Genomic DNA, 57,671 nt, shown 5'->3' with positions numbered 1-57,671 from the left:
TTTCTTTAAATCTAGAAATGGTATCATAATACAATTGTATCTAGGCAGCTATAGTTTTCAGGCTTTAACTTTATATAATTTTGTACAGATGCCTTAGCACCAAAACTTTCTTTCCAGTAAGCCAAACCTTCATTTAATCCGTAGCCCTCCATTTCAGATGAATTCCCAAAACTTATGTATTTCTTACCTAGATAGTTGCGTACTACAAAGTCAAAAAGAGCGTCTAAAGCAGCAGTATTATTCCGGTCCTCCTTAGCGGAACTATATTGAAAATGAACAACATTTTCCATTATAAAGACCACAACTCCAGCGTTTAAAACACTACCTATGGAAGCAGTATATAATTTAATTTGCTTAGGAAACAGCAAGGCTAATCGCTTTATCTCGTCCACTGAATGTACTGGAGCGACTTCAAATCGATTTTTTAAATTAGGAATTAAAATATTTTGCCAAAAGTCGTCATAATTAGCATCCTCTCTCAATTCGATAGCATGCTGATCAGCTACTTTCAGCGCTCGTTTTCTGTTTCTATTGGGTTTGTATTCTTGTGTATTATCTAAAACCATATAAATATCAGAACGATAAGTTGTAGCTTTCAGTAAGAAAGAAGCGTAATCTAATTCATCAGACAAGGTCTTATTATAAACTTTAGGTAGCAATTTTATAGAGACAAATGTAATATTCTGCTGATGCAAATACAGCATTAACTGCCTCACGATCTTTAAATAGTCTTTTATTCTAATTCCATCTTGAATTACAATTGTCCCATAACTCAATCCCTGATGTGAAAATACTTCATCACCTACTCTATTCGCTGGTAAAACAGCGACGAGCTTTTTACCTTTAAAAACCATCAAAGAAAAATCTTCAAACTGATCTTTATGGTAGTCCATAAAATCACGATGAAAAAGGAAAGTAGCATTTTTGGCTTGACCAATAAAGCTATTCCAAAGTGCGTAATCGCTTTCAAAATATTTTTTTACAACGTAATTTTTCACGGTCAAATTTTAGGCTTTGTGAAAGTAATACTTTTTATTTATGTTCTAAAGTAGGTAAATACCATTTCCATTTCACAGCCATTAAGCGCACAGAAATTATTACCATGGAGGTTATCAAATATAGAATATCATTGTCTAAATTGAATTTTTTCAAAATAAAAAAGACGGCTCCTCCCAGAATGCAAATTGTAGCATAAATTTCTTTTCTAAAAATAACGGGGATTTCATTGCAAAGAATATCTCTAGTTACACCTCCAAAACAAGCTGTCATAGTTCCTAAAGCAATACAAATAATTGGATGTAACCCCACACTTATTCCTTTTTCAAGTCCAATTAAGGTAAAAACTCCTAAACCAATCGTATCAAATAGAAATAACGAGGTGCGCAATTGATCAAATCTTTTTCTGAACAATAAGGCCAGCACAAACCCAATTGAGATCATAATCACATATTCAAGGTTTAGCATCCAGCCTACAGGAGTTCTACCTATTAAAATGTCTCGCAAAGTTCCTCCACCAGCAGCTGTAACAAAAGCAATGATAAAGACTCCAAAAGGGTCCATCCTTTTACTCATAGCCGTTAACGCTCCTGACATGGCAAATGCCAGTGTACCAATGATATCTAATAAGTGAAACATGAATATTGAATTAAATGTAGAAAAACAGCCGTTAGCGACTGTAGCAATAGTTGCAAAACTATAAAAAATACTCGTTTTACCGGTTTTTAAAGTTCTTTATTAGTCAAACTAACTTTAAGGAGCTCAAATATTCTGCATCAAATTTATAAAACTGCATTTTCTCTGTGTATCTTTGTTTTTTATTTTAATAATCAAAATTTAAAATCCATTGAAAGAAATCTCATCTGTTCAAAATCCTTTTATAAAATCATTAGTCCTTTTGCAGGAAAAAGCTAAAAATCGCAAGCAAAGTGGTACGTTTCTGATTGAAGGAAAACGAGAAATTTCGTTAGCTTTAAAAGGGGGTTATGAACTGGAAACGGTATTGTTTTATCCCGAAATATGCACCGAAGTTGAGGCCAGAAAAATAGCTCCACACACCGAATTAATCGAAATAAATGCAGCCGTTTTTCAAAAGCTTGCTTATCGTGATACTACTGAAGGCATTTTGGCTGTAGCCAAAAGCAAATCAATGCAATTATCGGATTTAAAATTATCTGAACTTCCATTAATTTTAATTACCGAAGCTCCAGAAAAGCCAGGAAACATTGGAGCCTTACTGCGTACGGCCGATGCAGCTAATCTAGATGCTGTAATTATTGCAAATCCTAAAAGCGACATCTTCAATCCTAATATTGTACGCTCTAGTGTAGGCTGTTTGTTTACAAACCAGATTGCATCAGGAACTACCGCTGAGATAATCGCCTTTTTAAAGGAACGAAAAATTAATTTCTACTGTGCCACCTTGCAAAATTCGACTTCATACCACACACAAGATTACACACAAGCAACTGCTTTAGTGGTTGGAACAGAGGCCACAGGCTTAACGCAAGAATGGCGTGATGCTGCTACTCAAAATATTATTATCCCAATGCAAGGAGAAATTGACAGCATGAACGTATCTGTAGCTGCGGCCATTTTAATTTTTGAAGCTAAGAGACAAAGAGGTTTTTAAAAAACCACTGAAATAGAAACAACGAACATCGTATAAAAACAATAGCATGAAAAATAAATTATTTGTTGCCATCACCTTAATTGCAACGACCTTCTCTTTTGGTCAAATTACTGCTCCAGAAGTAAGCAATTTAGTCAACCGAACACTAACCGCTTTTAACGTACCCGGAATTGCAGTCGCTATTATCAAAGACGGCAAAGTGGTTTTGGCTGAAGGTTATGGTGTAAAATCTATTGCAACGAAAGAAAAGGTAGATGCCAATACTTTATTTGGGATTGCATCCAATAGCAAGGCATTCACCAGTGCAGCTCTAGCTATACTTGTCGACGAAGGGAAAATAAATTGGGATGACAAGGTGGTTAAATACCTTCCTAATTTTAAAATGTATAATGATTATGTGACGCAAGAATTCACTATTCGCGATTTATTGACGCACAGAAGTGGTTTAGGACTTGGTGCAGGAGATTTAATGATATGGCCTGACGGAAGCAATTTTACAGCTCAAGATATCATTGTGAATTTGCAATATTTAAAGCCGGTTTCAGCATTTAGAACTAAATATGATTATGATAATTTATTGTACATCGTTGCGGGTGAAGTCATCCATGTAGTCAGTGGAAAAAGCTGGTGCGATTTCATTGAAGAACGTATCATGAAGCCTTTGGAAATGAACAATAGCGCTGCCTCCTTTGTAAGACTAAAGGATACTAGTAATATTATTGATCCTCATGTTCCTGTTGATGGAAAATTAAAAGTAATTAAAAGGTACCAGAACCAACTCTTTGATGCCGCTGCCGGAATCTATTCTAGTGTGAACGACCTTAGTAAATGGGCCATAATGCAAATGAATAATGGTCAGTACGGTTCAGAAAAGAAGCAATTGTTTTCAGAGAAGCAACATGATGAAATGTGGCAATTACAAACCATTATCCCTACTAAAACAAGAGCGCCTTACAATACACACTTTAACGGTTATGGATTGGGATGGTTTTTGAGCGACGTAAAAGGCTACAAACAAGTTACCCATACCGGAGGATTAGAGGGAATCGTGACACAAACGACTTACATCCCTGAGCTACAGTTAGGAATTATTGTTTTAACAAACCAACAATCTGGAGCGGCATTTAACGCCATCACCAATACGATTAAAGATAGTTATTTAGGAATCCCCTCTGAAGATTACGTAAGTATTTACAGTAACCGAATGAAAGCAAACGAAGCCTCTGCTGATAAAGTTACTGAGGAAGTGTGGGCTACCGTAGCCAAGAACAAGAAAGACAAAATCACGATAAATTACAAGCCTATATTAGGAACTTACAAAGACAATTGGTTTGGAGAGGTCGTAATTTCAGAAAAGAAAGGGCGAATTTATTTTGCTTCAAAACGCTCCCCCCAGTTAAAAGGAGAAGTATTTTTCTATAAAAAAGGAAATTATGTAGTAAAATGGGATAATGCTTATTTTCATGCAGACGCTCACCTACTATTCGAAACAAATGATTCTGAAATAGTTACTGGTTTAAAAATGAACGCCATTTCTGAACTAACTGATTTTAGTTACGATTTTCAAGATTTAGACTTCAACAAAATCACTCCATAACAGCTACTAAATAACCTTAAATTTTTTAATTCTGATCATTGATTTAGTGCTTGCGTATATGCAAACTTATCGTTATTTTTAAAAAATGAACCATGCCGCTATGACAGAAATAGATATAGAAAAAGAAAATAAAGCAATTGCTCAAGAGTATAAAGAATTACTTCGTATAAGTTATCAAACACTGACTCCAGATGATAAAAAACTAATACGAAAAGCTTTTGATGTGGCTGTTGAAGCGCATAAAGATCAGCGTAGAAAATCAGGTGAAGCTTATATTTTTCATCCTATTGCTGTAGCAAAAATTGTAGCTTCAGAAATAGGTTTGGGAGCTACTTCTATCGCTGCTGCATTGATGCATGATGTTGTTGAAGACACACCTACAACTGTCAAGGATATTGAACGTATGTTCAATCCAAAAGTAGCACAACTGGTTGAAGGACTCACAAAAATATCTCTCGTTCAAAAAGACATGAATGTCTCTATGCAAGCAGAGAATTTTCGTAAAATGCTTTTGACTCTAAACGATGACGTGCGTGTAATCCTAATCAAAATTGCCGATAGGCTGCACAATATGCAAACTATGGAGTCAATGGAGAATTACAAACAAGTCAAAATTGCGTCTGAAACCTTATATATTTATGCGCCACTTGCCCATCGTTTGGGTTTGTACAATATTAAAACCAAACTAGAAGACTTAGGTTTAAAATATACGGAACCTACAGTCTACAATGATATTGTTAGCAAAATTAAAGAAACGAAAGAGCAACAAGATGCTTATATCAAAGACATTTCAGATATTTTAAAGACCTCTTTAGATGCAGAAGGTGTCGAGTATGTGATTAAAGGACGTCCTAAATCCATTTATTCAATTCGTAGAAAGATGAAGGCACAAAACGTAAGTTTTGATGAAGTGTACGACAAATTTGCATTGAGAATTGTCTACAAATCCAATCCTCATGATGAGAAATTCTTAGCTTGGAAGATCTATTCTATTGTAACTGATCACTACCGACCTAGTCCAAGCCGATTGCGCGATTGGATTTCATCACCAAAATCTACAGGTTACGAAGCCTTGCATATTACTGTGATGGGACCTAAAGGAAGATGGGTTGAAGTACAAGTACGTAGTGAGCGTATGGATGAAATTGCCGAAAAAGGCTATGCTGCCCATTATAAATATAAAAACGGAGCGACAGAAGAAAGTGGTTTAGATGTATGGTTAAATTTACTAAAAGAAGCATTAGAAAATTCAGAAACTAGCGCTGTAGATTTTGTCGAAGATTTCAAGATGAATTTATATTCTAAAGAAATCTATATTTTTACACCTAAAGGAGATATTAAATCGTTGCCCAAAGGAGCCACATCGCTAGATTTTGCTTTTAGCATCCACTCTGAAATTGGTATAAAAACAAGAGGAACACGTGTTAACGGAAAATTAGTTCCTTTAAATTATGAATTAAAAAGTGGCGATCAGGTAGAAATTATTACTTCACCTAATCAAAAACCTACAATCAACTGGTTGGATTATGTGACCACTTCGAGAGCTAAAAATAAAATCAGAAACGTTCTTAACGAGAACACTAAAAAGATTGCTGAAGACGGTAAAGAAATCCTGACTAGAAAATTAAAACATCTTAAAGTCACGCTTAACGAGTCAGTTGTTAATGAATTAGTCAATTTTTTTCAGCTAAAAACAAGTTTGGATTTATTTTATAGAGTTGGTGTAGGTTCAATTGAAAATCAACAGTTAAAGGATTTTGCTGCTCAAAAAAGCAATACTTTAATCAATTTCTTCAAAAATAAAATTAAACGTACGGGACAAACTGCTGATGCTGATATTCACAAACCCGTTTTGAGTAATAACTTTGACTTACTCGTTTTTGGTAAAGAAGAAGACAAACTAGATTATAAGCTATCAACTTGCTGTAACCCCATTCCTGGAGACCAAGTGTTTGGGTTTGTAACCATTAATGAAGGAATCAAAGTACATAAAAAAGATTGCCCAAATGCCATTTCGATGCAATCCAATTATGCCTACCGTATCATGCAGGCCAAATGGATTGATTCTTCACAACAAGAATTTAAAGCCATCCTTAATATTACTGGAATGGACACTATGGGATTAACCAATCAGTTGACTAAGGTTATCTCTAACAACATGCTGGTAAACATTCAAAGTATCTCATTGAGTGGTGATGCAGGACTGTTCAAAGGCCAGTTAATTGTTATTGTTCAAAACATTACCATTTTGAAAAAATTAATGGACAATATTAAAAAAATAGACGGTATTGACAAAGTGACCCGAGTTTATAAAAAATAATGTAAAATCTTTGATGGCGCGTTTATTGCTATAAGAAAGCGTAAGTACAAGAGTACAACAACTTAATATGCGTTTGTTTTTGTTCAAAAACTCACAAATTTATCTTGTTATACTTATTTAAACTTCAAAACTATTAAAATAAAAATTTATCTTTGCCAGATATGACACTCATTTCCACAGATAACAACAAAAACCAAGAAATTGTAAAAAATGTTTTTACAATGTATCTTGAAAAAAAAGGCCATAGAAAGACTCCTGAGCGCTATTCTATCCTTCAGGAAATTTACGAAAGTGAAGAACATTTTGATATAGAAAACCTATACATCAAAATGAAAAACAAAAACTATCGTGTAAGTAGGGCTACGCTTTACAATACTATAGAATTACTATTGGACTGTGCTTTAGTTCGTAAACACCAGTTTGGACAAAATCAAGCACACTATGAAAAATCATACTTTGACAAACAGCACGATCATATTATTATGACGGATACTGGCGAAGTAATTGAATTTTGTGATCCAAGAATCCAAACAATCAAGAAAACGATAGAAGAAATATTTGATGTAGAGATTACAAATCACTCATTGTATTTCTATGGTGTAAAAAAAGGTGCCAAGCCGGAAAACACAATCGAAGAAGAAAAATTGTAATTCAAAAATTACAACTGACACAATAAGAATTAACTATTTTGACAGGCATATTGCTGTCGCAACAACAACAAATAATAATTAGAATGGCTGTAGATTTATTACTAGGATTACAATGGGGAGATGAGGGAAAAGGAAAAATAGTTGATGTTCTTACATCAAATTACGATATCATTGCTCGTTTTCAAGGAGGTCCAAATGCAGGGCATACTTTAGAATTTGACGGAATCAAACATGTTCTTAGAACTATTCCTTCCGGTATTTTTCATAAAACTGCTGTAAATGTAATTGGGAATGGAGTTGTAATAGATCCTGTAGTTTTTCAAAAAGAAATTGAAGGTCTTGAAAAATTCAATTTAGACATTAAAAGTAAATTAATCATTTCAAGAAAAGCACATTTAATATTACCAACACACCGTTTACTTGATGCCGCTTCTGAAGCTTCAAAAGGGAAAGCTAAAATTGGTTCTACTCTTAAAGGTATTGGACCAACGTACATGGACAAAACTGGCAGAAACGGAATACGTGTAGGAGACATTGAATTAGAAGATTTCAAAGAAAGATACAGAGCACTTGCTGACAAGCACGAAGCAATGATTAAATTTTATGATGTCAATATTCAATACAACTTAACAGAACTTGAAAAAGAATTTTTTGAGTCTATTGAAGAAATCAAAAAATTAGATTTTATTGATAGTGAAGAATACATGCACCAAGCGCAAAAAGCAGGTAAATCTATTCTTTGTGAAGGAGCTCAAGGTTCTTTATTAGATGTGGACTTCGGGACGTATCCGTTTGTAACTTCATCTAATACTACTGCTGCTGGAGCTTGTACTGGTTTAGGAATTGCACCTAACAAGATCAAAGAAGTATACGGAATTTTCAAAGCTTATGTAACACGTGTAGGTAGTGGACCATTCCCAACGGAACTTTTTGATGAAGATGGAACGACTATGGCACGCGTAGGAAACGAATTTGGATCTGTAACTGGTAGACAAAGACGTTGTGGTTGGTTAGACTTAGTAGCTTTAAAATACGCTGTTCAAGTGAACGGAGTGACACAATTAATGATGATGAAAGGGGATGTCCTTTCAGGATTTGAAACTTTAAAAGTTTGTACAGAGTACGCTTATAAAGGAAAAAACATTGCTCACTTCCCTTACAACATTGAGCCGGAGAATGTAACTCCTGTTTACCAAGAGTTTAAAGGATGGAAAGCAGACTTAACTGGCATGACAACTTATGAAGAGTTACCAGCCGAGCTAAAAGCATATATTGAATTCATTGAAAAAGAAGTAGAAGTGCCTATCAAAATTGTCTCAGTAGGACCAGATAGAAAACAAACAATTCTTAAATAATATATACTAACGCTCTGAAATTTCAGAGCGTTTTTTATTTTACCTAAAAACCTACCCCAAATGCACAATCCCGAAATAAAAATAAAACAAACAGAACTACTTTCTGACAACTGGTACCTACTGAACAAAGTCACTTTTGATTTTAAAAAAAATGACAACAGTTGGATTACACAAAAAAGAGAAGTATACGACCGTGGGAACGGTGCCGCTATTTTATTATACAATAGCAAGAAACAAACAATAATTCTAACACGTCAATTTCGTTTACCCACCTACCTCAATGGTAACAAAACCGGAATGATGATTGAAGTTTGTGCTGGGCTTTTAGACGAAGACCATCCTGAGCAATGCATCATTAGAGAAACCGAAGAAGAAACCGGTTACAGGCTAACAACCGTAGACAAGGTTATGGAGACCTATATGTCTCCAGGCGCAGTCACCGAGATTTTATATCTCTTTACGGGTGCTTATGATGAAAGCATGAAAGTTAGCGAAGGCGGTGGCGTAGAGCACGAACAAGAAAACATCGAAGTGCTCGAAATGACATTCGACGAAGCTTACAACATGATTGCCAGTGGTGAAATCAAAGATGCCAAAACAATTATTTTGTTACAACACGCAAAAATAAAAGGGGTGATTTAAGCATCTATTTATTTTTAGTCTGGAATTTCAGGTGATCCGCTACAAATCGCGTATAATCTATCTATTATTTTCTCTTGGTTTTAGGTACTCATCCAATCTGTTTAAGGTATTTCGCTTATCGTTTAATTAACAGCTCTATTGATCTACTTTTACGTTGGACGCTATTTATCACAACATATCTAAAGTACTTATAGCTCCAAAATGCGCTTCATAGCCCTGATGGAAATGAAAATCCCGAGTCCTTGAGCTTCATAAAGCAAAAGGACGAGGATTGTAATGGACAGCAGGACGAATATTTATTATGAAAACGAAATGTGCTGCTCCCAAAAAAAACAGTTCGTAGCATTATTTCAAACATTATGGTATTGACTCCCTTACGTATATCGTCAAGGCTTCAATTTAGTACCAAAATCAATATTTTTTTCACTATTTATGGTAATTATATAACTCCAGCAACAAATTACATAAGCGACTAACTGCTACGATATCAGATATTTGTAGTGTGCAAAATTAATCAACTTTAGTCTTTTCATTTAACTAATTTGTAAAGTGTAAACATCGAAGGTTAAGAGTAACGATGCCGTTTATAAAATGTAAATTATGGAAAAAGTAATTGAGAAAATAGAAGGAATGGGTGCTGTAGTTGGTGATAATGCCACCACTTTTAGAGTTTGGGCACCCAATGCCAATAAAATTTACGTAACGGGTTCTTTTAATGATTGGGATAAAACCAAAAACGCACTCGAGCAAGAAGAAAATGGCTACTGGTCTGTTGCAGTGCCAGAGGCAAAAACGGGAGATGAATACAAGTATGTGATTCACAACGGCGAACTAATGCTAGACCGAAACGATCCCTATGCCCGAGAAATGACGAACAGTAACGGAAATTCTGTAATTACTAAATTAGATTTTGATTGGGACGATGATGATTTTCAAATGAAGCCTTGGAATAATTTAGTAATTTATGAGCTGCATGTAGGTACTTTTAATAGAAAGGACGAAGATCAGGTAGCTACGTTTGACGACATTATTGAAAAAATACCCTACTTACAATCGCTTGGTATTAATTGTGTAGAGCTATTACCTATCGCTGAATTTGCAGGAGGGATATCATGGGGCTACAATCCTTCATATCCATTTGCTATTGAAAGAGATTATGGCGGTGCGGAAGCCTTTGCAAGAATGGTCAATGCTTTTCATAAGGCCGATATTGCAGTGGTTCTGGATGTTGTTTACAATCACTTTGGACCATCAGATATGGATTTATGGCAATTTGATGGTTGGTCTGATAATAACAAAGGAGGTATTTACTTTTACAACGACCACAGATCGACTACGCCTTGGGGAGATACTAGACCAGATTATGGACGCGAAGAAGTACGCCAATACATTCGAGACAATGCCCTGATGTGGATTGAAGATTACCACTGCGACGGCCTGCGTATGGACGCTACCTCTTACATCCGCTATGAAGGTGGTGGCTTGGGTGAGGATAATGAGATTGTTGAAGGCCAAATGCTAATGAGAGATATCAATGCCGAAATTCAGTCCAAGTACCCAGGCAAATTAACGATTGCTGAAGATCTTAAAGGGCATGATTTAGTTACTTTAAAAATTGAACATGGTGGTATTGGGTACGGTTCTCAGTGGGATATGAACTTTGTACATCCCGTAAGAAAAGCATTGATTGAACAAGGAGATGAATACCGTGATTTACAATCTCTGGTTGACGCCATAGTATTTAAATACAATGATGACGCCTTTCAGCGCATTATCTATACTGAGTCTCACGACGAAGTGGCGAATGGTAAAGCACGTGTTCCTGAAGAAATTGAGCCTGGTTATGCAGATAGTTTTTTCGGTAAAAAAAGAGCACTTTTGGGAATAGCAATTACATTGACCTCTCCTGGAATACCGATGCTTTTTCAAGGGCAAGAGTTTATTGAAGATGAATATTTTAAAGATGATGAGGCTCTGGACTGGAACCAACAAAAAAAGCACAAAGGAATAACCCATATGGTGAAAGACTTAATCCGATTGAGGACAGAAGAAAAATTTGAAAGTCAGGGATTAAAAGGACAGTTCACAAAAATTGTACATTTTAACGAAAACAACAAAGTATTAGCTTATGCACGTTCTACCAAAGAAGATTTTACAGACGCGACTATAGTGCTACTAAATTTATCAAATAATTCTTATGCAGATTATAGTTTTGGAATACCCTACTCTGCTCAGTACCAACTAGCGTTTAATAGTGATTGGAATGGTTATGATGAAGAATTTACAGATATGGAGGTAAACTCTATTAGTATTTATGAAGAAGAATGTGATAGTGAATCATACAAAGCGATAACTAATTTACCTGCTTATGCTACCTTAATATATTTACCTATCAATGTTGATGTATAAGTATCGGATGATACAATAATAAATAGGCCGACTCCCTTTCATCTGGAGTCGGCCTTTTTATCTCTATTTCTATTTGTTTTATTTATTAGGCTGTGGTGTCATTCTTAAATAAGGTTTGATACCAGTAAAGCCTTTTGGAAATTTAGCAGGAATATCACTATCTGGAATAGACGGGGAAACCACTACATCATTTCCATCTTGCCAGTTTGCTGGCGTAGCCACACTGTAATTTGCAGTTAATTGCAGACTATCAATCACACGTAGCAACTCATCAAAATTTCGTCCTGTTGATGCAGGATAGGTCAATATTAATTTTATTTTTTTGTCTGGTCCGATTATAAATACAGAGCGAACTGTAAACGTTTCATTTGCATTAGGATGAATCATATCGTACAAGTTTGCAACAGTCTTGTCTTCGTCAGCAATGATAGGATATTGTAAAGTTACGTTTTGTGTTTCTTCGATATCTTTAATCCATTTTAAGTGTGATTCAAGTCCGTCAACACTTAATGCTATAACTTTAGTATCTCTTTTTACAAATTCAGGATAATAATTAGCCACTGTACCTAATTCAGTCGTACAAACAGGTGTAAAGTCAGCTGGATGTGAGAACAAAACACCCCACGAATTACCTAACCATTCATGAAATTTTATTTTTCCTAATGTTGTTTCTGCTTCAAAATCTGGAGCGATATCTCCTAAACGTAAAGTTGCCATAGTGTTGTTTTTTAAATTCAATTAAAATTACTCAAAAAAAAGTACACCAACTATGACACAAATCATAAATTAAACCAAAAAACCTATTAGTTTTTATTACATAAATTGAACTACAAAATACCAAAAAATCAATGAAACAAAGGAAATAGGAATCCCAAAACCAATCATCATACTACTTAGTCTTGGTTTTAAACCGTTTGATGACGCTAAAATACTTGCTGTAATCATAGGAGCCATTGCTGCTTCCATAATTGCAACCTCTATAATTTTTGAACTTTGGTTGAAAACCAAAACATATAAAATGTAGATAATTGCAGGCATTAAAATCAATTTATATACTAAACCAATACCTAAAAATCTCCAGTGCTGACTCTTTGTCTCAAATCTCAATTGTAAACCCACAGAAATTAGGGCCAAAGGCGTCACTCCACTTCCTACAAATTGCAAGAGGCGTTGTATCCAGTCTTGAAAATCATATCCGTACACATTAAGCACACAAGCAAAAGCAAAAGTTAAAAAAGGCGGAAATAACAGAATTTTTTTGACAATTTGTCCACCACTCTGTTCTCCTTTTGAATATAACGTCGCTACTAATATACCTAAAGTTGAAAGCACTACAAAAGAGCCTGGTTGATCCACTAAAATGGCAGTTTTCATTCCTTCATCACCATACAAAGCCTGAATAATAGGAAAACCTAAAAAAGAGGTATTCCCTAAACCAGCAGTAAGAATCAAACAGCCAGTAAGTTTTTTTGACCAACCATATTTGGCTCCCAAAAAACGAAATAATAAGTAGGCACCTGCAAAACCTATCCAAGCAACCCCAATAGGATACAGTAATTGATTATTCCAATGAATTTTTGGAATATAAAATAACGCTAGTGCTGGCAAGCAGAAGTAAATTACTAATTTATTTAAAAATTTATAGGTGGTCGTCGGGAACCATTTTACCTTTTGAAGTATTAGTCCTGCTCCGATATAGACAAAAATGAGAATTATATTGTTCATGATGTAGTGTTAGCACAAAAATACCATTTTAGCAGTTATAAATACAATAAAAAGTAGCAGCTAGCAGAAGTTGGATTAAAAAAGCAACTACCTATATTACTATTTACTTTTGCAATTATCTCAAACGTCCCTTCTACAAAATAAGTTATAGCATTTTCTGCCCTATATTACCTCTTTAAAAGATTGACTTTAGTTATTCTCTTTTGAAACTGTTTTGGATTTGATTACTTTTACTTTTCAAAAAGAATATTTTGACTAATAAAAAAAAAACTACTTCTGCTCTTCACGAAAAGGCTGGAATTTCATCTCCTGAAATGATCAGTGCCTCTGTCGTTAAAAACATTCAAAAATTCAGGAGAGTACAACCGTCCGCTACTGAATTAGTCAACGGAATACTTGCAGGTAATATCAGTGACTTGAGTCGGGCCATTACCCTTGTTGAGAGTACAAACCCAAGTCATTTGGCTAAAGCCAATGAAGTCATTAATGCTTGCCTTCATCATGCTAATAAATCAGTCAGAATAGGGATTACTGGTGTACCGGGAGTGGGAAAAAGCACCTTTATTGAAGCCTTTGGAAAACACTTAACGAGTTTAGGAAAAAAGGTAGCCGTTCTTGCGGTGGATCCTAGTAGTACCATTTCGCATGGAAGTATTTTAGGTGACAAAACTCGCATGGAAGAATTAGTGAAAGATCCAAATGCTTACATAAGACCTTCGGCTTCTGGAGATACATTAGGAGGTGTGGCTCGCAAAACAAGAGAAACCATTACCCTGTGTGAAGCCTGTGGATTTGATACGATTATTATTGAAACGGTAGGTGTTGGTCAAAGCGAAACGGCCGTTCATAGTATGGTAGATTTCTTTTTACTTTTGAAAATCGCAGGTGCGGGTGATGAATTGCAAGGCATTAAGCGCGGTATTATGGAAATGGCGGATGCTATTGTCATCAACAAAGCGGATGGTGACAATGTTAGAAAAGCCAAACTAGCTAAAACAGAATTCAACAGAGCTTTGCATCTTTTTCCAGCTAAGAAATCGGGCTGGATACCCACTACTGCTACTTGTAGTGCTATTACAGGAGATGGCATTGCAGCAGTTTGGGAAACGATTAGCGAGTTTTTACAACTAACAAAGCAAAATGCTTATTTTGATCAAAAGCGCGCAGAACAAAATGAATATTGGTTAATTGAAACAATTAATGAACAGTTAAAATTAAACTTCTACAATCATCCAGAGGTAATCAAGCTATTAGAAGTCAATAAAAAAGCGGTGCAAAATGATGAAATTTCACCTTTTGCAGCCGCTCAAATTTTATTAGAGAACTATTTCAAATAGAAAAATTAATTTAATTTTAATTGTTCTTGCCTGAAAATAGAATAGCCCTTTCTTATAACAATGATACCAAAGGCGATAAATATCAGTTTTGATAATACAAGTCCAACAGTGCGCCCAAAATTATACGCTGTGCTTTGTGCAGCAATAGGAGTTAAATCTAAATTAAACAAAGCAATAGCTCCTTTAACTAAACAAAGTACACCTAATAAAGCTAAAAAAAACATGTAAACTCTTTTCATCTGTTATGTTATAAGTGGTTATTTTTTATTTTTAAACAAAATTATTCTTTCTCGTAACGTTCCATTTCTCTATCGTAAAAAGCATTCGCCTGTTCGATCAAACCTTCCATTTCTGCATTTAATTCCCCTTCATCAAGATCTTCAGCTTCTTCTATAAACTCAACCTCATCATCTTTTAGATTGATGATAAATCTTGGATAATCTAAGTGTATGATGAAAATATCATCTGGAAAATCAGTGTTATCTCCTAGTAAAAATTTTGGTAATTCCATTTTGTATTATTTATTAATTGATGTCTCTCCTTAGTATCTTTTGAATAGTGATGCAATGAGAAAACAAATAACCGAATAAACTTTTAAAAAATCTATTTGTCAGAAAGAATTATTGGCGCATTTCCTTTACTATTCATAAAAATGATTTTTGTATTAGGCGAAGCAGCTAATTCTTTTTGAGCTTTAATCGATTCGTATTGCAATTGCTTATCAGTTAATCCAGTGGCAATAATGCGTTGATAATCTGCAATACCTTGAGCTTCTACTCTCTTTCTTTCTGCTTCTTGTTTTTCTTTTTGCAAAACAAATTGCATTTTTTGAGCATCTTGCTCGGCGTTAATTTTACTTTCGATTGTTTTCTTTACAGAAGAAGGCAGGTTAATATTTCGAATTAATAATTGTTCTAAAACCAATCCTCTTTTCTTAAAGTCGGCTTCAATACTTTTAAAAATGCGATCTTGAAACTCATTTCTTTTTGTTGAGTATAAGGCAATGGCGTCATAATAAACAGCATTGTCGCGAATACGAGTTCTGGTTACAGGACGCACAATTTTATCAGTATAATTAACCCCTATTTGTCTGAAAATTTTTGGTGCATCTTCGGCTGAGACTCGGTATAACACTGTCAAATCAATCACGACTTCTAATCCGTCATTGGATAGCACTCGAATGGCGTCATCTCCCTGCTGCGCTCCTTCAGAATGATCTGCAGACATCGTATAATTTAAGGTTTGGATATCAAACTCCGTTACATCAAGCAGTGGATTAATTACATGCAAGCCACTTTCAAGAATATCTGGTTGTACATTACCATACAAGGCTTTTACGCCCACTTTTCCAGCATCAATTTGTTTGAACATGGTTGAGAAAACCCCAACAACAATCATTACTAACCCAATAATTTTAAATAGGGTGGAGAATTTAGTAAGCTGGCTTTGATTGTTTTTGGCTGAAAAGCTCAAAACTAAAAAGATAATTCCAAGAAATACGAATACGATCATTTTTTACATTTTAGATGTTACAAATTAGACGCTATTGTTCCTAAAAAGTTACAAACTAAGGTAGAATGATTACAATGGATTGTCTATAATCAACTTTTTGGTTAGGCTAGTAAAACGAATATACAAAAATAAAGCCGCAGTTGTTAATCCAGCCAGTAATCCAATCCAGATTCCAGCTGCTTGTAAGCTAGTGTACATGCCTAAATAAATGGAAATAGGAAAACCAATTACCCAGTAAGCAATAAAGGTAATATACATAGGCACTTTTACATCTTGCAAGCCACGCAATGCACCTAAGACTACTACTTGGACCCCATCAGAAATTTGGAAAACAGCAGCCACTAACAGTAATTGAGCAGCGATAGAAACTACTTCTCTATTGACAGCTAAATCATTAAGATTATGCATATCTACAAACAAAGCAGGTAGATATTGATGGAATACGACAAATATAAGCGCAAAAAAAGACTCTAATAAGATGGCGAGTAAAAATATGGAAAAAGCAACGATACGTAATTGTTTATAGTCGGCTAGTCCTTTTTGATTTCCCACTCTTATAGTAGCTGCTACACTTAATCCCATAGCAAACATAAAAGTAAACGAAGCTAAACTTAACGCAATTTGGTTTGCCGCTTGATTAGTAATTCCCAAACGACCCGAAAGCCAAATAGCTCCCGTAAATAACCCTACTTCAAAAAACATTTGCATGGCTGAAGGAGCTCCTAATTTAATAATTTCAAGATTAACTTTTTTCTGTATATTTTTAATCGAAAAACCCTCAAAAAAGGGAAGAAATTTAGCTTTATTTTTCATCTGAAAGTGCATGTACGCTAGCATTACAAAACGGGACACGATCGTTCCAATTGCTGCTCCAACAATACCCAGTTCAGGAAAAATCCAAATACCGTATATAAAAAGGTAATTCAACAACACATTGACTATATTTCCTAAAATCGTAGCCCACATAGAGATTTTAGTTTCACTCATTCCGTCTGCAAATTGTTTGTAGCCTTGGAAAATAATCAGCGGAATTAAAGAGAAAGCAACTATATCTAAATATGGTTTCGCTAATTCTACTACATTCTCTGGTTGGCCCATAAAGGTAATTAACGGTTTTGAAAAGAAAATCAAACCAAAAAGAATCACACCTAATATAGTACATAAATATAATCCGTGGTGGAAAGCACTTCTCCCTTCTGTTACACTTTTTCTACCATCGGCCTGAGCTGCTAGCGGCGTTATCGCTGTAGAGAATCCTATCCCTAACGACATTGCTATGAATATAAAACTATTTCCTAGTGACACAGCTGCCAGCTCTGTAGGACCTAATTTACCAACCATTATATTATCTACAATTCCCACAACGGTATGTCCTAACATACCAAGTATAATAGGATAGGCTAATCTTAGATTATAGGAAAACTCTTTAGTGTAGGTGGCTAAGTTCAATTGTTCGTTTTTTTTGAGGACAAATATAATTAGAAGCAATAGAATAGACTACTATTAGTTCCATTACCTATAGTGGAATACCTGATTTTATATCCTTTTCAATATTCTATAACAATATCGCATAATTCTATAACAAAACAGCTCGAGTAGCGATATACATTTGTCCCAGTCATCAACTAAACAATAAATGAAAATACGATGGCATTAAAAATTAATAATATTAAAAAACCCAGATTTATGAAAACGACAACAAAAATCAAAACACTACTTGTATTAGCAATTTCAGCATTCTTTTCTAATACATCATCAGCTCAAGACAATCCAGCAACAAACTACGACCAAGGTTTCCGTTTAGGAGTGGGAGTAAATGCAGGATATGCAACTCAAGATCCTTACAAACTAGCGTTAGGTGGTGATGTGAGATTACAATATGACTTATCTAAAAGATATTCACTTACTGTAACTACAGGTTTCACTAACTTATTTGTAAGTGAATCAGATCCATTTCCAGGAGAAGCTACTGGAAAAGATTTAGGTTTTATTCCTGCAAAAGCAGGTTTCAAAGCATTCATTTGGAATGATGAATTTTATGTAATGGGAGAAGCTGGAGCTGCATTTGCAGTAACAAATAACAACAACCAAACTTCTTTATTATTATCTCCAACCATTGGTTATGCTACAAAATACATTGATGTATCTGTACACTACGAGCACTACTCTGATTTTGCAAAATTAAACAACAACGGAACTGTTGGTAAAGGTGCAGGACAAGTTGGAGTCCGTTTAGCTTACGGATTTAAACTATAAGCATTTTTTAAATAATTGATTTTATTTAAATTGTAAAAGGCAGTATTAAGAGCAATCTTAGTACTGCCTTTTTATTTGCTGTTTATTCGAAATTATGGTAAGCAAATTCTTGGTAAATTATTGAAGTAGAAATCTACAAAAAATTATCTCACTGAACAGCAAATGATTATCTTATAATAACTTCCAAAAATAGTATAAAGAGATTCTGAACCCATCTACTTAATTTTGGTTAAAACTAAAAATAAAACAATTATGAAAGCTGAAGAACAAAAAAAAGAAGAAGGTAAAAAAGGAGTTGTAAAAGCTAAATCAAATGCAGCCGAAGGTTTAACTGAGCTATTTGAAGATGGTTTAAAAGATATCTACTGGGCAGAAAAAGCACTTACTAAAGCATTGCCAAAAATGGCAAAAAATGCTACTTCAAAAGAATTAATTGAAGCAATAAACAGTCATCTAGAAGAGACTGAAGGCCACATTACACATTTAGAAAAGGTATTTGACCTAATTGGTAAAAAAGCAGTTGCAAAAAAATGCGATGCCATGGACGGTTTGATTAAAGAAGGAGAAAGTATCCTTGAGGAAACAGAACTAGGAGTGGTACGTGATGCAGGTATTATTGCTGCAAGTCAAAAAATTGAGCACTACGAGATTGCTACTTACGGTACATTAAGACAGTTTGCAGAAACTTTAGGACATACTAAAGCTGCAAAACTACTAGCAGAAGTATTAGAACAAGAAAAAGCAGCTGATGTTAAATTGACAGTTATTGCTGTTGATGCTATTAATATCGAAGCAGCTGAAGAAGATGAAGACTAATTTGTTTTCTGTTATAAACCATTAGGGGACACTTTCCCTTAATGGTTTATTTTTTTGTCATTACTGTTCCATACCCTTTTAATATTACTTTACCTCTATTAAAATGAGCAAAAAAATTCAAATAGGCTGTTCTAGCTTTTACAATAGAAAATGGGTTCCTATCTTCTATCCTGAAAACTTACCCTCTAAAAATTGGTTCGAATACTATAGCAACCATTTTTCGACTTTTGAAATTAATGCTACATTTTACAAATTCCCCACCTTAAGAATAATGGAAAACTGGTATGCTAAATCTCCCGAGAATTATAGTTATTCAGTAAAAGCCCCTAAAGAAATTACCCATTTAAAAAAATTTAAAGACTGTGTGGAACTTATAGATAAGCTCTACAGTGTATGTGAATCAGGTTTAAAAGAAAAATTAGGCTGCCTATTATTCCAGTTCCCTCCTAGTTATGCCTTTTCAAAAGAAAATTTGGACACTATCGTATCTAGTTTAAACCCAAAATATAAAAATATAGTGGAGTTTAGAAACGATAGTTGGTGGAATGATGAAGTAATCAACACGCTCACTGCTAACAATATTTCTTTTTGCAGCGTTAGCCATCCTAAATTGCCACAGCACATTGTTACCCAATCTCCTGTAATATATCTGAGACTGCATGGTGCCAAAAAATTATTTTATTCTGAGTACACTACAGAAGAACTAGAATACATCAAATACCAATTAGTTATGAGTGAAACAAAAAAAGAAGTATTTATCTATTTCAATAATACGGCCAGTGAAGCAGGAATAAAAAATGCACAATTGATGAAAAAAATATTGGAGTAATTATCGTTAGGCATGCTTAAAAATATTCCTTAATTTTATAGACAACAATCTAACAATCAAAATATTATGAAAAACAAAACAAACAAAGAGCAAGAATCAACTAATGCAAAATTAGAAGATTTAAAAAGAAATACAACAGATTCTACAGACCAATTGATGAATACCGATCAAGGTGTTAAGATCAATGATGACACAAATTCCTTGAAGGCTGGAAACAGAGGTGGATCGCTTCTAGAAGATTTTATTCTAAGAGAAAAGATAACGCATTTTGACCACGAACGCATACCAGAAAGAATCGTACATGCCAGAGGTTCGGCCGCTCATGGTTATTTTGAAGTTTACGAATCTATGGAGAAATACACCAAAGCAGGCTTTTTACAAGACCCTAAAATTAAAACTCCCGTTTTTACCCGTTTTTCAACAGTAGCAGGGTCAAGAGGTTCTACAGATTTAGCAAGAGACGTACGTGGCTTCTCTGTCAAATTCTATACTCAAGAGGGGAATTACGATTTAGTAGGGAACAACATGCCTGTGTTTTTCATCCAAGATGCTATTAAGTTTCCTGATCTAATTCACGCAGTAAAACCAGAACCACATAATGAAATTCCACAGGCAGCATCTGCTCACGATACCTTTTGGGATTTTATTTCTCTAATGCCAGAAACTATGCATCACGTAATGTGGGCTATGTCTGACAGAGCAATTCCAAGAAGTTTACGAATGATGGAAGGTTTTGGAGTACACACCTTCCGATTTATAAATGCTAAAAACGAATCTCATTTTGTTAAATTTCACTGGAAACCAAAGTTAGGAATCCACGGTGTATTATGGGATGAAGCACAAAAAATATCAGGTAAAAACTCGGACTTCCACCGTCAAGATTTATGGGAAGCAATTGAGAATGGAAATTATCCAGAATGGGAATTAGGAGTTCAATTAGTTCCAGAAGAAGATGAACATAAATATGATTTTGATTTATTGGATCCCACTAAATTAATTCCTGAAGAATTAGTTCCCGTAATGAAAATTGGACGTATGGTATTGAATAGAAACCCTGATAATTTCTTTGCCGAAACGGAACAAGTGGCTTTCCACCCAGGTCATGTAGTGCCAGGTATTGATTTTACTAACGATCCATTACTACAAGGACGTTTGTTCTCATATACTGACACCCAACTATCACGTTTAGGAAGCCCTAATTTCCATGAAATTCCTATCAATAGATCTATTAATGAAGTGCACAACAACCAAAGAGATGGTCATATGCGCCAACAAATAAATCCAGGTCGTGTAAGTTACCATCCAAATTCATTGGGAGGTGGTTGTCCATTCCAAGCGAAGATAGACCAAGGTGGTTTTGAAAGTTTCAATGAGAGAATTGATGCTCATAAAGTAAGAGAAAGAAGTAAAAGTTTTTCAGACCACTTTAGTCAAGCCACACTTTTTTACAACAGTATGACTGATGTAGAGAAAAATCATATTATTAAAGCGTTCCGATTTGAGCTAGGTAAAGTAGAAACCGAAGATATCCAAACAAGAATGCTAGGATTTTTAAGCATAGTGGATAAAACACTGGTAGAAAAAGTAGCAGAGGGATTAGGAAAAGAAGTTCCTAAATCTCCGCAAAAACCATTAAATCATGGTGTATCTGCAGATCCTAATCCAGATCAAGAAACAATCATTAAAAAGCCAAGTGTAGACTCATCTGATGCTTTAAGTATGATCAAAAGTAAAGTAAACAATGACTCTGTTGAAACAAGGCAAGTAGCCTTTCTATGTACGGATGGAGTTAATGAAGAATCGTTAAATGCCGCTAAAAAAGCATTAGAAGATAAGGGAGCAATGGTCAAAATTATTGCACCACATTTAGGTACCATTAAAACAGATAAAAACAACGAAGTTAAAGTAGATCAAAGTATGTTGATTGCCGCTTCAGTTTTATTTGATGGTGTTTTCATTCCGGCTAATGACAAATTTGACTTCAAAGACAATAATCCAGATGTAGTTGAATTTATTAATGAAGCTTACAAACATTGTAAAGCAATTGGTTTTGGTGACAACATAAAAGATTTCATTAAGAAAACGATGATTCCATTAGATGATAAAAAGAATGAAGATAATGGTATTATTACAGATACAGCTAAAGACAAAATGGCAACAAATTATGTAAACGCGCTAGCGCAACACCGTTTTTGGGAAAGAGAACCAAAACCATAATTACATTTTGTATTATAAGTCAAAGGCTCTGATTAATCAGAGCCTTTTTTATTTTAAGAATAGCAACGGGAATTACTCCTTTGCTAACTGATCTTTATACATAGCAAAATTCATTTTGACCTTATCATCTAGTTCTGGTTCCTTTATATCCTTATACTGCTTCATTTCTTGCCAAATAATTTCGGCTACAATATAGCGCGCCATATCTTTATCGTCAGAAGGTATGATGTACCAAGGAGCGTTTTCAGTGGCCGTCTTATTAATTGCCTCTTCATAATATTTCATATAATCATCCCAGCGCTCCCGTTCCTTTAAATCACCAGGCGAGAATTTCCAGTGGTGTTCTTCATTCTCTAATCTTCGCAGTAAGCGTTTGCGTTGCTCCTCCTTGCTCATATGAAAATAAAACTTCATCACTATAGTGCCATTTTGTGTGATGTGCTTCTCAAAATTATTGATTTGCTCCATTCTATTTTCCCAGAACTGTGGTGTAATGTCGCCTACATTCTCAATCCCTGGCAAATTCTCATTCATGATATATTCAGGGTGCACTCTTGTAACTAACACATTCTCATAATGGGTTCTATTAAAAATAGCAAACTTTCCTTTCTCCGGTAAAGCAAGGTAATGCCTCCACAAATAATCGTGCTCTAACTCTGTCGAATTAGGCGTTTTAAAACTACTGACTACTACTCCACGTGGGTTGAATTCTTTAAATACTTCTCGGATCAAACTATCTTTTCCTGAGGTATCCATTCCCTGCAAACAAATCAATACACCATAACGATTGTGCGCATACATCACATCTTGCAATTCGCTCAATTTCTCACGTACATCGTCTAACTTATCCTCTTTATCATCTTCACTAGCCTCATTATTTAAATTAGTAGGAATATCAGCCAAGCGTATGGGTGCAACCACCTTAAAATTCTTTGGATCTATCGATTTCATAGTATATAAATTATAATTAAAGTAAATATAGTATTTTTGAGCAGCAATTTCCAGCTTTACGGTGCAATACATTTTCAAGCAATTGCTTTTTTCTTAGTGCGGTACAGGAGCTTCTTTTAGTCGCTCTGCCCCTTCTAGAAAAAAATAGAATTGCATTTCAATCTATTTTCCCTACAATCTGGGCTAAACCTTTTGCTTTTAAATTTCATCTCTATGAAAAAATTCACACTTGAAGTACTATTCCACATCATCGGAATTGGATCCGCATCGGGTTTATTTTATCACAGTAACTTGCTATATCTCATTGGAGACAACAGCGGATTTCTATACGAATACAACACTGTAAATGCGAATGTAAATAAATACCCTTTAATTCAAAATCCAACAGATAACATTGCTAAAAAAACAAAACCTGACTTTGAGTCGTTTGCTCATTTTCAAGATACGCTATACATCTTTGGTTCTGGTTCTACCGCTAATAGAAATAGTATGGTTGAATTTAGCCTGCTTCAAAAATCAAAAGTAAGAACTAATAACCTGACAGATATTTATGGTTTAATGCAGAGCTTTGGAAGTGTAACGGCCGAAAACTTTAATCTGGAGGGTGCTGTTTATGATGGTGAATTCTGGTACTTCTTTAATCGCGGTAACGGAGCCGATACTAAAAACATCCTATTTTCACTCAAAGCAAAAAAGCTAGACCAGGAGTTCGCTTTATTATCTAATGACTACATACTTCCAAAAATAAAAGGGGTTTCGACCACTTTTACTGATGCGGTCTTAGTAGGCAACAAACTCTATTTTTTGGCTACAGCCGAAGACACAAAATCTACCTATACTGATGGTGCTATTTTAGGCAGCATTCTAGGTCGAATCGATCTCGAAACCATGAAAATCGAGTTTACCAAAACCATATCAACGACTAATAAATTTGAAGGTTTGACCATCTTTGAACAGTCAAATAAAAAAATAACATTCTTACTGTGTGAAGATAACGACACAGATACACTGGAAAGTGCTATCTATAAACTGTCAGTAGAATTAAAATAATCACGTTGCTAAATACGCATAAAAAAACTCCTTTGAAGAAAGGAGTTTTTTTGTTTATGATTGTAAGTTTTTATTTTTTATTTTGAAATGCAGCTCTATTTTTTTGTTCTTTTAAAATACTGTCCATATATGGCTGTACGATTTTATCCATTTCTTGTTCTGAAATGATTAATGCCTTTGGATCTTTCACCACTTTCAACCAAGGTTTAGGTGCATTAAAATCATAACTTCCAAAAACGATTACTGGAGTTCCTTTAACCTTTACAGTTTCTTCATCGGCTAGTTCCCATTGATCAGCCCATTCATATAAATATTTAGCATCTTTTTCTTGAAGACGTAAACAAGAATGTGACGCTGGATATCCTGGCAAACTATATTCGTGAAAACCTACTCCCAGTTTGTTTTCAATATTAAAATTCCATTTTAAGTCCCACTCATCATTAAAAGTACTTGTTGTTTCCTCGGCTTTCCAGTTCGTAAAAAATAATCCAGTAGGTGTTTGATCTTGTTTTCTTCCCATATTAGTAGGACCTGTGTAAATTAAATGTCCTTTTTCATAAGTAGCAAAAGTCTGCGTTGGATATGAAAAGAAGATAATCTTTTTAACCTCTTTTAAAGACGATACCTCTAATGGGAAAGGCATATAAAATTCTAAATCACCACTAACATCATCTGCAACAACGATAGAATCCATTGTTTTCAGGTTAGCTGCATCTGTTCTATTTAAGGCATAGGCTATACGTAGTTGCAAACTGTCTGCTTTCACTGTTTTTAACCATTCTTTTGTATTGACCATGTGGTAGGATACATTTTTAGGTTCCTTTCTTTCCGGTGCTTTTTCTTCTGGAACTTCAATGGTATTATCAGTTGAAGCATCCGTTTCTTTGTTTTTACATGAAGTAATAAAAAGAAATAAAATCATATTTACTATCAGAATCGATTTTTTCATAAGGGCTGTTTTTATATACCGTAAAATTGTAGTTTTTATGAAGTCTTTGCATTACATTATTTCATTTAAATGTTGTCTTATTTGAACCTAGGAGCTTGCTGTCATTAACAATTAATAACAAAAACCTGCATAAACAACAGGCAAGAGACTTATAACAAACAATTTAAATTATCCTTTTCGAAAGGGATTACCGATTAATTTATCATTTTTTTCACTTTTGTATTTCTGTTAAAAAAGACGAATGCGTTAACTTTGCTATTCACAATGCTAAATCAGAAACACAATGAACGACTTAAAGAATAAAAATGCGTTAGTTACAGGCGCTGGAAAAGGAATTGGAAAAGCCATCGCATTGGCCCTAGCTAAAGAAGGTGTGAATGTTATCCTTGTTGCTAGAACCGCTGATGATATTGAAAAAGTAGCTACAAAAGTTAGATCACTACGCGTAAAAGCAGTAGCAATCACTGCTGATGTTTCTGACATACAATCGGTTGACGCAGCCGTTGCCAAGGCACTAGCAGAATTTGGAACCATCGATATCTTGATTAACAATGCCGGAATTGCCGCTTTTGGAAAATTCTTAGAATTAGAACCTACTGCATGGGAACGAATTATTCAAGTAAACTTAATGGGAACCTACTACACCACTCGAGCAGTATTGCCTAACATGATTGAAAGACAAACGGGTGACATTATCAATATCTCTTCTACTGCAGGATTGAAAGGAAATGCATTGACAAGTGCTTATAGCGCTTCTAAATTTGCCGTTTTAGGTTTAACTGAATCCTTAATGCAAGAAGTTAGAAAGCACAACATACGTGTGACTGCTTTAACTCCAAGTACCGTTGCTACAGAAATGGCAAAAGACCTAAAATTAACTGATGGAAATCCTGAAAACGTAATGCAGGCGGAAGATGTTGCTGAACTGATCGTGGCGCAATTAAAACTAAACCGACGTGTGTTTATTAAAGATGCAGGAATCTGGTCGACGAATCCATAAGATTAGTCAAAAGTATTAAGGTCAAACGGCTTGTAAATATAAAAACCATTAAGAGATTAAGTTTATTAAGTTTTAGGCTTAATTTCCTTAATCTTTTAATGGTTTTCAATTATAATGTATTTGTTGGAAAACTTATACTAAAGCTTCCATAAACTCCATACGAACACTGCCATCATCATCGATTTTTGTCAAATTGATTTCGTGCAGGGTGTTGACTAATTCTGGATTCCAAGGTGTTTTCACTTTTACATAATTCTCTGTAAAACCATGAATATATCCTTCTTTATTTTCGCTTTCAAACAAAACGGTTCTGTTACTACCTAACTGGCTTTCATAAAAAGCACGACGTTTTTTTACAGATAAACTGCGCATCATTTTACTTCGCTTCGCACGCACATTTGCAGGAACAACTCCGCTCATATTAGCAGCTTCCGTATTATCTCTTTCTGAATACGTAAAAACGTGCAAGTAAGAAATATCCATATCGTTTAAGAAATGGTAGGTTTCAAGAAAATGTTCATCAGTCTCACCAGGAAAACCAACAATGACATCCACGCCTATACAAGCATGAGGCATAACCTCTCTAATTTTGTTAACACGCTCGGTATACACTTCCCGTTGGTAACGACGTTTCATTAACTTTAATATATGATTACTACCCGATTGTAACGGAATATGAAAATGAGGAACAAACGTTCTGCTTTTAGAAACAAATTCGATTGTTTCATTTTTCAATAAATTGGGTTCGATTGACGAAATTCTTAATCGTTCAATACCTTCTACTTTATCTAATGCTTGCACTAATTCAAGAAAAGTATGCTCGTGTTTTTTATTTCCAAATTCGCCCTTACCGTAATCTCCAATATTGACGCCAGTAAGTACAATTTCCTTAATGTCTTGCTTAGAAATTTCGTAGGCATTTTTCAATACATTTCCAAGTTCGTCACTTCTAGAAATCCCTCTTGCTAAAGGAATGGTGCAGTACGTGCATTTGTAATCACAACCATCTTGTACTTTCAAGAAAGCTCTTGTCCTATCACCAATTGAGTACGAACCCACATAAAAATCAGCATCGGCAATTTCACAAGAGTGCACTTCACCCATGTCATTTTTGCTTAGATCATTGATGTAATCAGTAATTTTAAATTTCTCCGTTGCGCCTAGCACTAAATCCACACCATCAACGGCTGCTAATTCTTCAGGCTTTAACTGGGCATAACAACCTACAGCAGCAACAAATGCTTGGTTATTTAATTTCATTGCTTTTTTTACTACTTGCTTGAACTGCTTATCCGCATTTTCTGTAACTGAGCAGGTATTAATAACATACATATCAGCAACTTCTTCAAAATCAACTCGATCAAAACCTTCGTCTTGAAAGTTTCGAGCAATAGTAGATGTCTCTGAAAAATTCAGTTTGCATCCAAGCGTATAAAAGGCAACTTTTTTTCTGTTTTCCATAGGGATAAACTACGTTTTAAGTAGTAACTTATTATATTTACATCTTTGTAAAAAGAGTTTGCAAATTTACGTACAATATTCTTTATAATGAAATCAATAATCAGCTATCTATCAGTAATTTGTATTGCATTAACATTTGTTTCTTGTGGAAAAGACCGCGAGCAAACGGATGACAGTCTGGTTTTTAGATACAACGAAAGCTCTAATATCACTTCACTAGATCCTGCATTTTCTAAGGTACAATCTAATATCTGGGCTTGCAACCATCTTTATAACGGTTTAGTACAATTGGATGATAGCTTAAGAATCAAAGCTGATATTGCTAAATCTTGGACGATTAGTCCAGACGCTATGACCTATACTTTTACGCTGCGCAACGATATTTATTTTCAAAAAAACGCACTCTTTGGGAAAGACAGTACACGAACAGTTAAAGCAGCCGATTTCGAATATAGCTTAAATCGCCTAAAAGACCAGGCGGTTGCTTCGCCAGGAGGTTGGGTGCTACAAAATGTAGCCAATTTTAAAGCGCTAAACGACAGTGTATTCGAAATAAAACTTATAAAACCATTTCCTGCTTTTTTAGGTTTAATGACAATGAAATATGCTTCCGTAGTTCCCAAAGAAGTGGTGGAACATTACGGTAGTGACTTTAGATCACATCCTGTAGGAACGGGTCCTTTTCAATTTAAATTATGGGAAGAAAACGTCAAACTGGTTTTGCGAAAAAATCCGCTGTATTTTGAAAAAGACGACAAAGGCCATCAACTTCCTTATCTAGAAGCGGTAGCCATAACATTTTTACCGGATAAGCAAAGTGGCTTTTTACAATTTATTCAGGGTAAACTTGATTTTACTTCTGGATTAGACCCGTCTTATAAAGACGAAATCTTGACACAAATAGGTGACCTACAAGCTAAATATAAAAATGACGTCAATCTAATTACAGGTCCGTACCTCAACACAGAATATTTAGGATTCAGGATGGACGGACCAAACAAAGCGGTATTAGACAAACGCATTCGTCAAGCGATGAATTATGGATTTGATCGCCAAAAAATGATTACATACCTGCGTAACAATATGGGAACTCCCGCTGTAAACGGAATGATCCCGATGGGGCTACCTAGTTTTAACAATGCCAAAGGCTATAATTATGATATCGAAAAAGCGAGGCAGTTAGTACTGGATTATAAGAAAGCGACTGGAGATAAAAAACCAGTAATTCAATTGAGCACTAATGCTTCTTATGTAGATATAGGTGAGTTTTTACAGCGCGAATGGCAAAAAATAGGATTAGATGTCCAAGTAGATATTAGTCCGCCCTCAACATTACGCCAATCCATATCAACAGGTAAAGTTGGTTTTTTTAGAGCCAGCTGGATTGCAGATTATCCCGATGCCGAAAATTATTTGTCCCTTTTCTACAGCAAAAACTTCTCTCCAGAAGGTCCAAATTACACGCATTTTAAAAATGAAGATTTTGATCGCTTGTATGAACTGGCTTTTAAAGAAACGGATAATGAGAAGCGCTACCTACTGTACCAACAAATGGATCAAATCATTATCAATGAAGCTCCTGTGATTCCGCTGTTTTATGACAAAGTAGCTCGTTTTACTCGTAAAAACGTTTCAGGACTGGGTATCAACCCTCTCAATTTATTGACTTTAAAAAGAGTCTCTAAAAAATAGAAGTACCCATTTCTAAATGCACCTCTTTGGCTGTAGCCAGATAAAATAACAAAACGATTTGAAATAAAAAGAGCTGTCTACTGCTGCAAGCCAACAGCTCCTTTTATTGTATCCCTTTTTAGTTCAATATGAATCTCCTTACCACTTCTGCGACACCATGATCATTATTAGAAGCCACAATCACATTCGCTTTATGTCGTAAATCAGCAGTAACGTTATCAACCCAAACTCCTAATCCTGCATACTCTATCATCGTTAAATCATTACCTGCATTACCTACCGCTATAATTTCACTTTGAAGGACTCCAAGTTTTTCAGCTAATATTTTAATACTTGCTGCTTTATCAATACCATTTTGAGCCACTTCTAGGAAAAAAGGCTTGGACATACTCACACTCAAGTGTGGCATTGCCGCTTTAAGATCCTTTTCAACTTCTTTTAAATAACTAGGATCTTCTAACAAGATACACTTAACCGCAGATGATTGAACCGTGTCCTTAAAATTAGCGACTTTATTGTGCGTTAATCCGGTAATGTTTAATTCTATATCAATATACTCTGAACTTGTTTCACTAACCACTTCTCCATCAAGATAAGTAATGATATGGGTTTTACTTTTTAAACTATAATCATATAAGTCGTGTATTTGCTGCTGTGTTAGCGTTTGTTCAAAAATGATTTTATCTTCTTTCAAATCGGTAATAACAGCCCCATTATAAGAAATCATGTAAGAATTATTTAAATTCAATTCTTTCGCATAACGCACCATTGCTGGCGTAGGTCTTCCCGAAGCAAGAATTACATGTACGCCTTTCTCTTGCGCAAGTGCTAACATTTCCTTATTTTCATCAGAGATGGTATGGTCATCAGTTAATAAGGTATCGTCCATGTCCAATACCAACATTTTATATTTCATCTTTATTCTTTTTATTAAACGGAAAAAAACCCTGATACGTTAAAAGCGCTTTCAGGGTTTTATACTGTACCGTTCCTTGACTTATTAAATACTTAATCGAAATTCTTCGATAATAGGATTCACTTTAGAAAATTCAGTTTCTTGAACGAATAATTCTACTGCAGAACCCGAAGTTCCAAAACCAGCTAATCTTGCCGACTGAATATTGTCCTTCATCAATACATCTACATTGATAGCTTCTATTTTTTCTTTCAAGGCTAATGCCAAAATCTCGCTTCCTGAAAACACTTTCATTAATCCCATACTATTTTTATTTATTCGTTAATAGCTTCGCTGATAATCTATTTTATCCTTTTAATAAAACTACTTATTCTCAGTCTCTTCTTGTTCTTCATTCTCGTCTTCATCTTCTTCATCTGCTTCCTCGTCACAATCAAACTCAAAAGGCTCTTCTAGCATTTTATCTGCTAAAGACTCAATACGGTCTGTCATTTCTGTAGCAAAAATTATTCGCTGTGTCTTAACAATACTATTAGAAATACGCATGATTCTTGTCTCATGACGCAATTTCAAAATAGGGTCAGCATCATCAACAATAAACATTTTTAAGCGGTTAACATTATAACCCGCAGTAGTAAACATATCACTCAACTTATTAGGCGTACCAATAAGTACATCTATTCCGCCTGAAATAAAATTCTTATCGTATTCCATATCTCCTTTATCGTGTACACCATATACGGTTAAGTCTGTATGTTTACCTAGCTTTTCAAAGATAGCTTGCATCTCCAGCACCTTATCTTTGTCTTGTACCACAATTAATGCACGAGGTGATTGCTCACCCTCCTTTACTAATTGCTGAATTACATTAATTACAATCGTAGTGGTTTTACCGCTTCCGCTTGGTGCCAAAATTAAGCAGTCAGCACCACTTTTTATTGTCGAAAAAGTTTCTTGCTGCAAAGCATTGGCTTCGGTCAAACCGTTATTGATTAAAGACTCCTTTAAACCTTCGTTTAATTTTTTTAATTTCATTATTATTTGATTGAAAATTTAAAAAATTGAAAAATTGAAAAATTAGAAATGAAAAACCAATCTTTGAATCATTACATTTTTAAATCATTAAATTTATTTTATTTTGATGCAAACAACTTCACATCATTTTCAGAGATTTCACTTCCCCCTAATATAATCAGTCGCTCGACTACATTGCGCAATTCTCTAATATTTCCAGTCCAATCGTACTCTTGTAACAAGGTTACGGCATCTTTAGAAAACTTTTTAACCGCTGTTCCTTGCTCGCCAGCAATCTTATTCGTAAAATGAGATATTAGCATAGGAATATCTTCGCGTCTATCATTTAATGAGGGAACTTTTATTAAAATCACAGCCAGACGGTGGTATAAATCCTCCCGAAAACGGCCTTCGGCAATTTCAGTTTTCAAGTCTTTATTAGTAGCTGCAACGACACGCACATCTACTTTAATATCTTTATCAGCACCTACTCTTGTAATTATATTTTCTTGTAAAGCACGCAACACTTTAGCTTGAGCCGAAAGACTCATATCACCAATTTCATCTAAGAAAATGGTTCCTTTATCTGCTGCTTCAAATTTACCCGCGCGATCTTTAACCGCTGATGTAAAAGCACCTTTGACATGACCAAACAATTCACTTTCTATTAGTTCGCTAGGAATCGCTGCGCAATTGACCTCAATCAAAGGAAAGCTTGCTCGCTCACTCTTTTCATGCAATTGATGTGCTACTAGTTCTTTTCCGGTACCATTAGGTCCCGTTATTAAAACTCTGGCTTCCGTTTGTGCGACTTTATCAATCATTACTTTGATAAGATTGATAGCCTCACTATCCCCAACCATTTCATAGTTTTTACTGACTTTTTTCTTTAAAATCTTGTTTTCAACTACAAGTTGTTTTTTATCTAGTGCGTTTCTAACCGTATTTAACAATCGGTTTAGGTCTGGTGGTTTTGAGATGTAATCAAATGCCCCCATTCGCATTGTATTGATTGCCGTTTCCATATCGCCATGACCAGAAATCATCACCATGGGAATTTCGGGTTTTATTTTCTTTACCGCTTCCAGTAATTCAACCCCATCCATTTTTGGCATTTTTATGTCACAAAGAACTAGGTCGTAATCGTTATTTTTTATTTTTTCAAAACCAACAATACCATCTTCTGCATCTTCAACTTCGTAGCTATCATTTTCTTCTGATAGGATTTTTGCTAACACTCTTCGGATTGCTGCTTCGTCTTCTATGATCAGTATTTTTGGCATATTTTTAAAATTATTCGGTTATTGATTTACTGCTATTCCTGCTGATTTATTCTCCATCAAAGGTACTAACAAATAAACCTATTGTTTCTTTTTAGCCCTGATGGAACCGATATCCTCGCAGCCTGGCGAAGAGATAAAGGTGACAGCAGGTACTATCTCTACTGACAAAAACCAAGCCATTCGCTCCAAGGCTTTTTAATTTCTTTTCGCGTTTTAACACTACTTGACAGTCGTTTTACTTTTATCCCGTGTATTTTAACCAGCGGTACAATTCTTTCCAACTTGGTTTTTTACCGTACATTAATATGCCCACACGGTATATTTTTGCAGCAAACCACACCACTCCAAAGAAAGTTGCAAATAGTAATGTAACGGATATAGCAATTTGCCACAAAGGTACACCAAACGGAATACGCATTAGCATTACGATGGGAGAAGTAAGCGGAATCATCGAGAAAACTACGGCTACTGTTCCATGAGGATCATTGATTACACTAAAAAACCCTACATACACACTCAACATAAGCGGCATTATGATAGGTAACAAGAATTGCTGAGAATCTGTTTGATTGTCTACAGCAGCACCAATAGCAGCATAAAAAGAACTGTATAAGAAATACCCTCCTATGAAATAAACAACAAAACTAATCAGTATGGCCGCAATAGGCAGGTTCCATAATTCAGTGATATACATTTGAGCAGTGCTGGTAAATTGTTGTTGGGCTTCGTTCATTAACTCAGGTGGCACTTTAGCAGTAGGTCCCACGTTGACACCAAAAAACATTGAAGCAGCAAACATCAATGACAATCCGATTATGGCCCAGATAAAAAACTGCAAAATTCCGGCTAACGAAGTACCAATAATTTTCCCAATCATTAATTGAAATGGCTTTACTGATGAAATAATAATTTCGATAATTCGGTTTGTTTTTTCTTCAATAACGCTACGCATCACCATGTTACCATAAATGATTATAAACATCATAATCAGGTATCCAAAACCACCACCAATGGCAATTTTAATTTCGTTAAGCCCTTTTACACTTTGTTCACCAGAGGCTTTGGCTAGGCTTATATTTACTTTTGACTGCGCATTTTGAATAGCAAGAGTATCTAAATTAGCTTTCTGTAAATTAATCTTTGTAATCTTATTAGCTATTATATCCTGCACATTTTCAATAAAGGACATACTTGGGCTGCTATTCGATACAAACTGAATTTTTGATTCTAAGTCGGTTACATTTGTCGTATTAGGAATTACTAATAAGCCTTCATAATTCTCATTAGTGATGCTGTCTTTAAGGAATTGTGTGTCTATGTTCGAAAGATCCAAATACTTGAAACTACTATTTTCTTTGTTTTGATTGGTAAACTCTTTAGCAAACAATCCCGATTCATCGTGAATCGCAATTCGTTTGGTATCGGCTTTCATAGATCCTAAATATCCAATGAATGCAGCAATAGCCACAAACAATAACGGACTTAAAAAGGTCATTACAATAAAAGATTTATTACGCACTTTGGCAATAAACTCTCTTTTTATGATTAATGATATGATGCTCATTTTAAAGGTATGATTTAATTTTTATGTTCTAAAGATTATTGGCTTACCGCTTGAATAAAGATGTCGTTTACGGTAGGGATTTTTTCTACAAAGTGGGTAACTTGTCCCTGCTGTGTTAAAATATGTAATAACTCGTTTGGCAGGGCATTCCCTAACTGGATTTCAAGTTTCAATTCGTTATTCAAAGATTTAAAATGTGCTGGCCCAACCGTGAATTTTTGAGTAAGCGCATACATTAGTTGCTCTACATTGCTAGATAAGATACCTACTTCAAAACTGTTTGTTTTATAATCCCTTTTTACGGTTTCCAGTTTTCCTTCAATCAGCTTATTTGATTTATGGATTAAAGCAATATGATCGCATAGTTCCTCTACACTTTCCATACGGTGTGTAGAAAATATAATGGTCGCCCCTTCTTCTCTTAAAGCTAAGATTTCTTCTTTGATAACATTTGCATTCACTGGATCAAATCCTGAGAATGGTTCGTCAAAAATCAACAATTTTGGTTTGTGTAGAACACAAACAACAAACTGAATTTTTTGAGCCATTCCCTTAGAGAGCTCCTGAATTTTTTTATTCCACCAGCCTTGAATACCTAATCGATCAAACCAATATTCTAATTGTTTAGTTGCTTCCCCTTTCGTCAAGCCTTTCATTTGAGCCAAATACAAACATTGCTCCCCTACCTTCATGCTGGTATATAAACCACGCTCTTCCGGAAGGTAACCAATATATTGTACATGTTTGGGTTGTAGTTTTTCACCGTCCAAAATTATTTCACCACTATCGGGCAAGGTGATTTGATTAATGATACGGATTAGCGATGTTTTTCCGGCTCCGTTAGGACCTAAGAGACCGTAAATACTTCCTTTTGGAACCGTTAAGGAAACTTCGTTAAGCGCTACATAATCACCGTATTGCTTAACCACTTTATTAACTTCAAGTAAGGTATTCATGCTGAATTTTAAGTTTATTTCATCCGTGAACTGCAATGCGTCACTCGTGTGTGTAAAAGTAAATAATTAGTATCGAAATCTTTAGGAATCTGACATAAAAAAACCCACCCCTATTTTCACAAGGATGGGAAATATATTTTTTAAAGAAATTATAAAAAAATTTCTCTATAGAAATTCAGTATTAAGAAAACATATCTTTTACTTTTTCAAAAAACGACTTATCTGATTTCTCTGGATTAGGAACAAAATTATCATCTTCTAAATTCTTTTCAAAAAATTGTCTTTGCTCTTTATTTAAAGTTTTAGGAGTCCAAACATTAACATGAACTAATAAATCTCCACTACCGTAACCATTAATACTAGGAATACCTTTTCCTTTTAATCGAAGTATTTTTCCAGATTGGATACCGTCTTCTAATTTAATTCTTACTTTTCCATTAATAGCTTCAATATCTTTAGAAACTCCTAGAACAGCCTCAGCAAAACTGATGTATAAATCATAATGCAAATTCTCTCCTTCACGTTTCAAGAAATCATGCTCTAACTCTTCAATAGCAACAATCAAATCTCCAGGAACACTATTACCAGGTGCATCATTTCCTTTATTAGAAACTTTTAACTGCATCCCATCGACCACTCCAGCAGGAATCTTGATAGACACTGTTTCATCTTCTAGAATCATTCCTTGCGCATCTGCCTCTGATGGTTTTTTGTCTAAAATTTGACCAGAACCACCACAAGTAGGACAAGTAGAAGCTGATTGCATTCTACCTAAGATTGTATTAGTCACACGCATTACCTGCCCCTGACCATTACAAGTACCACAAGTTTTATAAGAAACTCCAGGCGCTTGCACTTTGCGTTTAACTTTTACTTTTTTCTCAACACCATTAGCTATTTCTTCTAGTGTTAATTTTACTTTGATACGAAGATTGCTTCCTTTAGTTCTACGTTGACCTCCGCCACCGCCTCCAAATCCGCCACCGCCACCAAATGCGCTACCGAAAATGTCACCAAATTGGCTAAAGATATCGTCCATATTCATTCCGCCATGACCACCGCCACCAAAACCACCTGAACCATCAAATGCTTGATGTCCATATTGATCGTATTTAGCTTTTTTATTTGGATCACTTAAAACTTCATAAGCTTCAGCAGCAACTTTAAATTTTTCTTCTGCCGCTTTGTCTCCAGGGTTTTTGTCAGGATGGAATTCTAATGCTTTCTTTCTGTAGGCTTTCTTAATAGCTGCAGCATCTGCACTTTTAGAAATACCTAATATCTCGTAAAAATCTTGTTTCATTTTAATTTTCTTTTGTTGAATCAATAACCATGAAGGCTGGATTCATTTAGACATATATTTAAAGACACTGATAAAGGTCCTTACCGTCTATTGTCCTATTACTACTTTAGGAAAACGAATAATCTTATCCCCTAATTTGTATCCTTTTTCAAGTACATCTACAATTTTCCCTTTCATTTTATCAGATGGTGCAGGAATTTGTGTAATCGCTTCAGCAAAATCAGCATCAAATGCATCTCCAGCTTTCACATCTACTACTTCTAATCCTTTAGTTACTAAAGTACTTTTAAGTTTTTCATGAATAAGCTCTACACCTTTCATCATTACTTCATCTTCCGATTTAGCAATTTCAATGATAGCTCTATCAAAATCATCAAGTACAGGTAACATCGCTAACAAAACTTCTTGATTTGCCGTTTTAAACAATTCAATACGTTCTTTAGTAGTACGTCTCTTGTAATTTTCAAATTCAGCAAACAATCGTAAAAATTTATCTTTCTCTTGGGCTAAATCTTTTGCTAATTGCTCTTCAACAGTTAACTCCTCAGCAACAACTTGCTCATCATTAAGATTAGCGTTGTTTTCCATTGTTACATCCTCTTTATTTTGATCGATCTCTGTATTTTCAGCAGTCATATTACTTGTATTTTTAAATATATTCTTAAACTTCATTTCGGCACTTTTCTTTGGATGGCAAAAGTACTGCCAAAACTTCAAAAATGTCAAATTGTCACTGTTTTTTTTGGCAATCCATTATTTTCCATAATTCCCATTTATACTGCTATTTTATTCGCGAAAATAAAATTTTAAGAGAATTTTAAGAGAATTATGCTTTATATTATTTAAGTTTGTTATCGGTTCTAATCTAAGTTTAGATTTTTAATCTAAAAAAAACAATTTAAGGTTGGTTGCTGTATAATTATTAATTCGTGAATACCTTATATTAAAAAAAGCTTTGTTTATTAAAACAAAGCTTTTTTTTATTTACTATTCTACCTATGACAAGGCCTGCATTAAACCATCAAAATCCAGTAGCACTTGTTCTCCAGAACTTAAATTCTTTAATGAGTACTGCTCAGCAGCCATTTCCTGTTCTCCTATAATTACAGCAAAAGGAATACCGCGTTTATCTGCATGCTGAAACTGTTTTCCTACTTTAACATTATCAGGATACAGTTCGACTTTGATATTCGCTTCTCTTAATTTATGTATCGCTTGCATGGCATAGAAAGCCTCATTATCACCATAATTAATAAATAACGCTTTTGTAGTGGCAGTTACTGTTTCAGGAAACAAGTTCAGTTCTTCTAAAACCAAGTAAATTCTATCCAAACCAAAAGAAATTCCTACGCCACTCATATTTTTTAATCCAAATATACCTGTCAAATCATCATAACGACCTCCACCTCCTATAGACCCCATGGCAACCTTTTTAGGTGGAGCTACTTCAAATATTGCTCCTGTATAATAGTTCAGTCCACGAGCCAAAGTAACATCTAAATCAAGTATAGCTGTTTTCAATCCTAACTTTAAAACGTGATCACAAATGAATCGTAGTTCATCTACTCCTTTCATCCCCTCTTCTGAAGACGATAACAGCTGCGATAATTTTTCAATTTTTTCAGAAATGCTTCCTGTGAAATTAAACAAAGGTTGTACTTTAACAAGTGCTTCTTCTGAAATTCCTTTTTCAGTCATTTCTTTCTTAACACCGTCTTCCCCTATTTTGTCTAATTTATCTAAAGCTACTGTGAAATCGATCAATTTGTCAGAAGCGCCTATTACCTCAGCGATACCTGACAATATTTTACGATTATTAATTTTAACTGTTACTCCATTCAAACCTAATGAACTAAAAACAGTATCATATAACTGCACTAACTCTACTTCTTGCCATAATGACTTCGAACCTACTACATCAGCATCGCACTGATAAAATTCTCTAAAACGACCTTTTTGCGGTCTATCTGCACGCCAAACTGGCTGAATTTGATACCTTTTAAATGGAAATTCAATTTCGTTTTGATGTTGTACCACATACCTTGCAAAAGGCACTGTTAAATCATAGCGCAAGGCTTTCTCAGAAATGCTTGCAGTTAATTTAGTACTGTCTTTATTTTCTAAATGTGTTGCATTGGCTTTAGCCAAATAGTCCCCTGAATTCAAAATTTTAAAAATCAATCGATCGCCTTCTTCTCCATACTTTCCCATCAAGGTATCGGAATTTTCAAATGATGGAGTTTCAATTGGTTGAAAACCGAATTTTTCAAAATTATTTCTAATAATTTGAATAATATATTGTCGCTTTGCCACTTCGGCAGGTGAAAAATCTCTAGTCCCTTTAGGTATACTCGGTTTAGATGCCATTATTTTATATTTAGAATTTACTATTTGAAATTGAAAATGAATCGAAAATCAATTTCTAAATTTCACTGCAAATATCTCATTTTTAAAATAAATAATACTTCTTCTAAAACAAACTTGTAACAAAAATTGTATTTTCGTGTCAAACTACTATGATGCTAAATTTATTCAAAGAAAATGTACGGATTGCAATTGGCTCTATTAGAACACAATTGCTAAGAACCATTTTAACGGTAATGATTATCGCTATTGGTATAACCGCTTTAGTAGGAATTCTAACTGTCGTATCGGCATTAGAGAACACTATATCCTCAGACTTTGCTTCCATGGGAGCCAATACATTTAATATTAAACAATATGAAAATGTCACCAGAAGACAGGGAAGTAATGAACGTGAAATAATCAATCCTATTATTTCCTATCCCGAGGCTGTAGCTTTCAAAAATAAATACAAATACCCATTTACAGAAACTTCTCTTTCCTTTACAGCAACCAGTTCTGCCGAAGTAAAATTTGAGGCTACTAAGACAGATCCTGAAATTTCAGTTTTAGGTGTCGATGAATATTTTTTAACTAATTCTGGACTAGAAACGGATTTAGGTAGAAATTTTACCAGTTTTGACATTGACAACAATACTTACTCTTGCATCGTAGGTTCTGACTTCCAAAAAGGATTGCTAAAAGATGTAAACCCTATTGATAAAATAATCTCCATTCGCGGCGCACGTTTTAAAGTGATTGGTGTACTAAAAGAAAAAGGGTCCACCTTTGGCAACAGCCAAGATTTAAGAGTTTTGATTCCCATACAAGTTGCCCGCTCACTATTTACAGCGCCTAATATCAACTACACCATGAGTGTAATGGTTTCTAAAAAAGAACTTTTAGAGCAAGCGATTGATGACGCAAACAGCACCATGCGTAGAGTGCGTAAGCTTACGCCTATCAAAGACAATAATTTCGGGATTGTGCGCAGTGATGATTTGATCAATAGAATTTTAAGCATTACCCAATACCTAGGATTTGCCTCTTGGATTATTGGTATTATCACCATTCTAGGCTCTTCAATTGCGTTAATGAACATCATGATAGTTTCGGTTACAGAACGCACACGAGAGATTGGTGTTCGAAAAGCATTAGGAGCTAAGCGAACAACCGTTGCCTACCAATTTTTTATTGAAACATTATTAATCGGTCAGATGGGTGGAATAATTGGGATTATAATAGGAATCTTAATAGGATTTGGAATTGCCTCGGCAATGGACTTTGTTTTTGTAATTCCATGGACAGCTATCCTTGCAGCGTTTCTAACCAGTTTTATGGTCGCAATAATTTCTGGTTTATACCCTGCCATTAAGGCATCTAAATTAGATCCTATTGAAGCTTTACGATACGAATAAAAGTCATGCTTTTTAAATATGGCATTTAATCATGCGGTCATTACCATAAATATCTTTTCTCAATTCAATATTTTTGAAATTAAGCTGCTGCAAAAGTGCTACAGTTTCTTTTCCTAGATATTGATTGATTTCAAAATACAATTGCCCATTTTGGTTTAGATTCTTCTGAGCTAACTGGGCAATTTTTCTATAAAATAGTAACGCATCGTTATCCTCTACAAAAAGTGCTAAATGCGGTTCATTATCTAAAACATTCTTTTTAATTTCTGCTTTTTCAAGATTTCGAACATAAGGCGGATTTGAAACAATAATATCAAACGACTGATTCAGATTTTCCGTTTCTAGAATATTTTGCAGTAAAAATTGCACTTCTACAGTATTGTTAAGCGCATTTTTTTTGGCTGTAGCCAAAGATTTCTCTGAAACATCAAGAGCATATACTTGAGCATTTTTTCTGTTCTTGGCTAAAGAAATAGCAATGCAACCACTTCCCGTTCCAATATCCAGTATTTTACTGTCTTGACTATTTTCAGTCCCTTTTTGACTTTCTAAAACCCACGAAACTAACTCCTCAGTTTCTGGTCTGGGAATTAATACATTTTCATTAACCTCAAAATCTAATCCATAAAAACTAGTTTTTCCTAACAAGTATTGAACAGGAATTTCTAATTTCAGCTGCTCTAAAAATGCATTCCAAATCAAAATAGCTTCACTGGAAAACTCCAATTCTGACTGTAAAGCCAAATCAATTCTTTTTAATTGATGCTTATCTTCTAAGATTAAATAAAAGAAACTCTCCGCCTCTCCTTCTCCATGAATGGGCGCAAGAGTGGCAATAAACTGATTTCTATATTCTTTAATATTCATACTACTTGTATCGTATTATCAATGAAAAATTCTTGATTTATAGTTTTTTCAACATCCAGACAGGGCATGAAGTATGTCCGGTACTTCCCATAGGGGCATCAATATATTCAAATCCTACTTTCTTATAGAGTTTTTGAGCATCCAGCATAAAGGGCATCGTCTCTAAATAGCATTTTTCAAAACCAAAATCTTTAGCACTTTGCAAGCACTTCGCCATGATCAAGCTCCCTATTCCCTTTCCACGGGTTTCTGGCAAGAAATACATTTTTTGCAATTCACAAATCGTTTCGGCCTCGTTTTCTAATGGTGCTACACCCGCTACTCCTACAACTCGCCCTTCTATTTCAACTACATAGTAAATAGATTTAGGTTTACTGTATTCTTCAAACATTAAATCAAGGTATGGATCTTCATAAGCCGTACCCACTTTTGGAATATTTAGTTCGTCAAAAACGGAACGTATCAATTGTGCAACCGCTGGGTTGTCTCTTTTTTCAATTTTTCTTATGATGGTATTCTCCATTATTTATTTTAATTAATTACCTAAGCACAAAAATAGAAATACTTTGTTGTTAATTGCTGTAGTTTCAAAATTATCCTAAAGCTTCGGCTAAAACTTAAAAATAATTACTTTTGTACTGTGAAAATACATGAAAAATACATCCAGCGTTGCATTGAATTAGCCAAAAATGGTTTAGGAACTACCTATCCAAATCCTTTAGTAGGAAGTGTCATCGTATATAAAGACCAAATTATAGGGGAAGGTTGGCATTTGAAATCAGGAGAAGGTCATGCCGAAGTTAATGCCATACGATCTGTAAAAGACAAATCATTGCTTAAAAAAGCAACAATCTATGTCAGTCTAGAACCATGTAGTTATTTTGGAAAAACACCTCCTTGCTGCGATTTGATTATTAAAAATGAAATCCCCTATGTTGTAGTAGGAACTGTAGATCCTAATATCAAGGTAGCAGGTAATGGCATTAAGAGGTTAATTGAAGCGGGAGCTAAAGTGACAGTGGGAATTTTAGATAAGGAGTGCGTAGAACTTAACAAACGTTTTTTTACTTTTCATCAAAAGAAAAGACCTTATATTATTTTAAAATGGGCCGAAAGCGCTGATGGTTTTATTGCTCCAAAGGAGAAAACGGAGTTAAAACCAGTATGGATTACTAATCCTTATTCCAGACAATTAGTACATAAATGGAGAAGCGAAGAGCAAGCAATCCTTGTAGGAACGCAAACTGTTCTCGACGACAATCCAAACTTAGATGTACGCGATTGGACAGGAAATAACCCAACGAGAATTGTATTGGATCAAAACAATCGCATTTCAACGGACCATCATATTTATAATGGAGACGTTAAAACAATTGTAATTTCTAAAACAACGTCAAGCGTTGAAAAAGAAAACTGTATCTTTGATAGCATTGATTTTGAACAAGATATAGCTGCGGGAATTTCCTCATTGTTGTACAAACATCAAATTCAATCAGTTATAATTGAAGGAGGAAGACAGACTTTACAAACCTTCATAGATGCAAATCTGTGGGATGAAGCACGAATTTTTAAAGGCGCAAAATGCTTTAATGGAGGTACTCTGGCACCTAAAGTAAGTTGCACTGATTTTGAAAAGCAATTTATAGCAGAAGATGAACTAACAATAATAAGAAACCATGATTGATAGTATTATTTTTGATTTTGGTGATGTTTTTATCAATTTAGATAAAAAAGCAACAGCTGATGGTTTAAGTAAATTGGGTTTACAAACTTGGAACGAAGATTTAAACCAACTCAATTTTCAATTTGAAAAGGGAGAAATTAATCGGGAAGCTTTTTTATCTGGCATTCAAAATTTCGTACCCCAAGCTAGTATAGAAGAAATCGCTTCAGCATGGAATGCTATTTTACTTGACTTTCCATTATACCGACTGGAATTTCTACAAATGTTATCTACAAAATACCGCTTATTTTTATTGAGCAATACTGATGCAATACATATCGATACTTTTGAACAAAAAAATGGCGCTTCCTTTTATCGCGATTTTTACCACTGTTTTGAAAAAGTATACTTCTCCTTTGAAATGGGTATGAGAAAACCAGATCCTTCCATCTTTAATTTTGTTTTAAGTGATCAAGACCTGCAAGCAAAGAGAACACTATTTGTAGATGATAAAAAAGAAAATACAGATACAGCCCATTCTTTAGGTATGCATGTTTGGAATTTAAAAGTAGGAGAAGAAGACGTTATAGACTTATTCGATAAACAAATCATCTAAAACACACTTTTGGAAATTAAAGACACGTACAATACAATTGCCACCGTTGCTGATGAACTCTTATACAAAGAAAAAAACAGTAAATTTTTTGGTTACGCCTACCCTATTGCATCAGAAGAGGAGCTAAAACCCATTCTGGATACTTTAAAAAAGAAACACCCTCACGCAGGCCACTTTTGTTATGCCTATCAAATAGGAACAGAAAATCTCAGTTATAGAGCTAATGATGATGGTGAACCTAGCAACAGTGCCGGTATGCCCATCTATGGACAAATTCAGTCCTTTGATGTAACTAACGTTGTGGTTATTGTAGCGAGAATTTTTGGAGGAACAAAATTAGGAGTTGGTGGATTAATTTCTGCTTATAAAGCAACTGCACAAATGGTATTAGAATCTTGTGAAGTTATTGAAAAAACAATTGATGTTCATTATTTAATTTCTTTTGATTACATCAATATGAATAAAGTGATGCGTGTGATTAAAGAAAAAAATCTTGAAATTGTAACGCAAGAAATGGAGATAAAAGAAGAAACGGGACTACCTATAGGAATAACTGAATTAAAAACTCGAAAAAAAAATGCCGAATTAATATTCGACATTTTTAATTCTTTATATGAAATTGATATCAAAATTAAAGAATAACTAGTATTAATTATTCCAAATTTTAAATTCGCAATAGCTTCTCATTTACATACTCAGGAGGAGCGGTAGGACGAGCTGTTTTCATGTCTACAAAAACCAAAGTTGAGCTTGCAATTGTTAATAACTCATTTTGCTCATTATAAATCTCGTAGTCAAATTCTATCTTGACAGTAGTCTGACTTTTAAATATAGTTTTAACAGTTAACAAATCATCATATCGGGCCGGTTTTTTATAATTAATGTTTAACGAGACCACAGGAAGCATAATTCCGTTCTCTTCCATCCATTTATACGAAACCCCAAGGTTTCTAAGCCATTCCACACGTCCCATCTCAAAATACTGAGCATAATTACCATGATAAACTACTCCCATTTGGTCTGTTTCCGAGTACCTAACTCGAACTTTAAATTCATGTTCTCTCATAATTGTTTTTGTGGTTTTTTACATTAACATTTTACCAAGCTCTCCTTACTTACAACTTTATTTCTACAAATTCAACCTCTAATTATTTTTTTTTACAGAAATTTGTTCACATATTTGTTACCCCGAAAAAAAACGATATTTCAACTTCTTTTTCTATAAGGTAACGATTACTAAATAAAATAATTTAACAGAATTTATGAACAAAACTGCTCAATCAGTATGGGAAAACTGTTTGTCTTTTATTAAAGACAACATTCAGGACCAAGCCTATAAAACTTGGTTTGAACCAATTAAATCAGTTGAACTTACCGATAACGCATTATACATTCAAGTTCCTAGTAAATTTTTCTACGAATGGTTGGAAGAACACTATGTGAAATTATTAAAAGTTGCCTTGACTAAAGAACTTGGTAAAAACGCAAAGTTACTTTATAAAATTAAGATGGAAAACACTTATGGTAACAAACAACCGTTTACAGAACAGTTACCAAGTGCCAATCGGGCTCCAATGAAACCTCAGAACGTTGATGCTCCTTTTAAGAATTTAGATCCCGAATTAAAGAATCCATTTGTAATTCCAGGAATCAGAAACTTAAAAATTGAATCACAGTTAAACGCTAATTACAGTTTTGACAATTTTCTTGAAGGAGATTCAAATAGACTAGCTCGCTCAGCAGGTATGGCAGTAGCTAATAAACCGGGAGGAACCTCTTTTAACCCATTACTTATTTTTGGTGGTGTAGGTTTAGGTAAAACGCACTTAGCACATGCTATAGGTGTTGAAATTAAAGACAAATATCCTGAGAAGACGGTTTTATACATTTCAGCTGAAATATTCACGCAACAATACATTGACTCTGTTAAGAAAAACAATAGAAATGATTTCATTCACTTCTATCAGTTGATTGATGTGTTAATCATTGATGACGTACAATTTCTTTCGGGAAAATCAGGAACGCAAGATGTATTCTTCCATATTTTCAATTACTTGCATCAAAATGGAAAACAGGTTATCTTAACTTCTGATAAGGCTCCTGTTGATATGCAAGATATTGAACAACGTTTATTATCTCGTTTTAAATGGGGACTATCAGCAGAGTTACATCAACCAGATTACGAAACAAGAATTTCAATCCTTAAAAACATCCTATACCGCGATGGTGTAGAGATTCCTGAGGAAATTATAGAATACGTAGCCCGCAACATTAAATCTAATGTACGCGAGTTAGAAGGTGCCATCATCTCTTTGATAGCACAATCTTCTTTTAATAAAAAAGAGGTAACTATTGAATTAGCCAAAAGCGTTGTTGAGAAATTTGTGAAAAATGTAAAACGCGAAATTTCAATTGACTACATTCAAAAAATTGTTTCTGATTATTTCCAACTGGATTTAGAAACATTACAGTCAAAAACAAGAAAAAGACATGTTGTACAAGCGAGACAACTGGCTATGTTCTTTGCTAAAAAATTCACTAAAGCCTCTTTGGCTAATATTGGATCTCAAATTGGAGACCGCGATCATGCCACTGTATTGCATGCTTGTAAAACCGTTGACAATTTAGTAGCAACAGACAAACAGTTTAAGAAATTTGTTGATGACATTCATAAAAAATTAACGCTATAAAAGCATCATGCCCGTAAAAATTTTAATGGTTTGTTTAGGAAATATCTGTAGGTCACCACTGGCCGAAGGTATACTTGCTTCTAAGCTACCCAAAGATAAATTTATTGTAGATTCTGCTGGTACGGGTTCTTGGCATGTAGGCCATTCTCCAGATGCACGATCTATAGCTACTGCTCAAAAAAACAAATTAGACATTTCCCTACAAAAAGGAAGACAGTTTAAAAAAGCTGACTTTGACTCTTTTGATTATATCTATGTGATGGATAAGTCTAATTACAATGATGTTATTGAACTTAGTAACAGCCAAGAGCAAAAAGACAAAGTACAAATCATTTTGAATGAGTTATTCCCTAATGAAAATGTAGATGTACCGGATCCTTATTTTGGTTTAAACAATGGTTTTCAAATTGTCTATCAAATGCTGGATGAAGTATGTGATGTTATTGCCGAAAAACTAATAGCAAAACACGCCTAAAAGACATTTACCCCAAATTAATTTTAAAGAACTCCTTCTCTATTTTTCCATATTAATGCCGTTCTTTGTGCTATTAAATTAGTTACAAATAAAAATGAGCATTATGAAACCAACTACTCTTTTAGGAAAATTGTATTTAATCCCAACTACAATGGGAGATTGCGATCCTATGGATGTTTTACCACAAACTGTCAAAAGAACAATTGATTTCATTGACCATTATATAGTTGAAAACGAGAAGACCGCTCGAAAATCTATCAAAGAGGTTAACCCCGAAAAAAAGCAATCAGAATTAATTCTATTTACTTTAAATAAACGTACTGAAGTAAAAGAACATCTTGATTTCATTAAACCTTTATTAGAAGGTAAAAATGTGGGCTTAATGAGTGAAGCTGGCTGCCCTGGCGTGGCTGATCCTGGTGCAGTAATCGTAAAATTAGCACACGACAAAGGAATACAAGTGGTGCCTTTAGTTGGACCTTCCTCTATCCTATTGGCAATGATGGCTTCTGGAATGAACGGTCAAAGTTTTACATTTCATGGTTATTTACCTATTGAAAAAGACGAAAAAAGAGCCAGTTTCAAGAGTTTAGAAAGAATTTCGTTCGAAAAAAATCAATCTCAAATTTTTATTGAAACACCGTATCGTAACAATAAATTACTAGAAGATTTATTACAAACTCTTAATCCAGAAACGCATCTTTGTATCGCTACAGATATTACTTTGCCCACAGAATATATCAAAACTAAGAAAATTGCAGCCTGGAAAAAAGAAACAATAGACTTACATAAACGTCCTACGATATTTATTATTCACAAAATGTAAACTGTAGTCTCCTTTTTTAATAAGTTAAAATCATTAATTCTTTTTATAAAATAACTATTTTTATAAAAAGAATTAATGATTTTTTTATGAGTAAACTTCCAAATATAGGCACAAGCATTTTTACAACAATGTCAAAAATGGCGGCAGAGTACAATGCGATAAATCTTTCGCAAGGCTTCCCTAATTTTCCGGTAGATAAAAGATTGACCGCCATTATTGAAAAGTTGGCCAGTGAAAATGTCCATCAATATTTACCTATGGCAGGTTACCCACCTCTATTGGATAAAATAGCTGCACTAACAAATCAATCGTATGATAGAACGGTTATTCCCGATACTGAAATTTTAGTAACCGCTGGTGCTACACAAGCTATATTTACCACAATTCAGGCCTTGGTAGATACAAATGATGAAGTTATCCTTCTGGATCCAAGTTATGATTGTTATGAAGCACCTATTCTATTGTGCAAGGGCGTTCCTGTTCGTATTGCATTAAAAGATGATTACACACCCAATTGGTTAAAAATTGAAGAAGCCTGCTCGTCAAAAACCAAAATGTTAATCATTAACAGTCCGCATAATCCCACAGGCAAGATTTTAACCCACGCTGACTTAGAGGCACTAGAAAATATTTTGGAAAAATACCCGAACATAATTTTGCTTTCTGATGAAGTTTACGAATACATTACTTTTGAACAAAAGCACCTATCGCTAAATACACGTAAAAAATTAATCAACCGTGCTGTTATTGTATCCTCGTTTGGAAAATCCTTTCATATTACTGGTTGGAAGATAGGCTACCTCATCGCCCCTGAACATTTGATGAAAGAAATAAAAAAAGTACATCAATTTGTAGTGTTTAGTGTCAATAGTATTTCTCAAATTGCGATAAGTAATTACCTTGAAACTGTTTCGGTAAATGACATCAGCCAAAACTATCTTGAAAAAAGAGACTTCTTTAGATCACTACTTAAAAATAGTCCATTTGAGCTATTGCCTTGTGAAGGAACTTATTTCCAAGCCGCTTCTTACGCAAAAATTTCAACTGAAAATGATGTAGATTTCTGTAGACGATTAATCATCGAACATGGAGTTGCCGCAATTCCTATATCTAGCTTTTATGCTAACGGCAAAGATTTAAAGTTAATTCGGTTTTGTTTTGCAAAAGACAATCTTACCCTAGAAGAGGCAGCCAAGAGGTTATGCCAAATATAAAGTAAATATAGTAAATTAATTTAGTATGCACGCATACTAAATTAATTTACTATATTTACAATAAAAACAACTCTCATGACTTATACTGACAAAATGTTACGCGACGATGCCCTTAAAGGAAAAGTAATTGTAGTTACTGGTGGTGGTAGCGGACTAGGAAAAGCTATGACAAAATATTTCTTAGAGTTAGGTGCTGCAGTTGCTATTACCTCTAGAGATTTAGATAAATTAAAAAACACTGCATCAGAACTCGAAACTGAAACGGGAGGAACTTGTCTCCCACTCCAGTGTGACGTGCGTCATTATGAAGAGGTCGAAAACATGTTACAGGAAGTTTTAAAAGCTTTTGGCAAAGTAGATGTATTACTCAACAATGCTGCTGGGAATTTTATTTCTCCAACAGAAAGATTATCGGCCAACGCTTTTGATACTGTTATTGACATTGTTTTAAAGGGAACAAAAAACTGTACGCTTGCTTTTGGTAAACATTGGATAGATACTAAACAAACAGCTGCTACCGTTTTAAATATTGTAACCACTTATGCCTGGACTGGATCAGCGTATGTTGTTCCAAGTGCCACTGCCAAAGCTGGAGTACTTGCTATGACACGCAGTTTAGCAGTAGAATGGGCAAAATACGGTATTCGTACTAATGCTATTGCGCCAGGACCTTTCCCTACTAAAGGAGCCTGGGACAGATTACTTCCTGGAGATCTCGCTGAAAAATTTGACATGGCTAAGAAAGTGCCTTTAAAGCGTGTGGGAGACCATCAGGAATTAGCCAACTTAGCAGCCTATTTAGTATCTGATTTTTCGGCATATATAAATGGTGAAGTTGTTGTGATTGATGGCGGTGAATGGTTAAAAGGAGCTGGGCAGTTCAATTTACTGGAAGCGATTCCAGAAGAACTTTGGGACCAGCTCGAGATGATGATAAAAGCAAAGAAGAATAAATAAGTAAGATCTGAATTCTTTTTACCTAGGAGCGCTAAAGTTATTTAGCGCTCTTTTTTTTCTAAAGGCAGCAGTAGACAAAAGAGTTAAAACGTAAGATTTTTAAAAGCAAACCTATAAATACCCGATAGATTAGCAACAAATAATACTAAAACCAGAACAAAGTTTAAAACAAATAATAAATACTAATTCTAATTTAGCAATTCTCTATTTTCAATCGATAAATTCCTATTTTTGCAGCAAAACAAATAAACTTAACTATTTTATGCTTATCATAGGGATTGCAGGCGGAACAGGAAGCGGTAAAACAACCGTTGTTCATCAGATTATGAATGAATTACCAGAAACAGAAGTAGGTATTATTTCTCAGGATTCATACTATAAAGAAAATCATAATTTAAGTTTTGATGAACGTGCACTGATCAATTTTGATCATCCCCGTGCCATCGATTTTGAACTTTTAGTTTCTCACCTTAAAGAACTTAAAGCCGAAAAAACGATTCAACAACCCGTATATTCTTTTGTAACACACAATAGAACTGAAGATACTATTACTACGCACCCTAGAAAAGTAATGATTGTTGAGGGAATCTTAATTCTAGCAAATCCAGAATTAAGAGATTTATTTGACGTAAAAATTTACGTTCATGCCGACTCTGACGAGCGTCTAATTCGTCGTTTAAAAAGAGATATTGCAGAGCGTGGTCGTGATATGGACGAAGTTTTAAACCGATACCAAAATACATTAAAACCCATGCACCAGCAATTTATTGAGCCTACAAAAGCTTTTGCTGACATCATTATCCCTAATGACAAATACAATACTGTAGCAATTGATGTCGTTCGTGCGGTAATTAATCAAAGAATTCTATAATTTTATTGTAAATTTATCACAGCTATACGTTATCCGGTAGCTTTTCGATTTTTTTCTAAAATAAGGAGCTACTTCCTGCTGTACACTTAATCTTATATGCCGAACCCCGGCATATAAGGATACCGTTTCCATCAGGGCTAAAAAAACATCAAAATGAAAAACCCCTATAAAGACAAATCATGGTTTAAATTTGTGAGCAACAAATACGTTTGGGCACTATTGTTTTTTATCACCTGGATGGTTTTTCTAGACAACTATTCTTATTTTGATCATCGCTTTTTAGACAATCAAATTAGTGAATTAGAGGATAACAAAACATACTATCAAGAAGAAATCAAAAAGGACGAAGAGCAAATCAAGCAGCTAAAAAATCCTGAACAAATAGAAAAGTATGCTCGCGAGAAGTACTTCATGAAGAAAGAAAATGAAGACATATACATCATAGAGTTTGAAAGCGACAGCATTGCTAACAATACTAAATCTTGAATTATAAAAAAATAAAAATGGCTATTAATCAATTCGAAGATTTCGAGTCTGTTTCATCCAAACAATGGAAACAAAAAATCCAGTTTGAACTTAAAGGAGCAGATTACAACGATACTTTAATATGGAATTCTCCTGAAGACATTAAGGTAAAACCTTTTTATCATAAAGACGAATTTTCAAAATCATTAGCAGTAGAGACTAAAGCTACTGAATTTAAAATCTGTCAAAATATCTTTGTTTACGACGTTGACAAATCAGTAGAACGTGCTTTAGACTCCATTAATCGCGGTGCTGAAAGTTTACGTTTTACCATAGAAGATGAATCGATAGCTGTAGAAAAACTATTAGAAAAATTACCATTACAAAATATACCTGTTTATTTTAACATGAACTTTTTTTCAATCGATTTCGTTAAAAAAATTGAGCAGATAGCGGTACAGCACAAGGCAACATTTTATTACAATTTAGATCCAATAGGACAATTAGCTAAGGATGGTAATTGGTTTCCAACAGCGGAAAAAACTAATTTTGATAGCCTCAATTTGCTAGCCAATTCTATTACTACAAATTCCATTATTAGTATCGACTCTAGTTTGTATCAAAATGCAGGTGCTAATATGGTGCAACAAATTGCTTACGCTTTAGCACATGCAAATGAGTATTTTAATAGAATTCCTATTATCAATCAAAAAGTGGTTATTAAAGTAGCTGTAGGAACAAATTACTTTTTTGAAATAGCTAAACTACGCGCAATAAGAATTTTATATAAACTTATTGCTAAAGAATACAACCATGATTTAGATTGCCATATTTTAGCAACACCTACTAAGCGAAACAAAACATTGTACGATTATAATGTCAATATGCTTCGCACTACAACAGAATGTATGTCGGCAATAATTGGTGGTGCAGATACTGTGGCAAACCTAGCTTATGATTCCCTCTACCACAAGGACAATGAATTTGGCGATCGTATTGCTAGAAATCAACTCTTAGTGCTTAAAAATGAAAGCTATTTTGACAAAGTAAACAATACTGCTGATGGTAGTTATTATATTGAAACACTAACCAATCAATTAGCAGAAAAAGCACTGGTTTTATTTAAAGATATAGAAGCTAATGGCGGTTTCCTTAAGCAATTGAATGAAGGGATTATCAAAAGAAAGATTCAGGAAAGTGCTGACAAAGAGCAAGAGCTTTTTGACACCGGAAAAGAAGTTTTATTAGGAACAAATAAATACCCTAATAAAGACGACCACATGAAGCAGGATTTAGAACTGTTCCCTTTTGTGAAAATGAATCCAAGGAAAACATTGATTACTCCCATAATCGAAAAGCGATTAGCCGAGAAAGTAGAACAAGAACGACTAGCAACAGAATAAAAGCTAGAGCTAACAATTCATTACAAATAGTGCAAATTAAGATCCTCAGATGATACGAAATGACCTCAAACATATTCAATTAGAAAGCATTAAAAAAGAACCACTTAGTCAAATAGAACAGACTGAAGGTTTCTTAACTGCCGAAAACATTGAACTAAAACCCACTTATTCTGAAAAGGATATAGAAAACCTTACCCATCTTGATTTTGGAGCAGGATTTGCTCCTAATTTACGTGGCCCGTATACGACTATGTATGTACGTAGACCATGGACCATTAGACAATATGCCGGATTTTCAACCGCCGAAGAAAGCAACGCCTTTTATAGACGTAATCTTGCAGCTGGACAAAAAGGCTTATCCATTGCCTTTGACTTGCCTACACATCGGGGTTATGACTCTGATCATGAACGTGTAGTGGGAGACGTAGGGAAAGCAGGAGTAGCAATAGATTCTGTTGAAGATATGAAAGTGCTTTTTGACCAGATTCCTTTAGACCAAATGTCGGTTTCAATGACTATGAATGGTGCCGTTTTACCCATCATGGCATTCTACATCGTCGCTGCTGAAGAACAAGGTGTAAAACCAGAGTTATTATCAGGAACCATTCAAAACGATATTTTAAAGGAATTTATGGTGCGCAACACCTACATCTATCCTCCTACTCCTTCGATGAAAATTATTGCTGATATTTTCGAATATACCAGTAAAAAAATGCCGAAATTCAATTCCATCTCTATTTCTGGATACCACATGCAAGAAGCAGGCGCTACAGCTGATATTGAACTAGCGTATACTTTAGCAGATGGTTTAGAATACATAAAAACAGGATTAGCTACAGGAATGAAAATTGATGATTTTGCTCCTCGCCTCTCTTTCTTTTGGGCTATAGGCATGAATCATTTTATGGAAATTGCTAAAATGCGTGCAGGAAGAATGATCTGGGCAAAACTAGTTAAACAGTTTAACCCAAAAGATGATAAATCTCTGGCGCTTAGAACACATTGTCAAACAAGTGGGTGGAGTTTAACGGAACAAGATCCTTTTAATAATGTAGCACGAACTTGCATCGAAGCGACAGCAGCTGCTTTTGGAGGGACACAATCTTTGCACACTAACGCTTTAGATGAAGCGATCGCTTTACCCACAGATTTCTCTGCCAGAATTGCTAGAAATACCCAAATATTTTTACAAGAAGAAACTAAAATCACCAAAACGGTGGATCCCTGGGCTGGAAGTTATTATGTAGAAAGTCTGACCAATGAAATAGCCGAAAATGCTTGGAAACTTATTGAAGAAGTAGAAGAGTTAGGTGGTATGACCAAAGCTATTGAAGCAGGAATTCCAAAACTGAGAATTGAAGAAGCTGCCGCTAGAAAGCAAGCACGTATTGACAGTGGACAAGATATTATTGTGGGGGTTAATAAATACCGCTTAGAAAAAGAAGATCCGTTGCATATTCTTGATGTAGACAACCAAATGGTTCGTAAACAACAATTAGAACAACTAGAAAAAATAAAAGCAACTAGAAATAGTGAAAAAGTTCAAGAATCATTACAGAAACTAATCCATTGTGCTCAAACAGGCGAAGGTAATCTATTAGAGCTTGCAGTAGATGCGGCACGTAATAGAACTACACTTGGTGAAATCAGTGATGCCTTAGAAACAGTTTTTGGTAGGTATAAAGCACAAATTAAATCCTTTAGCGGTGTGTATAGTAAAGAAATTAAAGACGATAAAAGTTTTGAGCAAGCAAAAAAACTAGCAGACGCCTTTGCTAAGCAAGAAGGACGTCGTCCACGAATAATGATTGCTAAAATGGGACAAGATGGTCACGATCGAGGCGCAAAAGTAGTGGCTACCGGCTATGCTGATGTCGGTTTTGATGTCGATATTGGCCCCTTATTTCAAACACCTGCCGAAGCAGCTAAACAAGCTATTGAAAATGACGTCCATATTTTAGGCGTTTCATCATTAGCGGCAGGGCATAAAACTCTAGTCCCTCAAGTTATTGAAGAACTTAAAAAATATGGCCGTGAAGACATTATGGTAGTTGTAGGAGGTGTTATTCCTGCACAGGATTACCAGTATTTATTTGATGCAGGAGCAGTTGCCGTTTTTGGACCTGGTACAAAAATCAGTGAAGCAGCTATAAAAATTTTAGAAATTCTAATTGACTAAAGTCATTTAGTAACATAATAACTCCATTAATTCGGTTCTAATCTTCATTGATTAGAACCGAATATTTTTATTGACAGCATACATTATCTCTTTAAGGTGAAATGACCTCGATGCTCTCTCTTATCTTCTCTGATAACTAAGAACCAGTAATCAGTAGAAGGCATAGGTCTTCCATGATAATTGCCATCCCATCCTACTTCAAGCGGACTTAAAGAACGTAGTAATTTACCATACCTATCAAAAATATAAATTTTCATATTGGGTTCCTGTGCTGTATATTTTATATTCCAATAATCATTGAACCCATCTGCATTTGGTGTAAAAAAATTAGGATACATCAATAGTAACACCTCTTTTATCACCGCACTACAATCCGTTTTATCGCGTACATGAACTTCATAACTTCCTGTGGCTAAATGTTCAAAAACAGGCTCAATTTGATAATTAGTACCATCAATTGAATATTCAAAATCGCCATTCCCTGATACAAAAATGTGGATACTGTTATCGTTGTACGTCCAGTCAGTGGTTTCTACAATAAAATCAAACGAATCTGTTTCTACCTCCGGTACGGTATAAATTGTAAAGGTTTTGATTTCATAACAACCGGTGTTACTGTCTTCCATTCTTACAAAAATATCCTTTTGTGTAGTCTCCAGTAAAAAAGCTTGTGTAATTTCATTAATCTCTAAATTAGCGTCTTGACTGGATTGATAAAAACTAGTTTTAAAGTCTGTTAAGCTTTGATTTCCAATAATTTCAGCTTCTTTTTCTTGTAAATCTATAGGAATTCGAATAGGATAATTTACAGCTCTACAGTAATAGATGTTATTTAAAGCATCGTAAACTGGAGCGCTCCTAGTTGTAATAGTAAAATCATAAATTGCTAAACATGAAGTCTGCGTGTTTTCCATTCGCACAAATATCTGCTTGTCTGTGCTCGTAATCGCAATAGTATCTGGTAATGGATTTGTATCTGTAACTGCGTCTTGCTCACTTTCGAAAAAGCGGACATCAATATTATTTTGAAGGCCCACAATTTCAGGCTCTAAAGCGAGAAGGTTGAATGCAGTCCCTGAGCTATTGCTAACACAGTTAACAACTGGACTAGGATCAGTAAAGGTGGGAGGAACCCCAATTACTAGATCTACTGGAACTATTACTTGCTGGTTATTAATAATATTTGTTAGGGCAACATAGACTGTTTGTCCTCCTGATACGGTATTAATCCACGAATCAGGTAACGCATTTTGATTGTTTTGAGCATCTATCAATGTTTCAAACACATTAGTTTGAATTTCAACTGCTTCATTTTTCCCTGCTGCTCCATACCAATCATCAAAACCAGTATTAGCCAAAACTAAATTAAATGACAACGGACTAAGATTTATTTTGTACAACTGCGAGCTAGTAACGCCATATAGAAATCCAAGTTCACTTGCTAAGCCATAGGTGTTGTTTGGTAAGACCCCAAGATCTACATGAGAAATGTAATTAGTACTAGCGTCAACAGTTACCTCATAGAGTCTTGTAGAGCCACCCAGATCCCAAGCAATATACATTTTGTCTTGATACATTACAAAATCCCCTGCCGCCTGCCCAGCTCCAAAATCATGCCATGTAACTAATTGATCATAATTACCACTTTCTAACCGGTATACCTTACTATCAAAACCCCCTAAATAGAGATTATTATTTCTATCAAATGAAAGTGATGTCACCCAGTCACTAAAATTAAAATCATAGGTAACTTCGATTTGGCAGGTAGTTTCGTTTATCTTATAAATTTTATTTGATACCGCTACATACATCTCCCCATTTTTATTGATGGCAATATCTAACATTCCCGAACCGAAATTATTAGAACAAACTAATGTTCTAGTAGGACTGCTTTCAACATCGGTCACAAAATAAACATTACCATTCCTGGTGCTAATAAATATTCCACCTTCAGTTCCAAATTGATCTAAATTTTGCTCAAAAATATATTCTTTTATTTCTTTGAGATTGACTGTAACAAATCCGTCAAAATCTGTATCACAATACTGAAAGGTCTCATTTAGCAACTTGAAAGTATGTTGCTCTTTTGCAATTTTATTGATAGGAGTGCCCGCCTTTTGATATAGTTTGTTCTGCGACAATAACATAAGAGGCGATAGCAAAACCAAAATTAACCCAACAGTTTTTTTAAAATCCTGTTGCGTTGCTAACAATCTCAATATCATATTAAAAATAGTTGCCCCCATGAAAACATATCTTTTCCTGTATAGTAAAAATAAAGCTTTAAGTCTGTAAATCAGAATATTAAAGTATTTATTTTTTGATTACAATCAAATTAGAAAGTTCTCAAGATTTATTTTAATAGAATAAAAGCTAAAATAGTCCAGAACAGCTTCTAAATCTCCTATAATAGAATTTTCGCATTTAAGCCTTAAAAAAACCAGCGTTAATCATAGTTGGAAACAGTTTTGTGTCACTTCCGTGGAAATTTATTACAGTTAACCATACAGGAATAATGATTTTATATAATCAGGGAGTTAAACAGTTACCAACTGTATTTTATCAATTTCTAAAAATTAATCTCATTAAAAAACCTTATTAATTCCTATTAAATCAAAGCTTGACAAGCCAATGTTAATTAACAAATTATTACATAACTCATTAACAATCAGTAGCTAACAATAGCGTTACCTTTATAAATGAAGACAATTATAAACGCTCCAGATCTTAAAGTGAATTTTTAAAATATTTATTTAGAATACATTATCTAACAAAAAGGGGAAGTAAATATAAGCCTTACAATTTATTCTATTTCGAATTATTAACAATAAAAATCAACTATTATGAAAGCGTATATTATAATATTGTTATTCCTAGGAGTAACAACTCTATCCTATTCTCAGGATACAATGGAAAATGAGACTAAAAACGGAAATATTAATCTTGAAAATCTACCAGCGGTAGTAATTAAAAGTGCTGGTTCTGATTTCTCAGTGTACCTTCCGGACAGAAATGCTGATCAAAAAATCAGAAAGTTAGAAGATGAGTTTATTGCTTATGATTTAGGTAAAGATTATGAGGGTTACGAAACTTATCTCGTAATTATGGAGATCAAAGATGGTTCACTCGCAGCTACCTATAATGAAAAAGGAAAACTAATTAGAGTGGTCGAAAATTATAAAAATGTAAAATTACCTAGCAAAGTGATATATTCTGTATACAAAAAGTTTCCTGGATGGGAAATTGTAAAT

The 57,671-nt window shown here is 34.6% G+C and carries 54 protein-coding genes (2 of these 54 running past the window's edge); 29 read left to right on the top strand and 25 right to left on the bottom strand.

Translation table 11 applies throughout. From position 1 onward, the window contains the following. The 3 genes in view from ACEN2K_RS08965 to ACEN2K_RS08955 are tightly spaced (at most 34 nt apart) and all read right to left on the bottom strand, a layout consistent with a single transcriptional unit that may run on beyond the window. Positions 1 to 27 carry the 5' end (the start) of a DegT/DnrJ/EryC1/StrS family aminotransferase gene (locus ACEN2K_RS08965; protein WP_441758991.1) on the bottom strand. 1,080 nt of this gene lie to the left of the window's left edge, so 27 of the gene's 1,107 nt are visible here — the first part of the coding sequence; its start codon is at positions 25 to 27; its stop codon lies beyond the left edge, outside the window. Next, positions 24 to 998: a GNAT family N-acetyltransferase gene (locus ACEN2K_RS08960; RefSeq protein ID WP_441758990.1), complete on the bottom strand. Its 975-nt coding sequence runs from the start codon at positions 996 to 998 to the stop codon at positions 24 to 26. The genes ACEN2K_RS08965 and ACEN2K_RS08960 overlap by 4 nt, the downstream gene beginning before the upstream one ends. A 34-nt stretch (positions 999 to 1,032) precedes the next feature. Continuing rightward, positions 1,033 to 1,635 carry a trimeric intracellular cation channel family protein gene (locus tag ACEN2K_RS08955; RefSeq protein ID WP_441758989.1) on the bottom strand — a complete coding sequence of 201 codons (603 nt, stop codon included), beginning with the start codon at positions 1,633 to 1,635 and terminating at the stop codon, positions 1,033 to 1,035. A gap of 208 nt (positions 1,636 to 1,843) precedes the next feature. Here ACEN2K_RS08955 and ACEN2K_RS08950 point away from each other — a divergent pair, with 208 nt between their 5' ends. From ACEN2K_RS08950 to ACEN2K_RS08920, 7 genes are all read left to right on the top strand, one after another. Beyond that, a complete protein-coding gene (locus ACEN2K_RS08950) occupies positions 1,844 to 2,629 on the top strand; it encodes a TrmH family RNA methyltransferase (RefSeq protein WP_441758988.1) in 786 nt (261 codons plus the stop codon). A gap of 46 nt (positions 2,630 to 2,675) precedes the next feature. Continuing rightward, the gene (locus tag ACEN2K_RS08945; RefSeq protein ID WP_441758987.1) at positions 2,676 to 4,226 is read left to right on the top strand and encodes a serine hydrolase; all 1,551 of its coding nucleotides are present in this window, start codon (positions 2,676 to 2,678) and stop codon (positions 4,224 to 4,226) included. A 100-nt stretch (positions 4,227 to 4,326) separates the two neighbouring features. After that, the gene (locus ACEN2K_RS08940) at positions 4,327 to 6,546 is read left to right on the top strand and encodes a RelA/SpoT family protein (RefSeq protein WP_441758986.1); all 2,220 of its coding nucleotides are present in this window, start codon (positions 4,327 to 4,329) and stop codon (positions 6,544 to 6,546) included. Positions 6,547 to 6,707: 161 nt separating this feature from the next. Then, complete coding sequence (locus tag ACEN2K_RS08935; RefSeq protein ID WP_441758985.1) at positions 6,708 to 7,196, top strand: Fur family transcriptional regulator; 489 nt, start codon at positions 6,708 to 6,710, stop codon at positions 7,194 to 7,196. Positions 7,197 to 7,279: 83 nt separating this feature from the next. Next, the gene (locus tag ACEN2K_RS08930) at positions 7,280 to 8,551 is read left to right on the top strand and encodes an adenylosuccinate synthase (RefSeq protein ID WP_441758984.1); all 1,272 of its coding nucleotides are present in this window, start codon (positions 7,280 to 7,282) and stop codon (positions 8,549 to 8,551) included. Positions 8,552 to 8,611: 60 nt separating this feature from the next. After that, positions 8,612 to 9,193: an NUDIX domain-containing protein gene (locus ACEN2K_RS08925; RefSeq protein WP_441758983.1), complete on the top strand. Its 582-nt coding sequence runs from the start codon at positions 8,612 to 8,614 to the stop codon at positions 9,191 to 9,193. 600 nt (positions 9,194 to 9,793) lie between these two features. Continuing rightward, positions 9,794 to 11,602, top strand: coding sequence for an alpha-amylase family glycosyl hydrolase (locus ACEN2K_RS08920; RefSeq protein WP_441758982.1), 1,809 nt, complete (start codon positions 9,794 to 9,796; stop codon positions 11,600 to 11,602). A gap of 78 nt (positions 11,603 to 11,680) precedes the next feature. Here ACEN2K_RS08920 and ACEN2K_RS08915 read toward each other — a convergent pair whose 3' ends face one another. Both ACEN2K_RS08915 and ACEN2K_RS08910 read right to left on the bottom strand, forming a co-directional pair. Further along, complete coding sequence (locus ACEN2K_RS08915) at positions 11,681 to 12,319, bottom strand: peroxiredoxin (protein WP_441758981.1); 639 nt, start codon at positions 12,317 to 12,319, stop codon at positions 11,681 to 11,683. A gap of 96 nt (positions 12,320 to 12,415) precedes the next feature. Then, complete coding sequence (locus ACEN2K_RS08910; protein WP_441758980.1) at positions 12,416 to 13,327, bottom strand: AEC family transporter; 912 nt, start codon at positions 13,325 to 13,327, stop codon at positions 12,416 to 12,418. A 251-nt stretch (positions 13,328 to 13,578) separates the two neighbouring features. Between ACEN2K_RS08910 and meaB the strand changes: the two genes are divergently transcribed. Next, positions 13,579 to 14,664 (top strand): methylmalonyl Co-A mutase-associated GTPase MeaB, encoded by a 1,086-nt coding sequence (gene meaB, locus ACEN2K_RS08905; RefSeq protein WP_441758979.1) that lies wholly within the window; start codon positions 13,579 to 13,581, stop codon positions 14,662 to 14,664. Between the two features lie 5 nt (positions 14,665 to 14,669). Here meaB and ACEN2K_RS08900 read toward each other — a convergent pair whose 3' ends face one another. The 4 genes from ACEN2K_RS08900 to ACEN2K_RS08885 all read right to left on the bottom strand — a co-directional run bounded on the left by ACEN2K_RS08900 (position 14,670) and on the right by ACEN2K_RS08885 (position 17,625). Next, positions 14,670 to 14,903 (bottom strand): hypothetical protein, encoded by a 234-nt coding sequence (locus ACEN2K_RS08900; protein WP_441758978.1) that lies wholly within the window; start codon positions 14,901 to 14,903, stop codon positions 14,670 to 14,672. 41 nt (positions 14,904 to 14,944) lie between these two features. After that, positions 14,945 to 15,175: a hypothetical protein gene (locus tag ACEN2K_RS08895; RefSeq protein WP_441758977.1), complete on the bottom strand. Its 231-nt coding sequence runs from the start codon at positions 15,173 to 15,175 to the stop codon at positions 14,945 to 14,947. 92 nt (positions 15,176 to 15,267) lie between these two features. Then, positions 15,268 to 16,176 carry a prohibitin family protein gene (locus ACEN2K_RS08890; RefSeq protein ID WP_441758976.1) on the bottom strand — a complete coding sequence of 303 codons (909 nt, stop codon included), beginning with the start codon at positions 16,174 to 16,176 and terminating at the stop codon, positions 15,268 to 15,270. 69 nt (positions 16,177 to 16,245) lie between these two features. Then, positions 16,246 to 17,625, bottom strand: a complete 1,380-nt coding sequence (locus ACEN2K_RS08885; protein WP_441758975.1) for an MATE family efflux transporter — start codon at positions 17,623 to 17,625, stop codon at positions 16,246 to 16,248. A gap of 237 nt (positions 17,626 to 17,862) precedes the next feature. Between ACEN2K_RS08885 and ACEN2K_RS08880 the strand changes: the two genes are divergently transcribed. From ACEN2K_RS08880 to ACEN2K_RS08865, 4 genes are all read left to right on the top strand, one after another. Next, positions 17,863 to 18,432: a hypothetical protein gene (locus ACEN2K_RS08880; RefSeq protein WP_441758974.1), complete on the top strand. Its 570-nt coding sequence runs from the start codon at positions 17,863 to 17,865 to the stop codon at positions 18,430 to 18,432. A 252-nt stretch (positions 18,433 to 18,684) separates the two neighbouring features. Continuing rightward, positions 18,685 to 19,248 carry a YciE/YciF ferroxidase family protein gene (locus ACEN2K_RS08875; RefSeq protein WP_441758973.1) on the top strand — a complete coding sequence of 188 codons (564 nt, stop codon included), beginning with the start codon at positions 18,685 to 18,687 and terminating at the stop codon, positions 19,246 to 19,248. Between the two features lie 103 nt (positions 19,249 to 19,351). Next, positions 19,352 to 20,077 carry a DUF72 domain-containing protein gene (locus ACEN2K_RS08870; protein ID WP_441758972.1) on the top strand — a complete coding sequence of 242 codons (726 nt, stop codon included), beginning with the start codon at positions 19,352 to 19,354 and terminating at the stop codon, positions 20,075 to 20,077. A 66-nt stretch (positions 20,078 to 20,143) separates the two neighbouring features. Beyond that, entirely contained in the window at positions 20,144 to 22,294 is a 2,151-nt protein-coding gene (locus tag ACEN2K_RS08865; RefSeq protein WP_441758971.1) for a catalase, read from the top strand. A gap of 72 nt (positions 22,295 to 22,366) precedes the next feature. On the opposite strand, the gene ACEN2K_RS08860 is transcribed toward ACEN2K_RS08865, so the two are convergent. Then, positions 22,367 to 23,245: a PPK2 family polyphosphate kinase gene (locus ACEN2K_RS08860; RefSeq protein ID WP_441758970.1), complete on the bottom strand. Its 879-nt coding sequence runs from the start codon at positions 23,243 to 23,245 to the stop codon at positions 22,367 to 22,369. A gap of 213 nt (positions 23,246 to 23,458) precedes the next feature. Here ACEN2K_RS08860 and ACEN2K_RS08855 point away from each other — a divergent pair, with 213 nt between their 5' ends. Beyond that, positions 23,459 to 24,295, top strand: a complete 837-nt coding sequence (locus ACEN2K_RS08855) for a DUF6929 family protein (RefSeq protein WP_441758969.1) — start codon at positions 23,459 to 23,461, stop codon at positions 24,293 to 24,295. 70 nt (positions 24,296 to 24,365) lie between these two features. On the opposite strand, the gene ACEN2K_RS08850 is transcribed toward ACEN2K_RS08855, so the two are convergent. Further along, the gene (locus ACEN2K_RS08850) at positions 24,366 to 25,244 is read right to left on the bottom strand and encodes a L,D-transpeptidase (protein ID WP_441758968.1); all 879 of its coding nucleotides are present in this window, start codon (positions 25,242 to 25,244) and stop codon (positions 24,366 to 24,368) included. 283 nt (positions 25,245 to 25,527) lie between these two features. Between ACEN2K_RS08850 and ACEN2K_RS08845 the strand changes: the two genes are divergently transcribed. Next, positions 25,528 to 26,244, top strand: coding sequence for a 3-ketoacyl-ACP reductase (locus ACEN2K_RS08845; protein WP_441758967.1), 717 nt, complete (start codon positions 25,528 to 25,530; stop codon positions 26,242 to 26,244). Positions 26,245 to 26,376: 132 nt separating this feature from the next. On the opposite strand, the gene mtaB is transcribed toward ACEN2K_RS08845, so the two are convergent. Continuing rightward, a complete protein-coding gene (mtaB, locus tag ACEN2K_RS08840) occupies positions 26,377 to 27,705 on the bottom strand; it encodes a tRNA (N(6)-L-threonylcarbamoyladenosine(37)-C(2))-methylthiotransferase MtaB (RefSeq protein ID WP_441758966.1) in 1,329 nt (442 codons plus the stop codon). 87 nt (positions 27,706 to 27,792) lie between these two features. Between mtaB and ACEN2K_RS08835 the strand changes: the two genes are divergently transcribed. Further along, on the top strand, positions 27,793 to 29,397 hold the full coding sequence (locus ACEN2K_RS08835; RefSeq protein WP_441758965.1) for an ABC transporter substrate-binding protein: 1,605 nt from the start codon (positions 27,793 to 27,795) through the stop codon (positions 29,395 to 29,397). Between the two features lie 118 nt (positions 29,398 to 29,515). On the opposite strand, the gene ACEN2K_RS08830 is transcribed toward ACEN2K_RS08835, so the two are convergent. The 9 genes from ACEN2K_RS08830 to hisS form a co-directional block, all read right to left on the bottom strand. Beyond that, positions 29,516 to 30,313, bottom strand: a complete 798-nt coding sequence (locus ACEN2K_RS08830; RefSeq protein WP_441758964.1) for a Cof-type HAD-IIB family hydrolase — start codon at positions 30,311 to 30,313, stop codon at positions 29,516 to 29,518. 84 nt (positions 30,314 to 30,397) lie between these two features. Continuing rightward, a complete protein-coding gene (locus ACEN2K_RS08825; RefSeq protein ID WP_441758963.1) occupies positions 30,398 to 30,616 on the bottom strand; it encodes a DUF2007 domain-containing protein in 219 nt (72 codons plus the stop codon). Positions 30,617 to 30,676: 60 nt separating this feature from the next. Further along, positions 30,677 to 31,348: a DEAD/DEAH box helicase gene (locus ACEN2K_RS08820; protein WP_441758962.1), complete on the bottom strand. Its 672-nt coding sequence runs from the start codon at positions 31,346 to 31,348 to the stop codon at positions 30,677 to 30,679. Between the two features lie 98 nt (positions 31,349 to 31,446). Then, the gene (locus tag ACEN2K_RS08815) at positions 31,447 to 32,610 is read right to left on the bottom strand and encodes a sigma-54-dependent transcriptional regulator (RefSeq protein ID WP_441758961.1); all 1,164 of its coding nucleotides are present in this window, start codon (positions 32,608 to 32,610) and stop codon (positions 31,447 to 31,449) included. 241 nt (positions 32,611 to 32,851) lie between these two features. Further along, complete coding sequence (locus tag ACEN2K_RS08810) at positions 32,852 to 34,174, bottom strand: ABC transporter permease (RefSeq protein ID WP_441758960.1); 1,323 nt, start codon at positions 34,172 to 34,174, stop codon at positions 32,852 to 32,854. 35 nt (positions 34,175 to 34,209) lie between these two features. Further along, positions 34,210 to 35,130, bottom strand: a complete 921-nt coding sequence (locus ACEN2K_RS08805; RefSeq protein WP_441758959.1) for an ABC transporter ATP-binding protein — start codon at positions 35,128 to 35,130, stop codon at positions 34,210 to 34,212. A gap of 181 nt (positions 35,131 to 35,311) precedes the next feature. After that, positions 35,312 to 36,433 carry a molecular chaperone DnaJ gene (gene dnaJ, locus ACEN2K_RS08800; RefSeq protein ID WP_441758958.1) on the bottom strand — a complete coding sequence of 374 codons (1,122 nt, stop codon included), beginning with the start codon at positions 36,431 to 36,433 and terminating at the stop codon, positions 35,312 to 35,314. 87 nt (positions 36,434 to 36,520) lie between these two features. After that, positions 36,521 to 37,105: a nucleotide exchange factor GrpE gene (locus ACEN2K_RS08795; protein ID WP_441758957.1), complete on the bottom strand. Its 585-nt coding sequence runs from the start codon at positions 37,103 to 37,105 to the stop codon at positions 36,521 to 36,523. Positions 37,106 to 37,429: 324 nt separating this feature from the next. Further along, positions 37,430 to 38,800: a histidine--tRNA ligase gene (gene hisS, locus ACEN2K_RS08790; RefSeq protein ID WP_441758956.1), complete on the bottom strand. Its 1,371-nt coding sequence runs from the start codon at positions 38,798 to 38,800 to the stop codon at positions 37,430 to 37,432. 149 nt (positions 38,801 to 38,949) lie between these two features. On the opposite strand from hisS, the gene ACEN2K_RS08785 reads away from it, so the two are divergent. Further along, entirely contained in the window at positions 38,950 to 40,194 is a 1,245-nt protein-coding gene (locus ACEN2K_RS08785) for an ABC transporter permease (RefSeq protein WP_441758955.1), read from the top strand. Positions 40,195 to 40,206: 12 nt separating this feature from the next. Here the strand turns inward: ACEN2K_RS08785 and prmC are convergent, their stop codons facing one another. Together prmC and ACEN2K_RS08775 are read right to left on the bottom strand one after the other, a co-directional pair. Continuing rightward, a complete protein-coding gene (gene prmC / locus ACEN2K_RS08780; RefSeq protein WP_441758954.1) occupies positions 40,207 to 41,061 on the bottom strand; it encodes a peptide chain release factor N(5)-glutamine methyltransferase in 855 nt (284 codons plus the stop codon). Between the two features lie 37 nt (positions 41,062 to 41,098). Then, positions 41,099 to 41,584: a GNAT family N-acetyltransferase gene (locus ACEN2K_RS08775; RefSeq protein WP_441758953.1), complete on the bottom strand. Its 486-nt coding sequence runs from the start codon at positions 41,582 to 41,584 to the stop codon at positions 41,099 to 41,101. A gap of 117 nt (positions 41,585 to 41,701) precedes the next feature. Between ACEN2K_RS08775 and ribD the strand changes: the two genes are divergently transcribed. The 3 genes from ribD to ACEN2K_RS08760 are packed head-to-tail and all read left to right on the top strand — an operon-like array spanning position 41,702 to position 43,982. Further along, positions 41,702 to 42,745 (top strand): bifunctional diaminohydroxyphosphoribosylaminopyrimidine deaminase/5-amino-6-(5-phosphoribosylamino)uracil reductase RibD, encoded by a 1,044-nt coding sequence (gene ribD, locus ACEN2K_RS08770; RefSeq protein WP_441758952.1) that lies wholly within the window; start codon positions 41,702 to 41,704, stop codon positions 42,743 to 42,745. Next, a complete protein-coding gene (locus ACEN2K_RS08765) occupies positions 42,738 to 43,340 on the top strand; it encodes an HAD family hydrolase (protein WP_441758951.1) in 603 nt (200 codons plus the stop codon). Before ribD ends, ACEN2K_RS08765 begins: the two co-directional genes overlap by 8 nt. 9 nt (positions 43,341 to 43,349) lie before the next feature. Further along, positions 43,350 to 43,982, top strand: coding sequence for an IMPACT family protein (locus ACEN2K_RS08760; RefSeq protein ID WP_441758950.1), 633 nt, complete (start codon positions 43,350 to 43,352; stop codon positions 43,980 to 43,982). A 22-nt stretch (positions 43,983 to 44,004) separates the two neighbouring features. Here the strand turns inward: ACEN2K_RS08760 and ACEN2K_RS08755 are convergent, their stop codons facing one another. After that, positions 44,005 to 44,406 (bottom strand): acyl-CoA thioesterase, encoded by a 402-nt coding sequence (locus ACEN2K_RS08755; protein WP_441758949.1) that lies wholly within the window; start codon positions 44,404 to 44,406, stop codon positions 44,005 to 44,007. A gap of 196 nt (positions 44,407 to 44,602) precedes the next feature. On the opposite strand from ACEN2K_RS08755, the gene dnaA reads away from it, so the two are divergent. From dnaA to scpA, 9 genes are all read left to right on the top strand, one after another. Next, positions 44,603 to 46,030 carry a chromosomal replication initiator protein DnaA gene (gene dnaA, locus ACEN2K_RS08750; RefSeq protein WP_441758948.1) on the top strand — a complete coding sequence of 476 codons (1,428 nt, stop codon included), beginning with the start codon at positions 44,603 to 44,605 and terminating at the stop codon, positions 46,028 to 46,030. 7 nt (positions 46,031 to 46,037) lie between these two features. Continuing rightward, the gene (locus ACEN2K_RS08745; RefSeq protein ID WP_441758947.1) at positions 46,038 to 46,505 is read left to right on the top strand and encodes a low molecular weight protein-tyrosine-phosphatase; all 468 of its coding nucleotides are present in this window, start codon (positions 46,038 to 46,040) and stop codon (positions 46,503 to 46,505) included. Positions 46,506 to 46,608: 103 nt separating this feature from the next. Beyond that, positions 46,609 to 47,331, top strand: coding sequence for an SAM-dependent methyltransferase (locus ACEN2K_RS08740; RefSeq protein ID WP_441758946.1), 723 nt, complete (start codon positions 46,609 to 46,611; stop codon positions 47,329 to 47,331). An 86-nt stretch (positions 47,332 to 47,417) separates the two neighbouring features. Next, positions 47,418 to 48,545, top strand: a complete 1,128-nt coding sequence (locus ACEN2K_RS08735; RefSeq protein WP_441758945.1) for a methionine aminotransferase — start codon at positions 47,418 to 47,420, stop codon at positions 48,543 to 48,545. Positions 48,546 to 48,620: 75 nt separating this feature from the next. Continuing rightward, a complete protein-coding gene (locus tag ACEN2K_RS08730) occupies positions 48,621 to 49,502 on the top strand; it encodes an SDR family oxidoreductase (protein ID WP_441758944.1) in 882 nt (293 codons plus the stop codon). A 262-nt stretch (positions 49,503 to 49,764) separates the two neighbouring features. After that, complete coding sequence (gene udk, locus ACEN2K_RS08725; RefSeq protein WP_441758943.1) at positions 49,765 to 50,373, top strand: uridine kinase; 609 nt, start codon at positions 49,765 to 49,767, stop codon at positions 50,371 to 50,373. 153 nt (positions 50,374 to 50,526) lie between these two features. After that, positions 50,527 to 50,859 (top strand): FtsB family cell division protein, encoded by a 333-nt coding sequence (locus ACEN2K_RS08720; protein WP_441758942.1) that lies wholly within the window; start codon positions 50,527 to 50,529, stop codon positions 50,857 to 50,859. A 17-nt stretch (positions 50,860 to 50,876) separates the two neighbouring features. Continuing rightward, complete coding sequence (locus ACEN2K_RS08715; protein WP_441758941.1) at positions 50,877 to 52,241, top strand: methylmalonyl-CoA mutase subunit beta; 1,365 nt, start codon at positions 50,877 to 50,879, stop codon at positions 52,239 to 52,241. Positions 52,242 to 52,290: 49 nt separating this feature from the next. After that, complete coding sequence (gene scpA, locus ACEN2K_RS08710) at positions 52,291 to 54,420, top strand: methylmalonyl-CoA mutase (protein WP_441758940.1); 2,130 nt, start codon at positions 52,291 to 52,293, stop codon at positions 54,418 to 54,420. A gap of 83 nt (positions 54,421 to 54,503) precedes the next feature. Here scpA and ACEN2K_RS08705 read toward each other — a convergent pair whose 3' ends face one another. Further along, entirely contained in the window at positions 54,504 to 56,645 is a 2,142-nt protein-coding gene (locus ACEN2K_RS08705) for a T9SS type B sorting domain-containing protein (protein WP_441758939.1), read from the bottom strand. A 618-nt stretch (positions 56,646 to 57,263) separates the two neighbouring features. Here ACEN2K_RS08705 and ACEN2K_RS08700 point away from each other — a divergent pair. After that, positions 57,264 to 57,671: the 5' portion of a hypothetical protein gene (locus ACEN2K_RS08700; RefSeq protein WP_441758938.1), read on the top strand. 129 nt of this gene lie beyond the right edge of the window; 408 of the gene's 537 nt are visible here — the first part of the coding sequence; its start codon is at positions 57,264 to 57,266; its stop codon lies beyond the right edge, outside the window.

The organism is Flavobacterium sp. W21_SRS_FM3 (genome assembly GCF_052113625.1).
Classification (GTDB): Bacteria; Bacteroidota; Bacteroidia; order Flavobacteriales; family Flavobacteriaceae; genus Flavobacterium.
The sequence above is the reverse complement of the archived record's forward strand: the minus strand, read 5'-3'. Positions and strand labels throughout refer to the sequence as shown.

What these genes read in the sequence shown, in the direction of transcription:
- ACEN2K_RS08855 (WP_441758969.1), top strand. Translation starts at nt 23,459, where the DNA reads ATGAAAAAATTCACACTTGAAGTACTATTCCACATCATCGGAATTGGA.
- hisS (WP_441758956.1), bottom strand. Translation starts at nt 38,800, where the DNA reads ATGGCATCTAAACCGAGTATACCTAAAGGGACTAGAGATTTTTCACCT.
- ACEN2K_RS08910 (WP_441758980.1), bottom strand. Translation starts at nt 13,327, where the DNA reads ATGAACAATATAATTCTCATTTTTGTCTATATCGGAGCAGGACTAATA.
- ACEN2K_RS08805 (WP_441758959.1), bottom strand. Translation starts at nt 35,130, where the DNA reads ATGAATACCTTACTTGAAGTTAATAAAGTGGTTAAGCAATACGGTGAT.
- ACEN2K_RS08820 (WP_441758962.1), bottom strand. Translation starts at nt 31,348, where the DNA reads ATGAAATTAAAAAAATTAAACGAAGGTTTAAAGGAGTCTTTAATCAAT.
- ACEN2K_RS08850 (WP_441758968.1), bottom strand. Translation starts at nt 25,244, where the DNA reads ATGAAAAAATCGATTCTGATAGTAAATATGATTTTATTTCTTTTTATT.
- ACEN2K_RS08785 (WP_441758955.1), top strand. Translation starts at nt 38,950, where the DNA reads ATGATGCTAAATTTATTCAAAGAAAATGTACGGATTGCAATTGGCTCT.
- ACEN2K_RS08870 (WP_441758972.1), top strand. Translation starts at nt 19,352, where the DNA reads ATGAGCAAAAAAATTCAAATAGGCTGTTCTAGCTTTTACAATAGAAAA.
- ACEN2K_RS08765 (WP_441758951.1), top strand. Translation starts at nt 42,738, where the DNA reads ATGATTGATAGTATTATTTTTGATTTTGGTGATGTTTTTATCAATTTA.
- dnaJ (WP_441758958.1), bottom strand. Translation starts at nt 36,433, where the DNA reads ATGAAACAAGATTTTTACGAGATATTAGGTATTTCTAAAAGTGCAGAT.
- ACEN2K_RS08720 (WP_441758942.1), top strand. Translation starts at nt 50,527, where the DNA reads ATGAAAAACCCCTATAAAGACAAATCATGGTTTAAATTTGTGAGCAAC.
- ACEN2K_RS08890 (WP_441758976.1), bottom strand. Translation starts at nt 16,176, where the DNA reads ATGATCGTATTCGTATTTCTTGGAATTATCTTTTTAGTTTTGAGCTTT.
- ACEN2K_RS08865 (WP_441758971.1), top strand. Translation starts at nt 20,144, where the DNA reads ATGAAAAACAAAACAAACAAAGAGCAAGAATCAACTAATGCAAAATTA.
- ACEN2K_RS08835 (WP_441758965.1), top strand. Translation starts at nt 27,793, where the DNA reads ATGAAATCAATAATCAGCTATCTATCAGTAATTTGTATTGCATTAACA.
- ACEN2K_RS08955 (WP_441758989.1), bottom strand. Translation starts at nt 1,635, where the DNA reads ATGTTTCACTTATTAGATATCATTGGTACACTGGCATTTGCCATGTCA.
- ACEN2K_RS08925 (WP_441758983.1), top strand. Translation starts at nt 8,612, where the DNA reads ATGCACAATCCCGAAATAAAAATAAAACAAACAGAACTACTTTCTGAC.
- ACEN2K_RS08795 (WP_441758957.1), bottom strand. Translation starts at nt 37,105, where the DNA reads ATGAAGTTTAAGAATATATTTAAAAATACAAGTAATATGACTGCTGAA.
- ACEN2K_RS08735 (WP_441758945.1), top strand. Translation starts at nt 47,418, where the DNA reads ATGAGTAAACTTCCAAATATAGGCACAAGCATTTTTACAACAATGTCA.
- ACEN2K_RS08730 (WP_441758944.1), top strand. Translation starts at nt 48,621, where the DNA reads ATGACTTATACTGACAAAATGTTACGCGACGATGCCCTTAAAGGAAAA.
- mtaB (WP_441758966.1), bottom strand. Translation starts at nt 27,705, where the DNA reads ATGGAAAACAGAAAAAAAGTTGCCTTTTATACGCTTGGATGCAAACTG.
- ACEN2K_RS08845 (WP_441758967.1), top strand. Translation starts at nt 25,528, where the DNA reads ATGAACGACTTAAAGAATAAAAATGCGTTAGTTACAGGCGCTGGAAAA.
- ACEN2K_RS08775 (WP_441758953.1), bottom strand. Translation starts at nt 41,584, where the DNA reads ATGGAGAATACCATCATAAGAAAAATTGAAAAAAGAGACAACCCAGCG.
- ACEN2K_RS08915 (WP_441758981.1), bottom strand. Translation starts at nt 12,319, where the DNA reads ATGGCAACTTTACGTTTAGGAGATATCGCTCCAGATTTTGAAGCAGAA.
- ACEN2K_RS08715 (WP_441758941.1), top strand. Translation starts at nt 50,877, where the DNA reads ATGGCTATTAATCAATTCGAAGATTTCGAGTCTGTTTCATCCAAACAA.
- ACEN2K_RS08830 (WP_441758964.1), bottom strand. Translation starts at nt 30,313, where the DNA reads ATGAAATATAAAATGTTGGTATTGGACATGGACGATACCTTATTAACT.
- ACEN2K_RS08705 (WP_441758939.1), bottom strand. Translation starts at nt 56,645, where the DNA reads ATGATATTGAGATTGTTAGCAACGCAACAGGATTTTAAAAAAACTGTT.
- scpA (WP_441758940.1), top strand. Translation starts at nt 52,291, where the DNA reads ATGATACGAAATGACCTCAAACATATTCAATTAGAAAGCATTAAAAAA.
- ACEN2K_RS08940 (WP_441758986.1), top strand. Translation starts at nt 4,327, where the DNA reads ATGACAGAAATAGATATAGAAAAAGAAAATAAAGCAATTGCTCAAGAG.
- ACEN2K_RS08895 (WP_441758977.1), bottom strand. Translation starts at nt 15,175, where the DNA reads ATGGAATTACCAAAATTTTTACTAGGAGATAACACTGATTTTCCAGAT.
- ACEN2K_RS08740 (WP_441758946.1), top strand. Translation starts at nt 46,609, where the DNA reads ATGAAACCAACTACTCTTTTAGGAAAATTGTATTTAATCCCAACTACA.
- ACEN2K_RS08745 (WP_441758947.1), top strand. Translation starts at nt 46,038, where the DNA reads ATGCCCGTAAAAATTTTAATGGTTTGTTTAGGAAATATCTGTAGGTCA.
- ACEN2K_RS08920 (WP_441758982.1), top strand. Translation starts at nt 9,794, where the DNA reads ATGGAAAAAGTAATTGAGAAAATAGAAGGAATGGGTGCTGTAGTTGGT.
- ACEN2K_RS08945 (WP_441758987.1), top strand. Translation starts at nt 2,676, where the DNA reads ATGAAAAATAAATTATTTGTTGCCATCACCTTAATTGCAACGACCTTC.
- ACEN2K_RS08860 (WP_441758970.1), bottom strand. Translation starts at nt 23,245, where the DNA reads ATGAAATCGATAGATCCAAAGAATTTTAAGGTGGTTGCACCCATACGC.
- ACEN2K_RS08900 (WP_441758978.1), bottom strand. Translation starts at nt 14,903, where the DNA reads ATGAAAAGAGTTTACATGTTTTTTTTAGCTTTATTAGGTGTACTTTGT.
- ACEN2K_RS08875 (WP_441758973.1), top strand. Translation starts at nt 18,685, where the DNA reads ATGAAAGCTGAAGAACAAAAAAAAGAAGAAGGTAAAAAAGGAGTTGTA.
- ACEN2K_RS08825 (WP_441758963.1), bottom strand. Translation starts at nt 30,616, where the DNA reads ATGGGATTAATGAAAGTGTTTTCAGGAAGCGAGATTTTGGCATTAGCC.
- prmC (WP_441758954.1), bottom strand. Translation starts at nt 41,061, where the DNA reads ATGAATATTAAAGAATATAGAAATCAGTTTATTGCCACTCTTGCGCCC.
- ACEN2K_RS08935 (WP_441758985.1), top strand. Translation starts at nt 6,708, where the DNA reads ATGACACTCATTTCCACAGATAACAACAAAAACCAAGAAATTGTAAAA.
- ACEN2K_RS08880 (WP_441758974.1), top strand. Translation starts at nt 17,863, where the DNA reads ATGAAAACGACAACAAAAATCAAAACACTACTTGTATTAGCAATTTCA.
- dnaA (WP_441758948.1), top strand. Translation starts at nt 44,603, where the DNA reads ATGAACAAAACTGCTCAATCAGTATGGGAAAACTGTTTGTCTTTTATT.
- ACEN2K_RS08755 (WP_441758949.1), bottom strand. Translation starts at nt 44,406, where the DNA reads ATGAGAGAACATGAATTTAAAGTTCGAGTTAGGTACTCGGAAACAGAC.
- ACEN2K_RS08815 (WP_441758961.1), bottom strand. Translation starts at nt 32,610, where the DNA reads ATGCCAAAAATACTGATCATAGAAGACGAAGCAGCAATCCGAAGAGTG.
- ACEN2K_RS08930 (WP_441758984.1), top strand. Translation starts at nt 7,280, where the DNA reads ATGGCTGTAGATTTATTACTAGGATTACAATGGGGAGATGAGGGAAAA.
- udk (WP_441758943.1), top strand. Translation starts at nt 49,765, where the DNA reads ATGCTTATCATAGGGATTGCAGGCGGAACAGGAAGCGGTAAAACAACC.
- ACEN2K_RS08810 (WP_441758960.1), bottom strand. Translation starts at nt 34,174, where the DNA reads ATGAGCATCATATCATTAATCATAAAAAGAGAGTTTATTGCCAAAGTG.